Source organism: Nostoc spongiaeforme FACHB-130, assembly GCF_014698475.1.
Taxonomy (GTDB): domain Bacteria; phylum Cyanobacteriota; class Cyanobacteriia; order Cyanobacteriales; family Nostocaceae; genus Nostoc_B; species Nostoc_B spongiaeforme.
The window spans coordinates 1-57671 of sequence record NZ_JACJTB010000037.1; the positions used below are offsets into that span (position 1 = coordinate 1).

Genomic DNA, 57671 nt, shown 5'->3' on the forward strand with positions numbered 1-57671 from the left:
CCCCTGGCGACTGTTCGAGTTCTGTCAAAGAGATTTTTGTAGTGACCCGTGCTACATAGCGGTCTATTGTGACCAAGGTTGGGACGGTCTACTACTTCCCTCAATATACAAGGGTTGAGTTTTTCTTCAAAGGGTGACTCAAACTCCCATCTAAACCCAGTCACTAGTTTGTCTCCCTTGTCTCCCTTGTCTCCCTTGTCTCCCTTGTCTCCCTTCTCCTCCTTCCCTCATCACTTATAGGGTGTAAGGGTATATGTATCCAAAACCCTTACACCCCATCTTCATCAACGTAACTCAGTTACACTAACCCAACTAGCTTTTCACTCAAATCCCACAGGCGTTCAGCTTTAGCATCATCCCGCGCTTGAGGAGAAACTGTCTGCACAAAAGATTTACCCTCTTTTTTCTGGCGATTTCCCCAACTCCAATAAGCACCAGATTGCTTATATTCTGGCTCAATCACCACGGCTGCAACCCGTTCTCCTGCCGTATCTTGAGAGACATATCCCCCGGTAATATATTTTTGGAACAAGGGGAAGAGTTTTTGGAATAAAGGATAGTGGTTGCGGAATAGTGGTGTTTCAGCCACACATCCCGGATAGAGAGAGGTGAAGGTAATACCAGTTGATTCGTGATAGCGTCGATGCAGTTCGCGCATGGTTAACACGTTGCAAACTTTACTATCTTTGTAAGCTTTAACGGGTTCAAATTTCTTACCGTCAATCATCGAAATCGGTGCTTTAAAACCTGCGGCGAAGCCTTCTAAATCACCCAAGTCTGGACGTGGTGGAATTTTACCACCTAGTTCGTCTGGGTTGTGGGTAACAGTTCCCAAAATCACCATTCGCTTATCCGCAGCCGGAGATTTTTTCATATCCTCCAGCAAGAGTTTGCACAGCAGAAAATGACCAAGGTGATTGGTGGTCATGGTTAATTCGTAGCCTTCGGGACTGCGTAATGGCTCTTTGATTAATGGCATATAAATCGCCGCATTCGCCACCACAGCATCTAAATATTTGCCACTGGCTCTAAAGTTGTTGACAAACTGGCGCACACTATCCAAAGAACCCAGGTCAATGTGCATAAGGGTATAGCTGTCCTTGGGTATGCCTACTTCTTGAGCAGCGTTTTCAGCCTTTGCCAAATCTCGGCAGGCCATGACAACGTGCCATCCTCTGCGAGCAAATGCTTTTGCAGCGTACAAACCTACCCCAGAGGACGCACCTGTGATTACAACCGTTGACTTCCGATCCTGTGCCATTGCTATTCAGACTCTGTTATCGCCTTTTACTATCTTCTGGATTTTACATCACTCGGTTATACAGATTATCTATCAATTTTTGCTTAATAATTGTTAACAATTACAGAATTTCAGAAGTCAGAATTCAGGAGTCAGAATCGACACTTCGACTAAGCTCGGTGCTGAATCAGTGAGGAAAAAAGACCACCACTGACTTTATATGTAGCAATCCTAAATGATTCATAAACCTCTCTGCCTGTCTGCCTTGTCTTGTATCTTCCTATATCAAATAGAACTGCTAGAAATAACTTCTAATAAAAAATAATGGTGGGCATAACCCACCAAAAATCTCTATTTAATTTTTATTTTATAATAAACATTCTCTAGTTTGATGATGATTGATAAACATTTCCATGTCATATTCAATATTGTCTAAGACAATTGAAAAATTAGTTCTATCATATTCACCCTCACAAAAGGTTTCCATATATAAATTACTGCCTGAATTATCAATATATGCTTTCATAAACATAAATAATAAATTCATTTCATTTACGTATTCTAAAAGATTATGCCTATCTACATTCAAGTTACAAGAATAAAGAATTCTAATTAACACGCCTCGATTTGGTACATTTTTAACTATTAAACCATGCTTTCTTGGGTGACGACATAACAGTAATTCATCTTCTTCATCAACATGATAGCCGTTGAATTCTAAATGATTGCGATATCTCACCAAGGGGTGAGCTAAATAATCACCGATGTTAATTTCTGACATAGGTATAAACCTCACAATGTGCTTAACCAATGATGTTGGTTAAAGTTAGTATTCCCACTTAGGGATAATTTATTAACTCTGTCTTGAGATATAGGAATCCGATTTGATTTCTGAATCTAGTTGTGTAGGCTGGGAGTAGGGAATGGGGAGTAGGGAGTAGGAAAAAAGCCTGACCTGGGTGTACTGGTTTTTTTCATAAATCAAATATGAGTCCTATATATAAAAATCTGGTTTGATGGCTGAATTTATTGGTGTAGAAAGGGAGTATGTAGGGGCGGGCTTACTCAATGAATCTGTGGGTAAACGAAATTCTTCATTAACCCGCCCGTACAGGAGTAGGGAAGAAGGTGTATCTCAATGTCATGAACAGAGGCTAGAGAAAGAAAGTGATTAACCTCGCTTATACAGGGCGTTACTAAAATCCGTCTAATTTTAAATAAGCAGTATGCTCAAAGTCAGAGCATACTGCCATAACAGAAGGTTAAAGGTAAAAATTCACAATGGATCAGAGTTGGAGAATCAGTACTATAAGAATATCTATCTAGTAGAGTACTGATTCATCAATGATTCGGAATGTTGACTATCACCATTACCTTCTGTGGTCAGAATCGCACCCGAAATCACCAATTTTTAGCCGGTATACCAAGCAGCACCAAGTCTATCTTTAGTAGCGACAGTAGATTCAGTAGCTTGTGTGCCATTCATTGTCCAAATCTTGTCTGCACCGGAAGCTTGATCACGCCAGTAGACATCGGTTTTACCATCGCCATTGAAATCGCCAAAGGATGGTGTCAAGGATGCGCTGTTGCTGGGAAGGAAGGCTTCAGATTTAACTGATGTACCATTCATTAACCAAGCGGTGTTTTCACCAGTTTTTTGATTGTGCCAGAAGATATCGGTTTTGCCGTCACCGTCAAAATCACCAATGTTAGCTTGCCAAGAAGAATCGAGTGTCTTAGCTGCGGCTTCGGTGACGACGATACCGTTCATAGTCCAAATTTTGTTTTGACCACTGGAAGAGTTACGCCACAGAATATCAGTCTTTAAGTCGCCGTTGAAATCGCCGAGGATGGGAGTTAAAGCTGAAGATTGAGATTGCAAGTTAAACTTGCTGACTTGTGTGCCATTCAGGAACCAAGCACTGTTAGCACCAGTGTTAGCATTACGCCAGAAGATATCACTTCTACCGTTACCGTCAAAATCAACAACGGTTGGAGTTAAACCAACTGCTGTGGTTTCTAGAACATTGGCACTAGAAACTTTTGTGCCATCCATTGTCCAAAGGGCATTTTGGCCAGTTTTAGCGTTGTTCCAGAAGATATCTGTTTTGCGATCGCCATTGAAATCACCAATTAAGGGATTCCAGTTGCTATCAACTTTTTCTAAAGCGGCGGTACTAGCGACTTTTGTACCATCCATTAAGACAATTCTATTTTCGCCTGTTTGAGTATTCCGCAACAAAAAGTCGGTTTTGCCATCATTATTAAAATCGGCAATTCTGTAAGTCCAAGAATTGATATCAAACTTACCCATAGAACCTTGGGAGAGAATTTGTCCACCATCCATGAGGCGCAGGACAATCTCACCTGTTTGAGCATTAACCCAGAGTTTATCAACTTTACCATCACCGTTAAAATCAGGTGCGATCGCTGCACTCTTTAGGTAAGGGTTGGGGTTAGGATTGGCGCTGGCTGTGACTTTTGATGTTGTATTTTGCTGTGTTGATAAAGAGCTTGTTTCTAATGTTGAAGCTGAACTACTACCTAAAAAAGTTTTGCCAATTCCTTGAGTATTGTCGAGAACGTCTAACAATTCACTGGATTTTTTCAAAGAGTCAGAAAATGCTGTTACTTGTAATGCTGATGATTTTGAAGTTGAAGACATAGTGCGTTCTGATCACTGGTTGTCCTCAAAGTTTTAACTTAAAGCTCTTAGTCATTTCTGTAATTTAATAACAGTTATTATCTTTTTATGGTTTTCTAATTAAACATTTTGCTAATTAAAATATCAAGGTTTCTATACAAATTATCTTGTATAAGTCATTTGATTTATTTTTGCAAGTCTTAGATAATCAATCATCCAATTTGTCAGCGTATTTTATTTATGTCAGGTTTTAAATATATAAAATAAGTTTGTCATCTAATTATCAGCAGGCAAAACTTAAAATGACCAAATAATACAAACCTGAAATGCTCAAAAAATTCTGAGTAAAATATCTTAAGCAGGCGAAAAGACTGGTTAAAATAACTGCAACCAGGAATTATAGGAATCCGATTTGATTTTCGAATCTAGTTGTGTAGGCAGGGAGTAGGGAGTAGGAAAAAAGCCTGACCTGGGTGTACTGATTTTTTTCATAAATCAAATATGAGTCCTATATTGAGAAGTAAGTTAGAAACAGTATGAAGATTGCTGAGTACTTGTTTTTGACTCAGCCTCAATACTAGGTAAGGTAAAATAACACAGTATTTAACTGACAAATTGAAAAACTATGCAATTAGAATATCGGCAGCGTCGGGAGCAATTAATGGCAAAAATTGGCAATGGTACGGCGATTTTTCGCAGTGCGCCAATGGCAGTAATGCACAACGATGTCGAATATGCTTATCGTCAAGATAGTGATTTTTTCTACTTAACAGGCTTTAATGAAGCGCAAGCCGTGGCGGTGTTAGCACCAAATCACCCCGAACATCGCTTTGTGTTGTTTGTCCAGCCAAAAGACCGAGAAAAAGAAGTTTGGTCTGGTTATCGCTGCGGTGTGGATGCAGCCAAAGAAATTTATGGTGCTGATGCGGCTTATCCCATCAATGAATTAGATGAGAAATTGCCCCAATATCTTGAAAAATCCGATCGCATTTATTATCACTTGGGGCGCGATCGCAAATTTAATGAAAAAGTTTTAGCACATTATCAAAGTTTACTGCGGACTTATCCCAAACGAGGTACAGGGCCAATTGCCATTGAAGATACCTGTACAGTGCTTCACAGTATGCGCCTAATTAAAACAGAAACCGAATTAGAAATGATGCGCCAAGCAGCTGCGATCGCTATTGAAGCACATAATCAAGCAATGGCGATTACCAAACCCGGACGTTATGAATACGAAATCCAAGCTGAAATTGAATGGCTGTTTCGTCACCGGGGTGCAATGGGGCCTGCTTATCCTTCGATTGTGGCTTCAGGGGTGAATGCTTGCGTCCTCCACTACATTGAAAATAATCGTCAGATGCAGGATGGCGAACTGCTATTAATTGATGCTGGCTGTGCCTACAATTATTACAACTCCGATATTACCAGGACATTTCCGGTGGGTGGTAAGTTTACGCCCGAACAAAAGACATTGTATGAAATTGTACTAGAAGCACAAAAACAAGCGATCGCCCAAGTCCAACCAGGTAACACCTTTAAAGCCGTTCACGATACCGCCGTGCGCGTCCTCACCGCAGGCTTAATTGACCTTGGCATTCTCCAGGGCGAAATTGACAAAATTATCGAAGAAGAAAAATACAAACCATATTATATGCACCGTACCAGTCATTGGTTAGGCTTAGATGTGCATGATGTTGGCGTTTACCAACATGGTGACGACAAACCGCAGATTTTACAACCAGGTCAAGTCCTCACAGTCGAACCGGGACTATACATTGTTCCAGATACCAAACTAGCCGAAGACCAACCACAAACCCACCCACGCTGGATTGGTATTGGCATTCGCATCGAAGATGATGTACTCGTCACACCCACAGGCCATGAAGTATTAACCGCCGGAGTTCCCAAAGAAATAGATGAAATAGAACGAGTAGGCTAAAGAAGGCAGGAAGTAAGAGGAAATACCCATAAATTCTGCCTTTTTGGTCAAAATTTTCCCTTACACCCATACACCCTCAAACCCCCACTCCCGACTCCCGATTCCCGACTCCCCTTTGTTCACACTTAAGCTTTTCTAGGTAAATTCAGCAGTTACACGGAAGCCATAAAAAATCAGATCAGTTATTCAGTGGATGATAGTCAGTACATCTAGCTAGAAAACAATGGTCAGTAATAGTTCTGTGCAGTGCGACAAAACCCAACGGTTAGTAATGCGCCTGCCACGTACCTTGAGTTATCTAGAAACCTGGGGTTTTGGGCTGACGGGTCATGTAGGATGGATTGGCACTGCACCGGTTATCCATGCAGCACTGGGATCTAAAGCTATTTTTGTGTGGTTGTTTGGAACGATCATTTCTTGTATTTTGAACTTACAAATCCAAAGTTTAGGTAAACATTGGCTGGATGTAACCGGAGGAACACCTAATTATACGGCTCGGCTACTCAAGAACTATCCTCATTTGGGTCTCTATGTTGCTTTGGCATATTATTTTAGCTGGGCAGCCGCACCAGCATTATACGCAATTATCCTCACAGACTTAGTTAAAGTTAATTTTCAACCTTTAGGCATTTCCTGTCCAGAAACTTTCTTAAAAATTACCTTCACAGCAATTCCCTTTATTGTGGCCTTTAGTGGAACTCGTGCTGTCGCATTACTGCACTTATTTTTTGTGATTCCGGCAATTTCATTAGTACTTTTGTTTTGTACTCAAGGTATATTTTGGTTAGTTTTATCTCAGGGGATTAATTTATTTCCGCCTAGTACAAATAGCATAACTTTTGCCGAATGGGCAAAGTGGTTTTTCCTAGCCAGTTATTCAGTTTATGCCTGTGAAACCACATCTGCTTTTGTTGCCGATAGCCATTCTCCGCAAAAAACTTTAAAGTTTTTAACCACAGCAACTTGGCTAATTCCCCCTGTTTTTCTTGGTGGTTCGTGGGTATTAATGTGTACCGTTACTGATGCCAATATTGGTGAAGATACATTCTTGAATTTATTAGCTGCATCACAACCTTTTTGGGGTTCATTTGCCCCTTTTTTAGCCACACTATTAATTGCATTTTCTTGTCTGCTAAGTTGTGCCACAGCCGTTACCAATTCTCCTCGAATTCTTTACCAACTGGCTTTGGATGGTCAGTTGTCGCCTGTGTTTACGGTAGTTTCCCGCCAAGGTATTTTGGGGCCAGCTATTTTTATTACTTTTTTACTCAGTTTGCTTTGTTTGAATTTAGGCAGTGTATCTCACCTGGTGACAGTGGCAGGTACATGCTATTTGTTAGCAATTATGGGGCTACATTTTGGCTTGTGGTTATGTCGTAATCAAGTAGAAGTTTTGTGGCCTTGGTGGTCATTGGGTTTTTTTTTGGTAGAAGCAGTAGTTTTAGTAGTTGGTGGGTTAGCTTGGAGTTGGCAAGATTTATTAATTGGGATGATTATCCCTCTGGTGCTGATGATGGGAGATATTGGCTTACGTCGCTTTAACTTTGCACCATTTCATCCCCAATGGTGGACAGAACGTTACACCGAAAAATTTACTAGTAATAACTCAGATTTTGTAGTACTTCAGGTAATTGTTTTAGTATCGCTGATTTGTGCTTCCGCTATTGGCAGTTGGATTTTGCGTGATTTATTAGGTGAGTTTCATGACAACTCACGCAATTCGTTACTGGCAATTGTGTTAGTTATGCTTTCGTTTGTGGGGGTAGCGATCGCCTGCTGGACTACCCTACCACAAATTGCAGCCATTGATCAGGCACGGCAACAAGCCAAAAATCTCTTTATTACCACTCTCAATACTGTTCCCGATGTTGTTTTAGTTTTAGATGAACAAGGTACAATTCTCCAGACTAATTTAGCAGCTGAAGAATTATTTCAAATTAGTACCCAACAATTAATCGGACAAAGTTTAAACCTCTTCCTCATCAACCATCATGGTAAACCAGAACAATGGTCTATGCGGAGTGAACAAACTCTCACCACCAAGCATGGTTCATACATTGTAGAATCTACTGTTTCCCAGCCTTCTAACTTGTCATTACGACAATATGTTGTCATCCTGCGAGATATTACTCAACGCAAACTAGCCGAAGAAGAACTCAAACAATACCGTTGTCAACTGGAACAGTTAGTCGCAGAACGTACCATTGAACTGATGAGAGTTAATCAACAGCTGCAACAAGATATTCTCGAACGACAACGAACCCAAGAACTACTGCTGCACAACAGTTTACATGATGCCCTCACAGGATTACCCAACCAATCTTTGTTTATGGAGCGAGTTAAACTGGCTCTAGAACGCAGCAAACAACAAAAAGATTATGTATTCGCTGTCATATTTTTAGATTTAGACCGCTTTAAGGTGATTAATGATAGTTTAGGACATTTACTCGGCAATCAACTGTTAATTGCCATTTCCCATCGACTCCAATCAATTTTACGCGCAGGCGATATGGTGGCGCGGTTTGGTGGTGATGAGTTCACTATTTTACTGGAAGAAATCGATGGGATCAACGGTGCAATCCAAGTAGCCGAACGCATTCAAAATTTACTCGCTTTACCTTTTCAATTAAATGAACATAAAGTATTTACTAACGCAAGTATGGGAATTGCCTTAAGTACCAATAGTTATGAGCAAGCTGCACATATTCTGCGGGATGCTGATGTAGCGATGTATTCAGCAAAATCTAATGGTAAAGCACGTTATGAAATCTTTCATCCCACCATGCACGAAAGTGCATCTCTGCTATTGCAGCTAGAAACGGCGATGCGTCATGCACTCATTCAGCAAGAGGAATTTCGCCTGCACTATCAGCCCATTGTTTCTCTAGTTACAGGTAGAATTGTTGGTTTTGAAGCCTTAATTAGATGGCATCATCCCGAAAGAGGGATTATTTCTCCAGAAGAATTTATTCCCTTAGCGGAAGAAACCGGAATGATTGCGTCTATTGGTCAATGGGTACTTTATGAAGCTTGTCGCCAATTGCAAGTATGGCATCAACAATTTCCCGCTTGTGTACCCTTGACAATTAGCGTCAATTTTTCTGGCAAACAAGTTATGCAGCCAGATATTGTCAAACAAGTGCAACAAGTTCTGCACAATACAGGTTTAGAACCCAGTAGTTTGAAGTTGGAAATTACCGAAAGCTTGCTGATGGATAACTTTGAATTAGCTAACGCCATGCTTTCGCAATTAACTACCTTGAATATCGAGTTACACATGGATGATTTCGGCACAGGTTATTCATCCTTAAGTTATTTGCACCGCTTACCACTGAGAACGATTAAAATTGACCGCTCTTTTATTAGTAATATCGGTAGTCGGGGGGAAAATTTAGAAATTGTGCGAGCCATTATTACATTAGCCCACAGTTTAAATATGTCAGTCACCGCCGAAGGCATTGAAACAGTAGAACAATTAGCCCAACTCAAAGCCTTACAATGCGACCAAGGACAAGGATATTTCTTTTTTCCCGCCTTGGAAGGTTCTGTAGTAGAAGTACTGCTGGGCAGTAATTTATCGGAGAAAAATTTTTTTGAGGTATAAGATCACAAGTAGAAGGACTAAATTCAACTTAATTTGAGATTACCAGGGTTCTTTTCTCCCCTCAAAGGGTTGATTCATCTGGGTTTTTCGTTTTTTCGGCAAGCCCTAAGTACAAGCTTTATACCCTCAATGACATTAGTTCGGCACAGCGATAAACAGCGATAAATAAAAAGTCTCCATACATCATACCCGGAAATTTTTTATAGCTGGGAATAATGAATTATGTAAAATGCACAAAGTAAAAGATATGGAGAAATAGAAAATGGCATTAACTGGGGTCAGGATTGTGTTGGTAGAACCAGCTGGCCCAATTAATGTGGGTGCGATCGCTCGTGTGATGAAAAATTTTGGTTTGTACAACCTCATATTAGTTAACCCCCAATGTGACCCGCGATCACCAGAAGCGATGAAAATGGCTGTCCATGCCAAGGATATTTTAGAATCTGCCCTAGAGGTCGCAACTTTACCAGAGGCTTTGCAAGGATGCGTCAGAGCGATCGCCACTACTGCGCGTGTGCGTGATTGGGGAACACCGTTAGAAACACCCCGCAGCGCCTTACCTTGGTTACTGGAAGAACCAGACAAACCCTCGGCGTTGATTTTTGGCAGAGAAGACCGGGGATTAAGTAATGAAGAATTAAATTATGCCCAGCGATTTATCCGCATTCCCACCAGTGAGGTATATCCCTCGTTAAATTTAGCCACAGCTGTCGGGATTTGTTGTTATGAACTGGCGCAACAGGTAGAAATCGCCCAACCCCAGATCAGTCAACCAACAGAATTAGCATCTTTTGAACTGGTGGAGGCTTACTACCAACAATTAGAATCGCTACTGTTAGATATTGGTTATCTCTATCCCCATACAGCCGCGAGTCGGATGGAGAAATTTCGCCAACTATATAATCGCGCCCGACTGACAAATAATGAAGTGGCGATGTTGCGGGGGATTTTTCGGCAAGTAGAGTGGGTGCTAAACAATCGTAATGATGATGAAAACTTATGATGTATCGATTAATATATACGGAATCTCCCTCAAAATAGATAATATGGCTTAAACTAAACACACTACTGAGTAGTCAAAGTTGATTTCAGCATTAAGCTGTATGAACAGTCAGTTTTAGGCCGGGAGTCTGCAAGAAAAAATTCGAGTGAGTCACAAGGAGTAGCAGTGACAGAATCAAGTGACAAACTAAGAGCTTTCTCGCGGCGACAACCCGTAAATGGCCGCCCGCGATCGCGCAAAGCTCCAAAAGCACAACCAAAAAAAGCCAAAGTTCCCCAGCCACAGCAACGACCTGTGGGTAGAGAACAGATACTGGCATCAGGTGCGATCGCAATGGGCGGAGTTCCCCGGCCAAGACCAGGGCTAGTGATGCCAACGGCTGTCAAACCCATCCCCAGAAAACCCGCTAATGTTCCACCCCCGTACCCCAACACTGTTAAGGTAAAAACAGTGCGGGTACAGAAGCCGCCACAGCCTAAAATGACCAAAAGAGTGTCAAAAAAGACACGGCTAAAGCCAATGGCGAGAACGATGTTATATATCCTGCGGTTGTTAATTGTAGGAGTCGGTATGGGTGCGATCGTTGGTACAGTATTATCAGCTCTCGACCCGGCGACTCGCATCAATTCCAACTCGCCCGTGTCATCAAATACTAATAATTCTGGTCAAGTTCAGTCACAAAGTACGCCTAATCCTGTAGCGCCAACTTCCGGGTTATACCTGTCCCAAGAAATTACTCCACTCAAAAATGCTGTGCAGAATTTGGCAGCCACAACACCAGACCTCACACCCGGCATTTTCTTAGTTGATTTAGATAATGGTGGCTATGTAGATATCAATGCTTCTGTTGGTTTTCCTGCCGCCAGCACCATTAAAGTTCCGATTTTGGTAGCGTTTTTCCAAGATGTTGATGCAGGCAAAATCCGCCTAGATGAAATGCTGACTATGCAGCAAGATATGGTGGCTGGTGGTTCGGGAAATTTCCAATTTAAGCCAGTTGGCACACAGTATAGTGCGTTGGAAGTTGCCACCAAAATGATTACTATCAGCGACAATACAGCAACAAATATGCTGATTGCGCGACTGGGAGGCATAGACGCATTAAATCAACGTTTTCGCAGTTGGGGATTAACCACCACAGTAATTAAAAATAAATTGCCAGATTTACAAGGTACAAACATCACCAGTCCCAGAGAATTGGGCAATTTGATGGCAATGGTGAATCAAGGTAACTTTGTGAGTCTGCGATCGCGCGATATCATGCTGGATATTATGCGTCGTACCGAAAGAGATAATCTCCTACCCTCTGGTTTAGGCGCAGGTGCCAGAATTTACCACAAAACAGGCGATATCGGCACAATGCTGGCAGATACGGGTTTAGTTGATATTCCCAATGGTAAGCGTTACATCATTTCCTTGATGATCAAACGCCCCAATAATGACCCCCGTGCCGAAAAACTCATTAGTTCCATTTCTCGAACTACTTACGAAAGCCTCAGTCAAAGTAGCCCAGCAAATACAATCAATAACAATATCCCCACAAATACTTATCCATCGCCGTCCATTAGTTCTCCCGTACCGAATACTACTGGGATGATGCCCATGAGTGGTTATCAATCACCTATAATGAATCCTACTGTCCCCAATAACATACCAATGACTGGTTATCAATCACCTATAATGAATCCTCAGTATTATCCCCCAAGATAAATTTGTAACTTGGCATTTTTCATGACATCTACCACACCCACAATTCAGTTTTTTGCAGGCATTTTTGAAGAACTCAGCAATGTGAGTTTGCGACGTGGCAAAGTTTCGGGAAACCGCATTGTCGCTATGACTTTTAATCAATTACAAGCTTTAGAAGGCTTTAATAGTTTTACAAAACCATCTTTAAATTCCTTACTGTTAACTGATGAAGAAGGTGAAATTAGCGTAACGCCTTCTTCGACTCGGTTTATTTTTGGTGGTGATGAGGGTGATGAATTACAACGGGTAGAATGCCAATTTGAAATTGAACAAGATGATCATTGGGAACGCTTTATGCGTTTTATGCACCGTTACGCTGAGGCTAATGGGATGGAGTATGGTAGTTCTAATTGAGACACGGGAGATAGGGGAGACAAGGTAGATAGGGGAGAGAAATAGGTTTTTAAATTATTTAGGATTGATAAATCAAAGTTGATTTCATCCCATAAAGTTTCTTGATTTTTTTAAAAGTACTAAAAAACAAATTGGATAATTATTGACTAAACAAAACTCCTATCTCCCTTGTCTCCCTTCTCTCCCCAGTCTCCCTTTTCTGTCATGAAATAAACACCTAACTGATTAAATCAGTACGGGGTTTAAAGGTTTCAATTTGTCGAATTTTTTCGTACAGTTCTTTTTCTTCAGGGCTAATATTTTTGGGTGTAACTATCTGAATTTCCACCAATTGATCGCCGCGTTTACCGTTATCGGTGGGGTAGCCTTTATTTGCCAAGCGAAATCTTTGACCAGACCTAACTCCGGGTGGGATAGTCATTTTCACGGGGCCGTCGAGGGTGGGTGCTTCGACAGATCCACCTAAAACTGCTTCGCTGGGAGTCACTGGTACTTGACAGGAAATATTTGCGCCTTCTAGTTTAAACAAAGGATGCGGCTCGACGGTAATTTTAAGGTATAAATCGCCACCGCTAATACCTTGATTTTTCAGCCGAATGCTTTGACCTGTGACCATAGCTGGAGGCATTGTCACTTCTAGCGATCGCCCATCTTCTAAACGAATGCGTTCGTTACCACCTTGATAAGCTTTTTCTAATGGTAAAGTTAATCGCGCTTCAATATCTCGTCGTGCAGGTTTTGGTGGGTTTTTTGGAACTGTGTATTCAACTCTGCTGTTTGGCGAACGGAACGGATCGGTTTTAGTAGTACTACCATTTCTGTTGCTTTGGCGACTACCAACACCGACGACTTGATTGATAAAGTCTTCAAAATTGGCAAATTGACTGGGATCGACATTTTGATTACCATTGCTGCGATCGCCTGGTTTTTCTCCCCAACCTTTGGTTTTGGGCGGCTGTTTGTTACCAGCAAAGCCTTTTTGCTTCCAATAGCGGCTAAACTGGTCGTATTGCGCCCTTTTAGCAGCGTCAGAAAGCACTTCGTAAGCTTCATTCACATCTTTAAATTTTTCTTCGGCTGCCTTATTCCCTGGATTCAAATCAGGGTGATATTGTCTAGCTAATCGCCGATAATTCTTTTTAATTTCTTCATTAGAGGCATCTTTAGCTACTCCCAAAATCTCGTAGTAATCGCGGAAATTCTGCAAATTTTGCATAGTCAGTTATTTAAATTTAGATTTTAGATTTTAGAGCTTGGTAATAATTTTTAAGTAACTAGTAATACTATTTACCAATTACTTAATACTTATCACCAATAACTAAATCCGTATTTTGAATCAAGTTTCTCAATCAAGTAAAGGAGGGGGAGTACTACAACCAATCATCTTCATCATCCCAATTATCTTGATAGCTGGGGCGAGATGGGCGGCGTGTGGGGCGGCTGTCGTAGGCTGAAGAACGGCTATCTCTATCTCTGCCATAATCTCTGCTACCGTAATCTCTACCATTGTCCCTACTGTAGTCGCGACTGCTGTAGGAATCCCGATCGCGGTAGCTATCGCGGTAGTAATCTGGTTCGCGATCGCGTTCTTTGTCGCCGCCGCCTGTGAAGATTTCTTTAATTGTGCCTAACAAGTCGTCGTCTTCGTCTTCAGCGTAATATTGACGGACTTCTCGGTTAAGTTCATAAAGGGCATCTTGTAAATCGGCGTAGGCTTGATCAATACCGCGATCGTCGTTGGCTTGTAAACTTTCTTTCAGTTCGCGGCAAATATTATCAATCCGTTGACGACGACTGCGGGCAAATTGCATTCCAAATTCTAGGGCTACTTCTCGCATTTGGCGTTCTGATTGTAAAATCAATGCTTCCGCACGGGTGCGTTTTTCGACACGTTCTTTGCGTTCGCGGTCAACATCAGCGTATTTTTGTGCGTCCTGAATCATTCGGTTGATTTCCGATTCAGTCAATGTAGAAGCGCCTTGAATGGTAATACTTTGTTCTCTGCCTGTGGTGCGGTCTAAAGCTGTTACCTGTAAAATCCCGTTGGCATCAATATCAAATGATACCTGGACTTGGGGAATGCCGCGTGGGGCTGGGGGAATGCCATACAGCTTGAACCGTCCCAGAGATTTGTTATCTCCTGCCATATCCCTCTCACCTTGGACTACGTGAATTTCCACGGTGTTTTGATTATTTTCCGAAGTGGAGAAGATATCAGAACGGCGAACGGGGATGGTTGTATTGCGGGGGATGAGTTTTTTCATCACGCCGCCAATGGTTTCTAATCCCAAAGATAAAGGCGTGACATCCAACAAAAGCAAGTCTTTTAGTTCCCCAGCCAAGATACCTGCTTGAATGGCTGCACCCACAGCGACGACTTCATCAGGGTTAACGTTTTCGTTGGGTTCAATGCCAATTAAGTCGCGGACTAATTGTTTTACCATTGGTATTCTTGTGGAACCGCCCACCAACACCACTTCTTCGATGTCTTCTGGTCTGAGTCCTGCGTCTTTTAATGCCCGTTTGACTGGAGTGCGGACACGTCCTATTAAGTCAGTACACAAAGCTTCAAATTGGGAACGAGTCAGGCGTGTTTCGATGTGTTTTGGCCCGTCCTCTGTAGCGGTGATGAAGGGTAAGTTAATATCGGTAACGCTCACCGCCGATAGTTCGATTTTAGCTTTTTCGGCGGCTTCCATTAACCTTTGTAGAGCTTGGCGATCGCGTCTTAAGTCTACACCTTCTGTCTCTAAAAATTGTTCTGCTAACCAATCAACTATCTTTTTATCAAAGTCATTACCACCCAGTTGGGTATCGCCACTGGTTGATTTAACTTCAAATACTCCATCGCCCACATCTAAAATCGATACGTCAAAAGTCCCACCACCCAAGTCAAATACCAATATGGTTTCAGTATCACCCCGATCTAAACCATAAGCTAAAGAAGCGGCAGTGGGTTCATTGAGAATCCGCAACACTTCCAAACCAGCAATTCTGCCAGCATCGCGGGTGGCTTGTCGCTGAGAATCGTTAAAATAAGCCGGAACTGTCAAGACTGCCCCGGTGACTGGTTCCCCTAAATAACGACTGGCATCATCGGCTAATTTTTTCAGTACCATTGCCGAAATTTCTTCGGGGGCAAAATCTTTACTCAAGCGGGGACAAGCAATTTTGATATTGCCGATGTCGTCTTTGCGGATGGTGTACGGCACACGTTTCGATTCGGGATTCAGTTCGCCATACTTCCGCCCAATAAAGCGTTTAACTGCAAAAAAAGTATTTTGCGGGTTGAGGACGGTTTGCCGTCTTGCCATTTGCCCAACCACTCTCTCGCCATCTTTGCTGAAACCAACTACGGAGGGTGTTGTTCGCATTCCTTCTGCATTGGCAATCACCACCGGCTTGCCACCCTCCATCACGGCGACTACTGAGTTGGTTGTACCCAAGTCGATGCCGACTACCTTGCCCATGCGTTACTCTTCTCCTAGTGCGTCTTATATCTATTAATTTATTATGATTGTCCAAGACTACCAATAGCAGTAAGCTATTAGTGGAAAACACCTCAATGGTATAATAATCAATTAAGGCAAAAGCTGAATAAATTTAAGGTTAAAGAGCTAGTTGCAAGACTAGGATAGCATTCACGACGCTAAGTATGTTCCAGCATCGGGAAATCTCCATAGTGGAAAAACTCTACTTTATCAGTGCTTTAAGTTGGGAAATCCACACTTCTGTAATTGATTTTTGGCAGAACTACTAATTATTGATGGGTTAACTTCATACTTTATCCTTAATACTTCCGTTGAATTTACAAGAGCAATTACAAATCCATCTCTCTGAAATTGCAAGAGAACGTGATCCTTTCTTGGCAACAGCAGGACATTTCTTTGTCCAAGAATATATTCGTCAACAATTTTCCCAATGGGGAAGTGTGGAAATCCACACCTTTAAAGTGAATGGGAAAAGCTGTAAGAACCTGATTTTAAATTTATCTGCTGACGGGAAGCACCAAGATTTACCCCCGATTTTGATGGGGGCGCACTATGATGCTGTACCAGGAACCCCAGGGGCGGATGATAATGCCACAGGGGTAGCAGTGTTATTAGAATTAGCCCGAAAATTTGCCACAGCACCAGCTAAATATCCCTTGCGACTGGTTGCGTTTGATATGGAAGAATATGGCTTACTGGGAAGTGCGGAATATGCCGCTTTATTGCATCAACAACAGCAACCACTCCGATTAATGATTTCTTTGGAAATGCTTGGTTATTGCAACTCTATCCCTGGTTCGCAAAATTATCCCTCGCCTCTGGAAAAGTTTTATCCCAATACAGGTGATTTTATTGCTTTAATTGGCAATTTGCGGACAATCCGCGATTTAATTAGCCTCAGCCGGAGTATTCGCAAAGTAGGTGTACCCAGCCAGTGGTTGCCAGTACCCAACCGAGGCTTAATTGTACGTCAAACCAGACTCAGTGATCATGCACCATTTTGGGATTTGGGCTATCCCGCAATTATGGTGACAGATACGGCATTTTTACGGAATCCCCATTATCATCAACCCAGTGATAATATCGCTTCTTTAGATTTAGATTTTCTCACTGGTGTTTGCCAAGGCTTGGAACAAGGTATTAGACGGTTAAGTTAAGTAGTTGTAGCAACAGCGATTTTCAATTGGGTAGAATACAAATTCATCCGCGTTGATCTGCGGTTAATTATTTTTTCCTGTTCCTCACTGAGTCGAGAATCGCTATAGTTTTAACTTCAATTGCAACTCATCTTTAATACGGTTGAGAATTGAGGCTTCATCTAGATTCGCTAAAATTTTGCTGATGACTGCTTTTGGCCCTTCTGGCCCCCAAGTTGCACCATTGGCTAAATAAGCTTTTGTGACTTGACCAATACCGTAAGAAGAGACACCAGCTACACCTGCTTGGGTGAGTGCAACGGTGACATAAGGTGCTAAGGTGACACCTGCTGTAGCTGGTGCAGAGATACCCAGTAAAGTTTTCAAACCACTTAAGCCCAAGTTGGCGAGTAATTCACTCACACCAATACCGCCCATACTCAAGGCTATTCTTTGCAATAGTTTTACCGCCCCAGCTTCGGTCATGGGGATGGCGTAGAGTTTCGATAAACCTAAAATCAAAGCAATATCAATAGCTATACTACTGAGTATATCTACGACTGTCACCGGATTGAGGGCGATCGCTAGGGCTTTAGCCATCACCGCTTTCCAAATCAACTGATTGGCGTTCTGTTCCCGAATTAAGAGTTTGCGTTGTACCAGTTGCTCATTTACAGTGTCAGCATACAACATCGAGTTCAGCGCCACTAAAGCTTTACCCTCCCGTTGCAAAATCTCTAATATTTTCAGCTTGAGTTCTTCGACTTGGGCGTTTCCGGGACGCAACTGCAAACCCCGACTACCATCAGGGCGAACTACCGCCGTTTTTACCAATGGTGAAGCGGCTGACATGACAATTTCTAAAGGCGTGAGTAATTCTTTTACCCGTTCATCTCGAATTTTTTCATAAATTGCCAAGCGATCGGCGGCGGGATATTGGTCAACTTTGTTAAACACCAAAATTATCGGTTTTCCTGCTTCTCGCAATTGGGAAAGGGCTTGGTGTTCTATCTTCGTTATGTCTCCTGAAATCACAAACAAAATTAAATCGGCTTGTTTGGCGATTTGTTCTGCTAAGGCGGCGCGAGTATCACCATCAACTTCATCTAACCCAGGGGTATCAATCAGTTCTACCTGGGATTGACCAACACTCGGTAAAGTCACACGCAAAGCCCGTTCATTAGTACCAATGATTTCTTCGTGAATACTCCAATTAACCCTTTGTGCTGCACGAGTTACACCATGCAAAGGGCCTGTTTCAAATACTGGTTGTCCTACCAAAGCATTCAACAGCGATGATTTACCCCGTCCTACCATCCCAAAAGCTGCAATCTGCACCACCATCCGGTCTAACTTGGCCAGCATAGTTTCTAAATCAGCCAGTTCGGCTTCTAAACCTGTCTTTTCTTGTGGTGTTAAGTCAAGATTATTCACCAAGTTTCGCAGTGCTGTTTGGGCTTGTTTATAATTCAGTTCCGCTTGAATGTCTTCAAAGCTAAAAATGGCACTATCTAGTTCTTCCTCCCAGTTAGGCGAGTTACTTTGGTCTGGTTCTGGCAATTTAGAAGGCATGATAACCGGAGATTGTTGATTTACCTCATTTTTATCCTAGTTATTTTTTACAGGATATGGGGCGATAATATTCAGTGTTCAGGCTGCCTTTACCATCCACACCAGAAAACTCAAGATTTGCTCCACCGGAGGCAGGGGATAATCACTAAAATCAATGGTGACTGTTTGCCCTTCGAGTTTGAGAAATCGCCATTGCGTCCCACTGCTGACAGTACCGTAAATGGTTGTGATAGGTTGTCCTTTGGCTTCATTGAATTTTTGTGCAGCCACCATTTCGGCCATACACTGTCCGAGTCCTGATTTTAAATCTGATTTTTTCGCTTCAACAATTACAATTGCGGGTGCTTCCACTGTTAATTGTTCAGGTGAACGACTAATGAGAAAGTCGCAGACACCATTAAGTCCAATACTCGCATCAACGTTAAACTCTTCCCCCGAAAACACACTGATGGACGAATGGAGAATGCGGCGTACTTCCAACAGCACTGGATTGATAATTACTTCAGAACGGGCTTTTTCTGTGTCAACTGCGATCGCCCAAGGCAAATCTTCTAAAATAGCTTGCAGTCGGGGGCTGGGATTCACAGGTTCAATATTTTCGGGAAAAAACCGCACTCCCTCTACAATCATCAGGCGAAAATCTTGTTTCAACCTGTCAATAGTAAATTGACTATAGGGCATAAGCTACTTGGCATTTAAACTGCACAAACTTTACAACTAACTTTAGATGTATTTCTAGCTTAGAGTCTTATTCTTGATGAGTGTGATACTTAGTAATTCTATGTCATCTTTTCCCATCGCATCGGGTGATCCGAAAAAGTAGTAGAGTGAAGAGTGCATCTATTAGCGTTAGGAATTTGACTACATCACCTGTGCGGAAAATTGTTATTGCCGGTAACTGGAAAATGTTTAAAACCCAGGCAGAGACTCAAGATTTCTTGCGAGGGTTTCTGCCTCATTTAGACAACACGCCCGATGAGCGAGAAATATTATTGTGTCCTCCGTTCACCGATTTAGGCATTTTGTCTCAAAGTTTGCATGGTAGCCGTGTACAACTTGGAGCGCAAAATGTTCATTGGGAAGATTCTGGAGCTTATACTGGTGAAATTGCCGCTCCGATGCTGACAGAAATTGGTGTCCGTTATGTAATTGTCGGTCATAGTGAACGACGGCAATTTTTTGGTGAAACGGATGAGACAGTTAATCTACGTCTGAAAGCTGCTCAAAAACACGGTTTAACCCCAGTTTTATGTGTAGGGGAAACAAAACAACAACGCGATGCGGGGCAAACTGAATCACTAATTACTACTCAGCTAGAACATGACCTAGTGAATGTAGATCAAGATAATTTAGTGATTGCTTATGAACCCATTTGGGCAATTGGGACTGGTGACACCTGTGAAACTACGGAAGCTAACCGAGTTATTGGCTTAATTCGCAGTCAGTTAAAGAACCCCAATGTTCCGATTCAATATGGTGGCTCAGTCAAGCCAAATAATATTGATGAGATCATGGCTCAACCAGAAATTGACGGCGTGCTTGTGGGAGGAGCTAGTCTGGAAGCTGAAAGTTTTGCCCGGATTGTCAACTATCAATAGTCTTATATGTAATGCCTTTTCCCTGGCAGAGCCAGGGAATGGGTTTAACTAAGTCAAAAGTTAAAAGTTAAAAGTCAAAAGAATCAGACTTGATTGCTTTGTATGCCCAGTAATTTAATTATTCGTGGGCGTTGTTTCGCTTGGGGACAGCGCACTTATTTAATGGGTGTGCTGAATGTGACACCTGATAGTTTTAGCGATGGTGGGGATTTTAATAGTACAGCTGCGGCTTTGGCTCAAGCTCAAGCAATGGTAGCGGCTGGTGCTGACATCGTTGATGTTGGTGGGCAGTCAACGCGGCCGGGAGCAGAGCAAATTAGTTTGGCAGAAGAATTAGAGCGAGTTATCCCCATCATCAAGGCAATACGCTCGGAAATGACAGTGCCGATTTCTGTAGATACAACTAGGGCATCTGTAGCAAAAGCAGCAATAGAAGCTGGGGCAGATATTGTGAATGATATTTCCGGCGGGACATTTGATGATGAGATGTTGCCGACAGTGGCTAGTTTAGGTGTGCCGATAGTGTTGATGCACATTCGGGGAACACCAGAAACGATGCAACAAATGACAGAGTATGAAGATTTATTGGGAGAAATTGCAAGTTTTTTAACAGGACAAATTTTGGCCGCGACCAAGGCAGGCATCGACCAAGCAAAAATTATTATTGATCCTGGGATTGGTTTTGCTAAGAATTATGAGCAGAATTTAGAGATTTTGCGTAACTTGCGATCGCTCACACAATTAAAGTGTCCTATCTTAGTAGGCGTATCTCGTAAAAGTTTTATTGGTCGCATTCTCAATCAACCAAATCCCAAAGCACGCATTTGGGGAACAGCTGCGGCTTGTTGTGCTGCTATTACCAACGGTGCGGATATTCTGCGAATTCACGATGTCAAAGAAATGCGTGAAGTCTCGCTAGTTGCAGATACGTTGTTTAGGTAGAGGCTAGGGGTTAGTACAAGAAGGCAAAAGTCAAAAGGAAAAAGGAAAAAGAAAGAATAGTGTTACCACAAGCCTTTTAGAAATTCCAGATGGTCTGTTTATTTACGCCACACTGTACTAGAGGTTGGGGGCTATAGGTTAGTTTTTTGACTCAGCACTCAGCACTTTTTTAAGCTTGACCATTCCCATTGCCTTCAGTACTTACCGTATCACCCAGCATTTGATCTAATGCGCCTTCAGAGACGCTGGGGTTGAGAAATACAATTTTGGCATTATTACTAGCACCAAGTTTTTGACTAGCTTCTAGATGTTCTTGGGCTACTAAATACCGGAGAATGTCTTTGGTTTCTGGTTTAGCAGTGATAGCTTCTGAAAGAATGCGGATAGATTCTTTAGTAGCTTCGGCGCGTTTAATAGCGGCTTGTCTATCACCTTCTGCTTCTAAAATAGCAGCTTGTTTTTTAATTTCCGCCGCTTGTTGTTCTGCCATTGATTTCTGGACGCTTTCTGGTGGTGTAATGCTTTGAATATCTACCCGAATAATCTTCACACCCCATTTTTTACTAGTTTCATTCACAATCTGCAACAGCGATTGATTCATTTGATTTCGGGCAGAAGTTGTTTCTGCTAGGCTTCTGTCGGCAATGTGAGTACGGAGTTCGACTGTGACTAAGTTAGAAAGAGCCACTTGAACATCTTCAACTTTATAAAAGCTGTCTTCCATACTGGTAATTTGCCAAGTAACAACACCGTCTACTTCTAAATAAACGTTATCTTTAGTAATTACTTTCTGGGGCTTAATGTCTAAAATTTGTTCTCTGGTGGTGTCTTCCATGACAATCTGATCCACCAAAGGCACGATAAAATTTAAGCCTGGTCTAAGTGTCCGGTGTCTTTGTCCTAAGCGTTCGACTAAGGCTTCATTACCTTCATTAATAATTTTGGCTGACCCTAACGCATAGCCTACAAGGGCTAAGACTATAGCAATAATTGGTTCCATAGATGCTCCTATTTAGCAATTGGGAGAATTAACTGTTAAGGATATGGTATTTGTCCTACCTTTTAGTCTAATCTCTTGAGTTTGTGCTTTTATACGCACTCCCTCACAAACCTAGCATCTGTGTATTTGCTACGTTTTAAGTAGATAAAACCGATTGGCAGAATGCGATCGTTATTAAAGCACCTTGATAACATACTGGCAAGAAATTTACAGCAGAAGAATTCATAGGACTTACGCAGACTCTACGATTTCTTGGCGTTCTCGGCGACTTGGCGGTTCGATAAATTAAGCTTTTTGCGAATTTTTGCGTAAGTCCTGATTCAATTTGGGGATTTTATTCTGAATTCTGATTTCTGACTCCTGCTCATTCACTTCACCGCCAAATCTAGCCAAGGTTTGACATTGGTTGGTAAGTCGGCGTTTAGGCGTAGGGGGATTTCCGGTGTTGATAGAGACTGTGCATATCCGGCTGTTAAAAATGGTTGGTAAGTTTTCGCTTCGGGGGTGAGTTGTTTGACAAAAGCTAAACTGACACCGCGCAGGAGTTGGCGCAAGGCTTGGGTTTCTGTACCGCGCTTTTCTTTGACAATTGTGGAAGCTTCGCCTGCTGAATATGTGGGGTCAAGAATACTTAAATGAGTTGCACCAATAGCGGTTAATAAATATTTGTTACTGCGTAACTGGCTAAAAGGTCGAATTTGGTGATTCAAGGCAGGAGTTAAGGCATCTTCAGTGGAAGTCAAAATTAATACAGGCTTGTTAATCCGAGAAAGTCCCTGTTTACCAAAGAGTTTACCTGTGAGGGGGTTAAGAGCGATCGCACTTTTAACTCGTTCATCCCGCAACTGAAGTTTGTTTTCTTTTAACGATGCGGCGGCGCACTGTAACCAATCACCAAGGGGATCAACCAAGCTCAAGGAAGTTTTACAAAATTGTCGCACTTCTCCTAAATTGATTTCTCCACCCACCAAAGCTAAAGCTGTATAACCCCCCAATGAATGACCAATTACAGACACTTTTTCTGTGTTGAGTTTGCCTTGCAATTGACCTGGTTGCTTGTTAAGATTTGCCAGTTCGTTGAGTAAAAAGCTGACATCTTTGGGTCGTTCAATAAATTCTGTTGCTGGGAGTAATTTGGCTAAATTTCCTTGGTTGGCGGCGTTATTAATTGCTGCACCATTACTTCCAGGATGTTCAATAGCAGCAACAGTAATGCCATAACCAGCTAAATGACGCGCTAAATAGCTGGCAAATCTCCGGTTAGCACCAAAACCGTGGGAAATCACTACCAATGGTGCTGTAGTGTCGGTTTTTTGACTCCAATAAATATCTACCGGGATACTGCGTTGACGTTGTTTGTCTTGGAAGGTGAGAGTCTGCTGTTCTACTGCTTCTTGGCTAGTGGCGGCGGGGTCGAAACTTGGTTGAAAAGGTGTGTTAGTTTTAACTGTTAAATTTCGGGCTAGGATACTGCCGAGGGCTTGGCTTTGTAAGTTGTTTGGGTTAAATTCTGTAGCAATTTGTAATATTTGAGTTGCATCTAGGTCAATATTTTCTGTGGGATAAGCTTTGAGGAAACTGACCACGCTCAAACCATTCACTTGACGCAACCCGATACTCATTGTGGCTTGTAGGCTTTCGACGCTACTACCGGGAATAGCTGCGGCTAGGGATGTAATTAATTGTTTGCCTTGGGGTAAGAGAACTAACTCATCCACAAATTTGTCGGCAAATTTGGGATCTACTTGGACTCGTCGATTGAGTAAGCCGCGTAATTCTGGAGTAAATAAAGATTCGTAAGCTTGGAGAGTTTGGGATAATGTTCCAGTTTTAGCAAATTTTTCGATATCCGCGATCGCCACAGATTGCTGAAACAGTCCGAAACGAATAGTTATTGTTTCTGCGGCTAAAGTAGCGGGTATTGCCCAACCCCAACTCAACACAAGACTCGCACTAAATAACAATCCTTGCAAGGGTTTTTTCTTGCAAGGATGATTTTTGGGAAACTGCAAAGAACCTGCCATTTTCTTTGAACCAAAAGATTACCAGCTATGGGGACGTATAAACCATGATTATTGTCCCCAATTTTTAGCTGTATCTTGAATTAAACTTAAAGTCCGAATAATCTGAGGAAATTAAAGATAATTCCAAAGGGACTAGCGATCGCACCTAAACTTTCACTAGTCTTAGTCAGACCATTGCGACTCACTACTATCACATCATTATTTCGCAGAATGGGATTAGTAGCCTCATTAATACCATCAGCAAAATTGATTTTGACTACCCGTTTGGTAACAGAACCATCAGGATTTAGTCGAATCAAATCTACAGCCCCTCTGCTGGCGCGGCCATCATTAAAACCACCAGCAGCTAATAGAGCTTGGTTTAAAGAACTATTCGGTTTAAGGTCTGTAGAGCCTGGCCGTTTAACTTCACCCACCACACCAACTTGGATAGTGTTGGGAGATAAAGTTGTATTCGCCAGTTGAGTTGCTTCTGCGGCAGTAAGATCAGTAGCAGTGGGAATAACAATCGTATCTCCGTCCTGGACAATAATATCTTGATTGACATCACCACTCTGGAGTAATTGCCAGAGATTAATATCAATAGTTTGTTCACTACCAGTTCTGGTGGGGCGGCGGAGTTTCAGACTGCGAATATCGGCTTGTCCGGTGATTCCACCCGCTAATTGAATGGCTCTGGTGACGGTAGGTAAACCACCTGCTCCCCCTTCTGTACCACCACCACCTGCTGTCACCAAGTAAGCACCAGGACGGTTGACTTCACCAATAATGGCGACTGTGCGGGGTGTGCTGGGACTAGCAGCAAAGTTGCTGGCGGCTAAATTACGGGCTTCAGTTTTGTCGAAGTTAGACGCAGTTGGGACAAAGATGGTATCACCATCCCGTAATGTAATATCTTGACCGACTTGACCAGTTTGTACAGCCTCTTTTAAGTTGAGGGTAACGCGCTGTTCCCCTCCTCTGCCGACTTTGCGTCGTACTTCTACTTGGGTGACATCTGCGGCTAAGGTCACACCTTGGGCTGTCGTTAACGCTGCTAATACGGTTGGGTATTGTACACCAGGGTTATCTCCTGCACCACCACTGAGGCTGAGAGTATAAGAACCTGGTCTTGTGACTTCTCCCGCCACAAAAATGTTAATCGGGCGGGATGATAACAGGTTGACAGAAATTAACGGTCGTTTGAGATAGCGGGAGTACCTTCTAGCAATTTCATCCGATGCTTGTTCAGTGGTTAACCCCTGCAATGGCACACTACCAATTAAAGGTAAAGTAATTGCTCCACCGGGAGGAATTTGATATTCTCCTGTGTATTCTGGTACTTCAAATACGTTCACCCGGATGCGATCGCCGCCACCCAAAGTATAAGTTGTATCTAATTGTTGAGATGTTGCTGGTGGTACCTGTTGTAGCGTTGGGATAACAGGTGTTCTATTCGGCGGGATTGTTTGTGAAGTTGGAATTACTGGTTTTGCAGTTGGTAATACTGGTTGTCCCTGAGCTAGGCTGACGGGCGACACAGCGAAATTGATAGCTGTGCAAAAAGCCACACCCATAGATGACTGGGTGAGGAATTTCAATAAACCTGTGTTAAACATATTTACCTTAGACTCTGAGACTACGATCGGCAAAGTACTGTCTAAACATTCTAATCTTGACTATACTTAAGTATTCTTGTTCCTCGACAATCTTATTTTCCTTGAAGGATACTCTTTTCCGGAAGCATAATTATTTATGAGATTTGAATTTTTGATAAAGTTAGCTTAAAGACCAATTTACGGAGACACGTATTCAGCATTTATTAATACATATTTTGATAGTAATTTACGACTTACCTAAGTGATTCAGATGCCTGACTTCTTAAAGAAGTCGGGCATCTGAAATCGAAAATTTAAAATGAGTTATTAAATATCAAAAATTACTGAGCAGATGTATTTTGTTGTTGAATCTTCTGAATAAAAAAGTCTTCTAAGGAATGACGCGCTAAATCAAAAGCAATGATTTTACCTTCCATTAAGCGAAGACTATCGAGAAAATCATAGTAGTCATCTGTTAAAGTGCCTTGCCAAGAACCATTATGGCTAAATGTCAAATTAGACAGCCATTTGTGTAGAACTTCTTTATCACCACCTTTACCTTTGATTTGGTAAGCATGATTATTGCCTAACAATTCATCCAGAGAACCAGCACAAACTAATTCACCTTTGGCGAGAATGGCGATGCGATCGCAAATTTGCTCAACTTCACTCAGAATGTGACTATTAAAAAAGATAGTCTTTCCGGCAGCTTTTAACCCTAAGATAATTTCCCGCATTTGGTAGCGTCCCAGGGGGTCAAGACCAGACATCGGTTCATCCAGAAATATTACTTCTGGGTCATTAATTAAGGCCTGCGCCATACCCACACGCTGTAACATTCCCTTAGAATAACGCCGCATTTGTTTTTTTCGGGCATCTGCTACAGGTAAACCAACTAAATCTAATAGTTCTGGAATGCGCTTACGCTGGACACTCCTCGGAATTTGGAAGATTCCCGCAGCTAACTCTAAAAACTCCCAGCCAGTGAGATAATCATATAAATAAGGGTTTTCTGGCAGATAGCCGATACTTTGCTTGACTTGGCGATCGCCCAATGGTTTACCTAATAATAATCCCCGTCCCGCCGTTGGCCGGATAATTCCCAACAACAATTTTAATAAAGTCGTTTTCCCCGCACCATTCGGCCCCAACAAACCAAAAGTTTCCCCCTCATACACCGTCAAAGAACAACCTTTGAGAGATACTATCTTTTGATTCAACCAAAAGCCAGTACGGTAAACTTTTCGCAAATCATAAGTTGCAACCACTGGCGGAACACCCGTAGGTTGCGGTTGAGATTCTGGAGTATCTATAACAGATGTCATTGTCAAAAATTAAGAGAATGTTTAGAAAAGTTCTGGGCGTTAATACATAAAACAACGTCCGCCTGCGCGGACTAACAGAAAATTAAAATTTGTAACCCACGTAGGCGGGTTTTGCCTGTGTAGCTGTGACTTCCAGTTGCCTGGTGCAAGATATGTATTTATACTAAGTTGCTTGCCAAAATAGTATGCTTACTCCCATCTCCAGTAGAGATGTTTGATGCAACATCTTGATAACTTTGACTACAAATTAGTATCAGTACCTTTATAATAGACAAATTAAAAAATGGCACGTTTTTCTGAAATTATCAGAAGCTATAGCAATCGTATTTGATTTGTGAAAATCGAGATGCTCAGATCCCCGACTTCTTCAAGAAGTCGGGGATCTTTTGGTTAATGAATGGTGTAGGACTGCTATATTTATAAGGTAAATATTTAAGTAGTTCAGTTAAGAGAATAGTAGGTTGGGTGTAGCGATAGCGTAACCCAACAAAGCCTTGAAAATGTTGGGTTCAGTTCCTCCACCCAACCTACACCAGTCTAAGTTGTTGCCTTAACTGAACTGTATTGATTTATAAGGTAAATATTTAAGTAGGGTGTGTTACGGCTATACAAGGATTTTAGAAATGAAGAGAGTTATAATTAGCCGTAACGCACCATCTTTCTCTACCAGACTGACATTCGTACTTATGGAGAGAATAAAACGCTATACCTACCAGTCTAGTACAAAAATCATAAATGATTCCTATATTTTCAATTTTTTGAATCTAATTTGATTTATACTTCAGCTTTAAACATAAAATTATCAGGTTAAAAATAAATGATATGGCATTAGCAATAATAATAGGTAAGGCTTGTAAAGCAATGCCATAAACTAACCACAATAATAAACCACTCATAAATGTAATCAACATTACAAAAGATACATCTTTTGCTGATTTGCTTTTCCAGGTTTTAAACATCTGGGGCAGAAATGCAATGGTAGTTAATGCCCCAGCAACTAACCCTAAAATTGTCAAAAAATCCATTAGACGTGAATAATATTTGTAAATATATGCAATGAACACATATTAACATAGATTAATCTGGCAAAATTTCAGTTATTCATGATTTTTAGGTGTTTTTAGATAAGTTTTAGCCCAAGCATACCTGTGTGAGTCTTTCTTGAGTAAATATATTGCAGCTTCATGACGTTGTTCTTCATCTTTTTTATTGCGGAATATTCGTTTAATTTCATAGTCTATCTCTTCAGTCTTAGCTCCACGTTTGATTGCTTCATCAAAGTAATAATCACCCTTAATATAGTCACCAAGATCGTAATAAATCGCACCCATTAAAGTATAAGGTTGATAACTAGCTGGATGAAACTCCATAGCTTTAACTGCACATTTTTCAGCTTCTCCCAATTTACCTAAATCTCGGAATGCTGCACCTCTAGTAACTAAAATTGCTGACTTCAGTTTATTTTCTTTAATTTTATTTAAATCCAAATTAGTTAATTTTAATGACTGTTCTGCTTCATTAGCTTTACGCCAGTAACTACTAGCTGTAGGTATACTCCACTTATTGCCAGTGCGACTATATTCTTGCTCATAAAATTCAGCTTCTAATTTATAATGTGCAGTTGCAATCCCACCACTAGAAGATAACTGCTCTTGCTCGATTAACTGAATAACTAAAATAATATCTAGACGTTCTTTATTCTCCAATTTCACCATGATTGTGTAAAATGGTTCTATTGATGGATTGAAGTCTACGAATCGATATTTTTTCTTGAGATAGTTGTAATGCTTTTGTTTAGCTAAAATTATAATATCTTCACGCCCATTATCTTTTAGCCAGTCAATTTCAGAATTATCCAATAATTCTCCTAAATCGATTTTAGATTTTAGCCGAGATACATATTGCTCATTGGCAATTTTTATAGTATCCGTGAGCTTGCGTTTTTTGAGAAAGTTGATATCTTGTTCACCTAACTTATTTCTCGCCTCAAGACTTTTGAGAATTTTATATAAATGGCTTTTCGGTGAAGAGTCTTGATATTGAGCGGCGTGATATTTGATTTTTAAAGCAATAAATTCTTTGGTTTGTTCTATTTCTTGAAAAATAGCGATTGTTTCAGTTAGTTGCTGTTGTTCCAGCCATTTCAGGTCGTCATCACTTAACTGTTGTTGAGCCTCAATTTTCAATAAAATATTATATAGTCTAGGGCAGAGAGATTGAGTTTGGTATTTCGTGGCTTGATATTTAACTTTAAGTGCAGCAAATTCAGCCTCTTTAGCTGACTCTTGTTGTTTAAAAATTTCTGCTGTTTCCCACAGTTGATTATTTATCAGCCAATCATATTCAGCCTGAGTTAAGCTTTCACTGATATTTAACTTTTTCAGGATTGAATATAACTTGCTAGTAGGAAATGAGTTTTGATAAGAATTAGCTTTATATTTAGATTTAAGTTGAATAAACAGTTTAATTTCTTGAGCAAGGGAATTTGTATCGTCTAAATGATTTGATTTTAACCAATGACATTCTGAATTAGTGAGGTATTGTCCAGATTCCAGTTTTAACAGTAGATAATACAAGGGGCTTAATTGCCAATACGTGTCATGTTTTTTAGCTTTATATTTAGACTTTAATTGAGAAAATTCATTTTCTATATTTATCGATTCTTGCAATCTATGTTGTTGCTCTTGTTTGATAGTTTTTAAAGTTTGCTCAAGCTGCGATTCTTTTAAGCAATTCATTTCTGATGCACTCAGTTCAACTCCTAAATCAGCTTTTCGGAGTATAAAGTATAAGATATTCGGCGGTAATGAGTCTGGATCTTGAGTTACTTGGTATTTAGATTTTAGTAAATTGAAGTGTTGTAAGCTATTTTGCGACTGTTGAGCCATGTTGATAGTAGATGCGATCGCACTTAGTTAAAGGTGTTATTCGCTACTATAGCAATACTACAAAAAAAGGGCGAGTGAAATCTCCGCCCAGCATTCGTAAGTATTTACCGCATTTTATCAAGTCTTGATTACAACACCTTACACTGCCCGTGATGGCGCAACAAATGGTCACACAACACCAGCGCCACCATTGCTTCTACCATTGGGACTGCACGGGGTAATACACAAGGATCATGTCTGCCTTTGCCGGCTAATACGGTTTCTTCACCTTCATTAGTTACTGTTTTTTGTTCTTTTCTAATAGTGGCTGTGGGTTTAAAAGCAACTCGTAAAATGATATTTTCGCCGTTGGAAATACCGCCTTGAATACCACCAGAACGGTTAGTTACAGTCCGAATTTCACCATTTTCATCAATATAAAATTCGTCGTTATGTTCAATGCCTGTTAACAGTGTCCCAGCAAAACCAGAACCAATTTCAAAACCTTTACTGGCTGGAAGTGACATCACGGCTTTGGCAATATCGGCTTCTAACTTATCAAATACTGGTTCGCCTAAACCTTTCGGTACGTTGCGGGCAACACATTCTACCACACCGCCAATAGAATCACCTTGTCTGCCAGTTTGCTCAATTAACTCAATCATGCGATTGGCGCATTCGGCATCAGGACAGCGAACAATGTTACTTTCTACTTGTTCTAAGGTGACGGTATTAGGGTCAACGATGCCTTCTAAATCTTTGATGCGTTTGACATAACCAATCACTTCTAGATTAGCAACTTGTCGGAGAATTTTTTTAGCGATCGCACCTGCGGCGACTCTACCAATTGTCTCCCGCGCCGAAGACCGACCGCCGCCTTGCCAATTCCGAATTCCGTATTTAGCATCATAGGTTGCATCCGCATGGGAAGGACGATATTTCACCGCCATCTCATCATAGTCTTGCGATCGCGTGTCTTTATTCCGCACTAAAATTGCGATCGGTGTCCCCAGAGTTTTTCCTTCAAACACCCCAGACAAAATCTCACAGGTGTCTGCTTCCTTGCGCGGCGTGGTAATCTTACTTTGTCCAGGTCGCCGCCTGTCTAACTCAAACTGAATTTCTGCTGCTGTGATTTCCAGTTGCGGAGGACAACCATCAATTACAACTCCCACACCGCCGCCGTGGGACTCTCCAAAAGTAGTAATGCGAAACAGATGCCCAAAAGTATTGCCCATGATTGTGAGGAAAAAGGATAAGGCTTATGTATTTTACCGAGAGTTCTTGCAAATGTTAAGTTTCACGAATCAGGGATACAGCAGACAAGGGAGACAATGACTTAAGAATTGCGATCGCTAACAGTCTCATACTATTGCAAGTTGACCTGAATCACACAAACCATCATCAACAACCGTCTTGGATAAAAGATATGATTAAGTGTGCATTGTGAATTGTTGATATGGTTACTCTGTCTCCCAGTCTGCAAGCTAGACTCTCCCAACCTTTAAAAATTGGCTCCTTTGAAGTAAAAAGCCGAGTTCTACAATCGCCTTTATCTGGGGTGACAGATTTGGTGTTTCGTCGGCTAGTGCGTCGCTATGCACCAGATTCGATGATGTATACCGAAATGGTCAACGCTACGGGACTGCACTATGTGAAGCAGTTACCCAAAATCATGGAAGTTGACCCCAACGAACGCCCAATTAGTATTCAGTTATTTGACTGTCGCCCCGATTTTTTAGCAGAAGCAGCCGTGAAAGCAGTGGCGGAAGGGGCTGATACAGTTGATATTAATATGGGATGTCCGGTAAATAAAATTACCAAAAATGGTGGTGGTTCTTCGCTGTTGCTTCAGCCGGAAGTTGCTGAAGCCATTGTGCGGGAAGTAGTGAAAGCTGTGGATGTACCAGTAACAGTTAAAACCCGAATTGGCTGGAATGACAAGGAAATCACGATTCTCGATTTTGCCAAGCGGATGGAAGATGCCGGGGCGAAAATGATTACTGTGCATGGACGCACCCGCGCTCAAGGTTACAATGGTAACGCCCGTTGGGAATGGATAGCCCGTGTGAAAGAAGTGCTATCGATACCTGTAATTGGCAATGGCGATATATTTTCTGTGGAAGCCGCAGTGAAATGCTTAGAGGAAACTGGTGCTGATGGTGTGATGTGTTCGCGCGGAACTTTGGGTTATCCCTTTTTGGTAGGTGAAGTTGACCACTTCTTGAAAACAGGCGAACTTTTACCACCGCCAACCCCAATTCAACGCCTAGAATGTGCCAGAGATCATTTACAAGCTTTATGGGAATATAAAGGCGATCGCGGTGTTCGTCAAGCCCGTAAACACATGACTTGGTACGCAAAAGGCTTCGTCGGCGCGGCTGAATTACGCGGACAATTAAGTGTGATTGAAACAGTCCAGCAAGGTTTAGATTTAATTGACCGCGCTATGGAAAAGTTAGCATCTGGTTATGAGGTGTTGGAAGAAACTACTAGTTTTCAGATGGTGTGAACAAGGGAGACAAGGGAGATAAGGGAGATGGAAGTTTGTGTGTAGGTGAACAAAAACTCAGGACTTACGCAGAATCATGAAAAAACGTAGACGCGCAAGCGGCTTCCCGAAGGGTACCGCAAAGGGCGCATAGACGCGATAGCGGCTTCCCGAAGGGTAGGACACAAAGTTAAGAGGATTCGAGAGGGTTCTTGCGTAAGTCCTAAAACTCTTAAATTCTTAGCCTCCTATACCCTTACACCCCTACATCCAGCCTCAACAAACTTTGAGATACTCTTAACTCTCTAACATCTTGCGTGCAAACTCAATTGCGGCTGTGGCTGTAGCAATTTTACCTTCTGCTTGGGCGATCGCAATCTCGGTTAGTAGTTCCCCGACGACTGGCGAGGCTGGAATGTTTAGTGCTAACATTAGTTCTTTACCACTCACTAGTTGAGTGGGATGAGCGACCAGATCATCAGGGTTAAGGTAGCGGCTGATCAAAGGTGAGTAAACCAATAATGATTTGTCGCCTGACATCGCCTCTACCAAAGTATCTTGTGCTACCGCCAATAATACGACAACAGGAAAGACATTACCTGCTTCTTGGAACAAAAAATATTGTTCTCGGATAGACTTGTCGATAGATTTTAGCTGCGGGAATAATTTCAAAGCCGTAGTCACAGCGCGAATTTCAGCACGGCTATAGGTGAGTTCTTGGAGTTCTAATTCGGCAACTTCAGGATTACTATCTACAAGACAAGCAAGTTTGGCGATACCTAACCAAGTGGTTTTTACAGTATCACGCACATATTGTTGTAATTCTGCACCAAATTGCGGTGCAAGGATGGCTGCGGCTGTGTCAACGGCGGCGAGTTTATCAAAGCTGGCGGTTGTGGCATTTTTGCAGAAATACAACAGTAAACCATCTTTCCCGGCGTTGGTTAACCAAGGTGTACCTTGGGGACTGGCTAGAAGATAGCCTATTTCGGTGCGGACTCGTTCGGCGGCGACTGTGTTGAGGTGTGATGCTAAGGCGCGAATTGTGTTTTGTGTATTTGGTTCAATAGTAAAATTCAGTTGGGCGGCTTGGCGATAAGCACGCATTAACCGCAAAGGGTCATCTTTGAGGTTGGCTGGTGATACCATCCGTAACAGACCTTGCTGTAAATCAGCACAACCTTGCAATGGGTCGATGATTTCTTGAGTGTGGGGGTTATAGGCGATCGCATTAATTGTAAAATCACGTCTATGCAAGTCAGTTTCTAAACTATTGCCTTCTTGTTGAGCAAAGTCAGCCGTGGCTTGGGGAAATACCACACGGGCAATTTTACGTTCTGCGTCGAGTAAAACAAAGCCAGCTTGATAACGTTTAGCGATCGCTCTAGCTACCTGCACCGCATCTGATGGTATCACAAAGTCAAGATCCCAATATTCACGGTTTCTGCCTAAAATCGCATCACGCACCGCACCACCTACCATGTAAGCTGGTTTTGGCAAGCATTCCAAACTAAAAGGCCAATTTTGTGGCGCGAGAATTGCAGAAACAGAACTGTGCATTGTAATAAAAATCAACCCGGCAACTAGTGAAGAATAGCTTTGCTTACGCTAGATTAGCAATAAAGCTCCTGGAGTTGGTTATATTATGTGTATTTGCGTGAACTGCCAATACGTAGACCGTTGTGTAACCTATCATGCTGTAGAAACCCAACACCAACAGCCTCATTTAACAGAGAACCCGACTTTTGACCCCAATGAACCTTCTATTAACGTTAACATCCGTACCAAAGAAGATGTAATTGAAATGGAATGGGATGTTGTTGGTTGTCTTAGCTTTAAGCAAGAAATGGGTAAATGGGCTAAATTGCGTCCCGGTGAACTAGTACCGACGTGATGAAGATGATAGGTAAATTATCAACGACTACTGCTGTTTCTTGTAGTAGTCGTATATTTTTATGGTTGAATAAATATAGTTGTAGTCACTTAAGTTAGGACAGTGTTGATAGATTAAAGGCATGATGATACTGGGTTTCTACTCAGCACTCAGCACTTTGCTATAGCAATCCTATCTGAGTTATGAAAAAGTATTCTTTTTAACGAACCGCAAAGGACGCAAAGGACACAAAGAAAGAAAAGAAAGAGAATTTCACAAATGATTTAGGATTGCTATATATCACACCAACTCTAGGAAAATTAATATAATTACTCGCTTTGACCACAGAATTAACCACTCTACCACCCCAGAAATACGCTTTATCCCTGCATACAACCACACCAGAACTAGGTTTTGCCATTAGTAACTTTGCTGGCAAAACTCGTGCAAATGTTTGGAATTTAGGGCGTGATTTATCTAGTTATATACATCAATATTTAATTGATTTCATCCAACCACAAACTTGGGCAGATTTAGAATTTATTGCTGTTGCCAAAGGGCCAGGCGGCTTTACGGGAACTCGTATTGGTGTAGTTCTCGCCCGTACTTTAGGGCAACAATTAAATATTCCCGTGTTTGCCATTTCGACTTTAGCGGCGGTAGCTTGGTCACATAAAAATCATACTCAAAAAGCGATCGCTGTGGAAATGCCTGCACAACGCGGTAAAGTATTTGGTGCGATTTATCAAGTTAATTCCCACACTTCAGAAATTACAGCTTTATTTCCTGATACGTTGCTCACACCAGAAGCTTGGCAAGAAACTTTAGCTAACTGCAATACTGAGTCTCAGTTAATTCACACAACTTCTGGTTTAGCTGCAACTGTCACAGATATTTTGGAACTTTCTTATCTAGAATGGCGACAAGGAAAGCGCCCTCAGTGGTTAGAAGCTTTACCTTATTATGGACAACATCCCGTAGAAATTTAACAAACACGGCATTTCTCCACATTATAGTTATACTGCTGTCATCACTACGCAAAATTCGTAGGATAAAATTAAAATAATTATGGATAAATATGTGCTTAATACATTTATTAATTGAGGAGTATCGATGTGTTTAGCCCGAAATTATGGCAATTTTTGACAGCAGGAACTATTACACTGATTGGTGCTGGTGGTGGCTTGAGTCTCACAGGGTTATTACTCAAAAATCCCCTTAATAATCCTTTACTATTTACTCAATCAGTAGACAAGAAATCAGCAGTCACTACACAAAATGCCAGTTTAAATACCACTCAACAAACTGTATCAAAGGAATTTCAAGGACAAACCATTTATCAAGCGAAATTACCCACAACAGATAAAGTTATTGCCTTAACTTTTGATGATGGCCCAGGTCCAAAAAATACGACACAAATATTAGAAATTCTTAAACAAAATCATATCAAAGCAACATTTTTTTTAATCGGGCAAATGGTTAGTTACCATCCCCAAATTGTTAAACAAATTGCCGCCGAAGGCCATGTTTTGGGCAACCATACATGGCATCATTGGTATCGTCGGATGGATGTAGCCACCGCCGCCAGTGAAATTAATCGCACAGCAGATTTGATATATAAACTTACCGGAGTGAAAACCACATTATTTCGTCCTCCTGGTGGTTTTTTACACAATGGCTTAGTTGATTATGCCAAAAGTCAAAAGTATGCAGTCATTATGTGGTCTGATGAGTCGGGAGACTCTCAACGCCGTGGTCAAACTCCAACACTCATTAAAAACGTTGTCAAAAGTGCCAAACCCGGTGGAATTGTATTGATGCACGACGGTGGCGGTAATCGTTCTCGCACTGTTAAGGCATTACCGCAAATTATTGCAGATTTAAAGGCTAAAGGCTATAAGTTTGCCACCATCCCGGAATTACTGGAAATGGAAAGCAAAGCCAAAGGTGTAGTCACAGCAGAATCATCTGTAGTTACCAAAGATGGAAATTCTCATCGTCAATGATAAGTATCTTGCACCAAGCGACTGAAGTCGCAGCTACACAGACAAAACCCGCCTGCGCGGGTTCACAGAACTCAGCACTTATTTTTTATGATATTCATTGGTTATGTCAGCATAACTAACTGTTGCTTAATCAATGTTCTCACTCCATCCAAGCCTAATTGGACATTTGCTAAAATTTCCCCTACCGTTGCTTGTCCATTACAGGCTTGCATAAACTCAAACTCTGGTGTGGACAAGTTGACAATTTGGTAGTCGTAATTAAAAATACATTGACTAGGAAAGCCATCAATACAAGGGTTTAATTCTGGGATAGCCGATAACAGCTTGTCATCACTTGACCAGTCGGCTTTAGCTAGGGGAGGACGACCAAGGAAAAATTCGTAATGGGTAACTTCTGGGTCGAGTAATTCGATTAAACGATATAACTGGCGTTGACTGAGATTTTCTGCCCGTTCAATTAACTCTGGTGCTTTACCCAAAAGTCTATCTAACTGCCAAAAACCAGGATTGGAAAAGCCGATAAACTCTAACTCAGAAGCATCAATTAATTCAAACAACGTCTCAACATTGTAATCAACTTCTTGGGGATGAACGTACATATCAGCAAAGCATTCATCGCGCTGGTTTTCCATTGCCCAGCGTTGTTTTTCGTATTTGACAATTCGATTGTTTTCTGGTAGAGAGGAAAATATTTTGCGTCCGACTTGCACACCATCACGGTAGTCGCCGCGCTTGTCGCCTTGGAGGAGGGCGATCGCTTTTTGCATGAGTTGAATTTCCCAACGTCCCAACTCGCCATACACAAAAATGTGCATAATTCCGCCTGGGGCTAATTTCTTAGCTAAAGCTTGAATCCCGCGAATTGGGTCTGGTAGGTGATGCAAAACCCCGACGCAATTAATTAAGTCAAATTCACCGGGTAACTGTTCCACATCGTAGATGCTGAGGTGATGAAATTCCACGCGGTTTGCACCGGAACGCTGACAACGTTCTTGCGCCACAGCCAAAGCACCTGCACTCAAGTCAATACCAACTACAGAAGCTTGGGGGTTGAGGTGAACCAAGTATTCTGTACCCACACCTGTACCGCAGCCAGCATCTAAAATGCGAATGTCTTGCTTTTGCGGCTTTTGACCTGTACAGAAGTTATAAGCTGCTAACCAATTCCAGCGCCAGTTATAACCCGGAGGTGGTTCATCTAGCAGGGGTTCTGGAGGAAAGGGATAGGTATTGTAGAGTTTGGCAACAGCAGCACTTACACTTTGAGAATCTGACATGATCAACAACATCGCAGCATTTCTGAGTTTATCGAAATGCTGGACATTTGTGGTAGATGTTTTTGAGAGAGGTTGGGGGAGAGAAGGGGGAGAAGGGGGACAAGGGGGACAAGGGGGGCGAGGGGGACAAGGGGGACAAGGGGGACAAGGGGGAGAACTTAGAACTTACACTTCGACTGCGCTCAGTGTACAGCACTCAGCACTTATCTTTCTTGGTAATCTTCGGAGGATTTTGGGTCTAGTTCCCAGCGACGATCATCGCGTTGTTCGAGAATTTCGTTGGTATGGAGGAAGGCGCGATCGCTCATTTCTAAACCAACGGCTGCTGCGATTTCTTCGGTAACATCTTGTTCAGGAACCGCGACAGTACCACCAACCGCTTCATCGCCTACGGTATCTTGCCAATAAGTATAACTGTCCTCACTGGTAACTTCGGGGCTATCGGGATATTCTGGGGTACTTTGATCGAGCGATCGCTCACCAATATTGTACCCTGGTAAGTCTTTGACTCCAGTGCCGTAAGATTCAGTAATTTCTTGTGGTAAATCTTCTGAATTAATTTCAAGATGATGATTTTTTTCTGTCATAATATCTGCCTTTTCTGCATCCCTACCATAACGTTTTTATTAGTAAAATTTGTCTGACTTTCGATGTATGACTTTAGTAGTAAAAAAATCTATCCCCTTAGAACGAAGTTAATGTAATTTTTACAGCCTAATCTTATAAGAGTAAATCCAAGGTTAAGCTACTTGTAGTTGAATCTGTTCGTTATGAGTTAGAAGCACTCAACCCACACAAAAACTTCCTTAATTTCTTCTTAACTCATAACTTTTTCTCAGTAAAAATTATCATTGATATTTTTATTTATGACAATTTCTCATACCCAAATATAAATAAGTATGGAGTTTGTTTCATCGGAGGTCGAAAGTGGAATATCACGAGTTTATTACCCATGTCCAAAGTCTTTCTCAATCTGATTCTCTTGAGGAGGCGGAACTTGCTACTCGTGCAACTTTAGAAACTATTAAAGAACGGATTGCAGAAAGTGACATTCAAGATTTAGCTGCACAACTCCCACGGAAACTAAGTGATTATTTACAAGCACAAACACAAGCAAGTACTCAAAGTTTTCATCTCCAAGAGTTTATTCAACGTGTTAGCCAAAAAGAACATATAGAACCTACTACTACTGCAATTCATGTCCGGGCAGTTTTCGCTGTGTTACAAAATGCCATCAGTCCGGAAATCTTTTCTAAGTTTCAAGCCCATTTCAGTCACGATTACGAAGAACTATTCACTGCACCACCTACTAGTGAAGTACCTGCATAGTTCAGGAATGCTACTGCATAGGTTTCCACACAATTAATAATTAATCAAACTAGGTAAATCCATGTCATATCAAAACAATCATTCTGTGAAGAAAAAAGTTGCAATTTTAATTGAAAATGATGTCGAAGATGCAGAATTTACAGTTCCTTGTCATGGGCTGAAACAAGCAGGAATGGATGTAGTTGTTCTCGGTTCGCGGATGAACGAAAAATACAAAGGTAAACGCGGTAGAGTTGCCGTGCAACCTGATGGTACAACTACAGAAGCGATCGCATCAGAATTTGATGCAGTGGTAATCCCTGGTGGTATGGCTCCCGATAAAATGCGCCGCAACCCCAACACAGTGCGGTTTGTCCAAGAAGCTATGCAACAAGGAAAACTCATAGCAGCCGTTTGTCACGGGCCACAATTATTAATTGAAGGTGATTTGCTCAGAGATAAACGCGCTACTGGTTTTGTTGCTATCCGCCGCGATATGCTGAATGCGGGTGCAAGTTATCAAGATGAACCCCTAGTAGTTGATGGTAATTTAATTACTTCCCGCGAACCTGGAGACTTGGCAATTTTTACCACAGCTATTCTCAGCCGCCTTGGTTATGGTGGTAAAGATGTGGCGCTTCCTGATGAAACAGACGCTAACGCCGAATGGTGGAAAATTGCTGATGCTTGGGGCGGTTCAACTAAAGGCGAAATTGTCAGAGGTTTAAATACTGCTTTAAGTGGTGAACGTTATTCTCTAGAAGCTCTAGAAAAATATTACGGAAAAGAATCAGATACTCAAGCGCAAGTCATCTTTCAAGAGATGATTGCTAAGAAACAAAACCACATTGAAATATTAGAAACATACCTCAATAAATTAGGTGAAAAACCTTCTTTAGCTGCCAATATTGCAAATCAATATGCCAAAGTCAAAGCGGCTATGTCTGGTAGTGATGACATCTATCAAATTCGTTGTGCTTTAGGTGATTTACAAACAGGTATTGGTGACGTTGGTAATTTATCGGCAATGTTTACTGATCCAGTAGCAACAGCTATTTTTAAACAAATTTACCGTGATTTATTAAGAGATGAACAACGCTTAGTAGAACTATATCAGTTACGGCTTGGTAGTGAAGTACAAACTCCTAAGCCAACTAGTGGTGCTGCGGTGTCTATGTAATTCGTAATTAAAAAATGGAGAAAATCTAATTACGAATTACGAATCAAAAACCCAAAATCCAAAATCTAAAATTGTATGACTTCAACAGGCGATCGCACAACTAAAACTCCCACAGAAGCTAATGAAATGGAACGCTGGGCTTCGCTGATTGGTGGTGGCGCTATGGTACTCACAGGTATAAGTCAACGCTCCTTAAGAGGTGTATTAACTGCGCTGGCTGGCGGTGGTTTGATCTACCAAGGTATAACCAAGCAAAGCACAATACAGCAAGCACAAGAAGCTCTGGGAATGAATAAACCCATCAAAGTTGAAAAAACGGTAACAATTAATAAACCAGCCGATGAACTTTACCGTTTTTGGCACAACTTTGAGCAGTTACCCACCTTTATGAAGCATCTGCAATCTGTAAAAGTGTATGATGCAAAACGTTCTCATTGGATTGCCAAAGCGCCCTTGGGTAACAACGTAGAATGGGATGCAGAGATTCTCGAAGACAGAGAAAACGAGTTTATTTCTTGGGCTTCTGTCGAAGGCGCAGAGATTGATAACTCTGGTTTTGTGCGATTTAAAAAAGCCCCAGAGAATCGCGGTACAGAAGTCAAAGTAGTTTTAGAATACAACATCCCCGGCGGCGGCATAAGTGCGGCTCTTGCTAAACTTTTCGGGGAAGAACCAGAACAACAAATTGGCGATGACTTGCGCCGCTTCAAAATGCTGATGGAAGCCGGAGAAATCGCTACAACCGCAGGTCAGCCAACAGGAAGCAGGTAAGAAATGGGGAGTAGTCGAAGAAGATACTACGTAGCACTTTTACTAATAACCCATGAATCATAACTGCTGACCAAACAAAACAAGTGTACACACAAACAAATAAAGCAAATGAGGTTATTTATGCAGCAAATGATTTCTCGTTTACGCCAAATTATGGTTATTTTTTTAGTAGGATTTATGTTCTTACTAGGTCAAGCATTTAGCTTTGTGAATGTAGCACAAGCTGATGTGATAACTCCAGAAGGTATCTATTATAAAGGTGTACCTGAAGGACAAAACAACGGTGTTCAATACGATAACCAAGTTAGAAATGCTCAGTCTAAATTGAAGGGTACTGCTGATAATATCCGCGAAAAACTCAACTTAGATGAAGATACTCCTAGAGCTACAAAAGAGTTTCTCAAGGATGCAAAAGATAGAGTAGGGGAAGCAGTTGGTGGTAATCAACCCCAAGGTAGCAGAGAAGGTTATTATCAAAATCCTCCCAGCAAACAACTCAGAGATAGAATGTAAGTAAAAAGTAAAAAGTAAAAAGGCAAAAGTAAAAAGATAGCCCTCTGGGTGCGTTAGGCGCGTTTAGATGTTTCACGAAAAAGATAATCAAACTGCCTAACGCACTTGTTTATATAGCTATTACTTCCATGATTTATTTGTTCTCACAAATGACTAATGACCAATGACTAATGACCAAGAACAAATGACAAAGGACTAAAAATTATGAAAGCAGTTTGCTGGAATGGAGCAAACGATGTGCGGGTAGAAACGGTTCCTGACCCCAAAATTATTAACCCGCGTGATGCCATTATTAAAATTACTTCCACAGCAATTTGTGGCTCAGATTTGCATATTTATGATGGCTACATTCCCACCATGCAAAAAGGTGATATCCTGGGGCATGAATTTATGGGGGAAGTTGTAGAGTTAGGTAGTGAAGTTAGGAATGTAAAAATAGGAGATCGCGTTGTTGTTCCCTTCACCATATCCTGCGGTAACTGTTTTTTCTGTCAGCGCGATTTATGGTCACTTTGTGATAACTCCAACCCAAATGCTTGGATGGTAGAAGTACAAATGGGTCACTCACCATCTGGTTTATTTGGCTACTCTCATTTATTTGGTGGTTACGCTGGCGGACAAGCAGAATATGTCCGAGTACCCTTTGCAGATGTTGGTTTATTCAAAGTTCCCGACCATCTCACAGATGAGCAAGTTTTATTTTTAACTGACATTTTCCCAACTGGCTATATGGCCGCAGAAAACTGCAACATTCAACCAGGCGATATCGTTGCAGTCTGGGGTTGCGGCCCAGTCGGACAATTTGCTATCAAAAGTGCTTATCTCTTCGGTGCAGAAAGAGTCATCGCCATTGACCGCATTCCCGAACGTTTGCAAATGGCTAAAGAACAAGGTAAAGCTGAAGTCCTCAACTACGAAGAAGTCAATGTCGGTGAAGCACTTAAAGAAATGACAGGTGGACGCGGCCCGGATGCTTGCATTGATGCTGTGGGTATGGAAGCACATGGTACAGATGCAATGGCTTTCTACGACCAAGTAAAACAAGCAGTCCGCCTCGAAACAGACCGTCCAACCGCACTCAGACAAGTTATTGTATCTTGTCGCAAAGGCGGTCACGTATCTATACCTGGAGTTTATGGTGGTTTTGTTGACAAAATCCCAATGGGTGCAGCAATGAACAAAGGCCTAACATTTAAAACGGGACAAACCCACGTTCACAGATACTTAAAACCTTTACTCAATCACATTGAAAACGGCGACCTCGACCCGTCATTTGTGATTACACACAAATTACCTTTAGAACAAGCACCCCACGGCTACGAAATTTTTAAACACAAACAAGATAACTGCATCAAAGTTGTTCTGAAACCGTAAGGTGAGTAATTAAATATGACTGACACCAGCGTTAAAAAAATCGATTCCAGCCATTCACCCAAAGGTAAACTCGGTCAGAAATATCTAGCTTCTGGTAAAACAGTTTCGATGCGCCTTTGGGAAAACGAACAACCAGGAGAAGATAAACCACCAACAGCACGGGAATATGAAACTGTTGGTTATGTAATAAATGGTCGTGCAGAACTGCACATTGAAGGACAAATGATTTTGCTTGAACCTGGTAGTTCTTGGGCTGTCCCCAAAGGTTCACATCACAACTATAAAATTCTCGAACCATTTACTGCTGTAGAAGCCACCAGCCCACCTGCACAAGTTCATGGGCGTGATGAAGATTAACTTTTCATGGTTCACGTAATGTTAATGCCTATATGTATAGAGTGCGTTTAGTTTTCACTAACGCACTTTTTATTATGTTTAATCCAATTGAACTAATTAAACAAAAGTAGTGGCGTGACTGGATTAAAATGTTACAGCAGGAGGCAGGTGTAGGAACGGAACCCAACATTCACGCATACTTTGTTGGGTTACGCGATCGCTACACCCAACCTACTATTCTCTTAACTGCGTAGGCGATCGCACATCAGCAAACAATGGAATGTAACTGTTAAAATCAGCATAATGGTGTAAATGTGCAGCAAATACCTCATAAACGCAAATGCCAGCCATTGTTAAAGTACAACTTTCCTTAGAAGCTTTAGCAGAAGCAATATCTTCTCTTGATTTAAAAGAAATATGCTTAAAGAAAATGCAAATCGCCTAGCATTTTATAGGAAAAATAAATTATGAACACTGCCAAACTCAGCACTGATGGAACTCACCAAGTTGTGATTTTGCCGAAAGATTTTCAACTGACTGGCACAGAAGTTTATATTAAAAAAATGGGTAACGCAATTGTTCTTATTGCCAAAGATAACCCTTGGCAATCTCTCATCGAGAGTTTAGACAACTTCTCTGAAGATTTCATGACTACTAGAGATCAACCACAAATTGACATCAGAGAGAGTTTGTAAATGCGATACTTGCTTGATACCAATATTTGCATTTACCTCATCAAGCAAAAACCTCAGAAAGTGCTGGATAAGTTTCAAACCATAAGCATTTCTGATGTAGGTGTCTCCTCTATTACTGTTGCTGAACTTAAATATGGAGTAGCTAAAAGCCAACAACAAGAGAAAAATAGCAATGCCTTGTTACAATTTTTACTACCTCTTGAAATTGTTGATTTCAATCAAGCATCTGCGACGATTTACGGCAGCATTAGAAATGATCTCGAAAGTAGAGGAGTAATTATCGGTGCAATGGATTTGCTCATTGCTGCTCACGCTTTAAGCTTAGGAGTAATTCTTGTTACCAATAATATCAGAGAATTTTCTCGCATTCCCCACCTATTATTAGAGAACTGGGCTGAGTAATTCATTAGCATAACACCTGCTGCGTAGGCGATCGCTGTTTGGAAGAGACAGAGCGATCGCACTTTAATCAACAGCGATATAATCGTCGGCAAAACACTGTCATTTCAAGTAAAGCGTTCGCGCAGCGTTTTGTTAGGGAAGCCTGTAAAGGAGCGAACGCAAAGGTGTTGGGATTGCTGTATTTAGTTTATGTAGATTCTATATTTTTGCTTTTAGATAAGTTGATCGTATGTACAACTTGTTCTCTTAAGTTCTGTAAATTAATACCCAAGATTTCCAAAACCCTTACTGCTACGCCTTCTTCTAATCTAATACAACCCAAAAGCAGATCGCCAGTACTAATATAATTGTGCTTCAGTGCTTTAGCTTCTTCTAAAGATAAATCTAAAACCCGCTTTGCAAGTGGTGTAAAGGGAACTTCTTTTGCTACAAAACCACTGCCGCGTCCAATAATTTTTTCTACTTCTATACGGGTATCTGCCAGCTTCATACCTTCCAATTGCAACACTTGAGCAGCAACACCAGTTCCATCTCCAATCAGTCCTAAGAGTATTTGTTCAGTACCAACAAAATTATGGCCAAGACGGCGTGCTTCTTCCTGCGCTAACATTATCACCTTAATCGCATTGAGTGTAAAACGTTCAAATAAACCTTCGTCTTTGCACTCTGTCTGTTCAGCTAGTTTTATTTCTGTAGATGTAATATCTACTAATTGATTTTTTACTTCTTTGGGTATTAAGGTTTCAGCAGATTTTTGCTGTGGATATTCAGATTGTTTGATTGTGTCTTGTTCTATTGCTACAGGCACTTCAATCAGATCAATATCTTCATCTCTGAGTTGCAAAAGTTGCTGAAACCGCTTCAATTCTTCTCGTGTATGCTGAGTCAGAGTTCCTTCATGCTGTATCGCCTCAGCTAATGCTTCTTCGTATTCCCTGAGATTTGCTTGATATTGGCGGTAAGGTTCCAAAACCTCGTTTTCAATTTGGGTTGCTACCTCAGCTGACAAACCCAATTCACTTTGGCGACGTTTGAGAATGCGACGACCTATAACCGAAACATTACCATTCCTGACACATCGCTCTACTTCCTTACGGTACTCTAATTGCGGGTCGCCTACAGGAGCTTTTGCTAACTTTATTTTAAAGCCTTCCCTCACAGCATAAATTTCTGGCTTCATTGCTGGGGCTGCTTCCTGAACCTTTTTACGGGCATATTCATGCAGTTCATCAACAGAAATCATGCCATCGTTATCAGTGTCAGCCGCGCCTTTCTCAATCCCTTCCACAATGTAGCGAGTGTAAACTGATAAGTCTGATCCTGGTTGTTCAAAAGAATACTGAGTAGACGTGGAAGAAGTTAATACCGCCCTTCCTTCTCCTCCTAGTTGATTCTTGATATCTACGCTGTTATCGTCTTTCGCCTTCATTCCTTCAGCAAAAGCACCGCTAAAGCAACAGTCAAGAATAATTACCTGTCGCCGAGAACGGCTTTTTTCCATCATTCCATGTATCAAACTGGCAGCAGTGGCAGTAGTTTGAATGAGTTCACCCGATTGATGCTTACTGGTTTCGCTGGTTGCTAAATATAATTTGCCACTGTCATCTTTAATTCCGTGTCCAGAGAAATAAAACAGCACTAAATCATCTTTTTGACGATTAGAAAACAGGTTTTCAATTGCTCTTTCCATTAACTGGCGTGGCGGATTTTCCAGCACTGTCATATCAGCATCGGCAAAATCACCCATTTCTGAGTGCTGTAAGACTCGCTGCATTGCTTTGACATCTTGCACAGCCCCAGGTAAAGCATTTAACCCTGGTTGGTACTCACTAACCCCAATCAGCAATGCAAATTTCGCCATTGTAACTGTTTACTTTTGACTTACAAAATTTTCTACTGCTTTAACTGCTGCTTCCAATTCTGACATATTACTAGTTTTTACCTGGATTTTCTTACCGTTTATTCCCAATATTTTGGTCTAGCTACATAAAAAATCAGGTAAGCATTGCTCACCTGATTTTCCAATTTCATATAACTCAGAACTACTTACGCCAAGTGTTGTTGGACTTTGGCGACTAATTCATTTGTCCAATGTTGGGCGAGTTCGGCATCAGCAGCTTCCACCATGACTCTGATGACTGGTTCTGTACCGGAGGCGCGGACTAAGATTCTACCACTATCACCCATTGCGGTTTCGGCGAGAGCGATCGCATCTTGAACAGGTTGACATTCTTGCCAAGCCAAACGGCGATCGCGATCTACAACTCTGACATTCTTTAATAATTGGGGATAAGTCTGAAAGCTTTGGTCTACTAATTCACCCAAGGAAACACCAGTTTGTTTGACTAAGTTGGCTATGTGCAAGGCTGTTAATAAACCATCGCCAGTCAAGCCATAGTGTCTACACAAAATATGACCAGATTGTTCGCCGCCCAGCATTCCCCCAGTCCGCAACATTTCGGCTTGCACATATTGATCACCAACGGCGGTACGAATCAGTTTACCACCTTGTTGTTCCCAAGCACGTTCAAACCCTAAGTTAGCCATAACGGTGGAAACTATCAGGTTATCTGGTAGTTGTTGCTGTTGTTGCAAGTGACGACCCCACAAATAAAGGATATAGTCGCCATTGACTTGTCTGCCTGTATTATCTACAGCTAACACGCGATCGGCATCGCCATCAAAGGCAAAACCTACATCAGCATGATGTTCTTTAACTGCGGCTTGCAAAATATCCAGGTGAGTAGAACCACAATCAACGTTGATGCGATCGCCATCTGCGGCATTATGTAAGCAGATAACTTCTGCTCCCATTTCCATAAATACTTGCGGTGCTAAACCCACGGCTGCACCCCAAGCCAAATCTAAAACAATCTTCATTCCTTGCAGATTTCCCTCACTCTGCAATGGTTGTTTTAAAGCTTGGCTATAATCACTCACTAACTGCTGCCGAGAATAATGTCTACCACAATTCATCCCGCCTGTAACTGCTAACTTACCACGCAATCCGGCTTCAATTTCTGCTTGTAATGCTTGTGGTAACTTGCCACCATCGGCACCAAAAACTTTAATTCCATTGTCTTCCGGTGGGTTGTGACTGGCAGAAATCATCACACCGCCGATCGCTTCACTCATGCTGGTAAGATAGGAAACACAAGGCGTAGGACATAAGCCCAAATACCAAACTTCGATACCTGCTGCTGTTAACCCCGCACTCAAAGCCATTGCTAACATATCGCTAGAGTTACGCGAATCTTGTCCCAGAATTACTGGTCTTGTTTCACCTGCATGGTTCCGTAAAACTACACCCGTCCAAAAACCTATTTGTAAAGCCAAAGGTGCATTCAGTAATTCTCCTACCTTGCCCCGAATCCCATCTGTCCCAAACAGAGGAGTTGCTGGTAATGATATCAAACTAAATGCCAAGTTCTCGTTCAGTGCTGTTTCTCCATGATTAGATTCTGCGACAGCAAGACCTCGGATGTTGCCTTGAGTTCGAGTTATTGATGACACCATAATATTTAAACACCCCACACCATAACACTGGAAAATTTTACTTTACTTTTTAATTGAACAAGTTCAAGTAGACTTTGCTGGAGATTAGAGGTTAGAGGTTAGTATTTTTACTCATATAGCGGTTCTTGGTTGGATGAGGTATATTTCAACCCCACCCCCAGCCCCTCCCCCGAAGTTTGCTCAACGGGGGGAACCCCCGCACGCAACTTCTCTCCGCAAGCGGGGAGGGGAGCGTTTGCGTTAGCAAATGCGGGGTGGGGTTCCGACTGTATACAAGCAAGTAAGAACCGCCATAACTCACTACTCAGCACTTTAAATATATACTCGTTTTTCTTTTTAGAAATCTATTACCACTAGACTGAATTAAGTGAAAATCTCTAAAATTTTTCTGAGGTTTGTAAAGTTTTTATACAGAAACTCTAGCGATCGCCATTCCTGATCATAGATTTTAACCTTGATAATGAATAGAGTAGTTACTATTTTGCAGTCTGATGCAGCGTCACAAAAGTATACAATCTGCTTGCTTAAAAATTTTTAATATAAATTCTCATCAAATAGTTTTAATGTAACTTTTTAATGACCTTTCTTAGCCGTTCGTAAATCGGAACCTCGGTACATCCTTTTTCAAGGTGAGAAATTTTAATATGAGCAGCAATTTAGCCAGCAAGTTACGTGTCGGCACCAAAAAAGCCCATACTATGGCAGAAAATGTGGGTTTTGTCAAGTGCTTTTTAAAAGGAGTGGTAGAAAAAAGTTCCTACCGGAAATTAGTGGCTAACTTTTACTTCGTCTACTCGGCAATGGAAGAGGAGATGGAAAAGCATCGCCAACATCCCATCGTTTCTAAAATTGATTTTGCCCAACTGCACCGCAAGCGGACTCTAGAGCAAGACTTAAACTACTATTACGGTGCTAACTGGCGCGAACAAATCAAACTATCGCCAGCCGGTGAAGCTTATGTACAACGCATCCGCGAAATTTCCGCAACCGAACCAGAATTATTAATTGCTCATTCCTACACCCGTTACTTGGGTGACTTATCCGGGGGACAAATTCTCAAGAACATTGCCGTGACAGCAATGAATTTGAGCGATGGACAAGGAACGGCCTTTTATGAATTTGCCGAAATTCCTGATGAAAAAGCATTTAAAGCAAAGTATCGTCAAACATTAGACGAACTACCCATTGATGATGCCACAGGCGATCGCATCGTGGATGAAGCCAATGCAGCCTTTGGGACGAATATGAAAATGTTCCAAGAATTAGAAGGCAACTTAATCAAAGCGATCGGTATGATGTTGTACAACAGCCTCACCCGCCGCAAGACACGCGGTAGCACTGAACTAGCTACGGCTGAGTAAATTAGAGAGGCTAGTACCGCTACGCGGAAGTCAAAAGTCAAAAGTCAAAAGTTAAAAAGCCCATATCAAAGGCTTTTCACTGACTTGAAATGGTATCTTTAATTTCCGCCGCTTTGTGCTAGAGGCTAGAGGCTATTTCCTCAGCACTCCAGACTCAGTAATCAAATTAAAAATAGGGACAATGTTCCTATGATTGCTTTCTTGATGAAAGTAACCACAGGAAGATTGTCCCTAAATTTTGTTTATTTGCTCCAAACAGACAATTAATACCATTTTGGATTTTAGATTTTAGATTTTGGATTGCGGAATTGTTTACTGGTGAGCTTTACAGGAATCCATTTGTCGCAATCATTTTTCAAATTGGTATAAGGTTCTCAAGAAAGGTGTAGGTGTTTAAAACCCTTACACCCCTATACCCCTACTATCTGTGACTGCAACAAATCTAGTTTCATCTTGAAAGAAATGCCTCCAACGCGGTTCACAGTTTCACTATGAGGGAGAACTTGCCAACCGAATCTTTGATATAGCTGCAAAGCCGGATTTGTGCTTCTAATACTGAGTGATATGGCTGGGTAAGATTTTCTGGCGACTGTGAGTAAATGAGTGAGTAATTTTGTACCTATACCTTGATTGCGATATTCAGGGAGAGTTGCGATCGCCAGTTCCGGTGTAAAATCGTCAATATAGCCATATCCTTGATTTTCACCTGTTAATAACCTAATCCACGCTGCTCCCACAGGTTGGTCAGTGGTAGTATGAATAGCAACGAAGCCTAAATCATCTTTGCGTCCCCAACCTTGAACATATCTAGCCAAATCAGGATTATTCATTGCATCCTGAATGGTTTTACCTTCTTGTTGTATGTGTGCCGCTTCGCACAGCATTTGCCATAAAAAAGGTTCATCTTCGGGCGAGAGGAGACGAATCGAATCATCCATATTCTAAATTTGCTGATGGTAGAATGCTGCGATTACTAAAAAAATACTATAACTTGATATGATAGCCTGTACCTTAAAAGCATTAACCATGTGTGGCAATCATTTCTCCCAGCGTCGCCATTGCCTTATACTATTATTTTTTCAATTAAAATCTGAATCTGCTGAAAATAGTCTTCAATCAACAAGATAACCATGAAAATTTATCGGGAAGATTTAGATTGGGCGGTTTCCCAAGGCTTAATTACGGCAGAACAAGCCAATGCGTTGTGGAATGCACTTTCCATGCGTAATAGTGAACGCCCACAATTTAATTTTGTCAATGTTAGTTATTACTTTGGGGCATTAATTGTGATCTCAGCTATGACATGGTTCATGACATTAGCATGGGAATCATTTGGTGGCGGTGGGATTTTTTTGTTAGCCAGTATTTATGCCTTATGCTTTGTACTTGCAGGAAGCAATCTTTGGTGGCGACAACAGATGAAAATTCCTGGAGGTTTGCTATTTACCATTGCCGTTTCCTTGACTCCTTTAGCAATTTACGGACTGCAACGTGCAACAGGATTTTGGCTTCAAGATAACCCCGGTACATATCAAGATTTTTATACTTGGATTAAAGGCAGTTGGTTTTTGATGGAATTAGGAACTATCATCGCAGGTTTAATTGCCATCAAGTTTGTGCGGTTTCCCTTTTTAATCGCTCCCATTGCTTTTTCTCTGTATTTTATGTCTATGGATATCGCACCATTATTATTTGGGGAAAAAAACTACAATTGGCAGCTAAGGCTATCTGTTTCCGTGTGGTTTGGTATTGCTTGTATTGTGATTGCTTATCTAGTAGATATCCGCACTCGTAGACGCGATGGAGATTATGCTTTTTGGTTATATTTTTTTGGGTTACTTGCCTTTTGGTGGGGTCTAACTTTAATGGGCGACAGTAATGAATTGCAAAAATTCATCTATTGTTTGATTAATTTAGGTTTAATATTGTTGTCGGTATTGTTAAGACGAAAAGTATTTATTGTGTTTGGGGGGATGGGTGTTTTTGGTTATTTAGGACACCTGGCTTACAGCATCTTTAAAAATGCCATATTATTTCCCTTTGCGCTCACAGTTTTAGGAATATTTATCATCTATTTAGGAACTGTATATCAACGCAATAGTAGGAAGATTGAAGTCTTTCTAGAACGTTTATTACCAGATAATATGAGACGCTTTTTACCCAGAGAGTAATAATTTTTTGTCAAGATAGCAAGCCCTACGTAAGCCCCCGGAATTGAGTGATACGGAACACCGAAGTTTTTTGTTCAGGACTTCAGCACAAAGATTGTCTTTTATTCAGAGTTGTAATTCGATAAAATTACCAAGCCGAAGCAGTAGGAACAGCGAATGGAGAGATGAACATTAACTAGTACAGGTTGGCGTAAATAAACAGACCATAAGGAATTGCTAAAAGGCTCGTGGTATCACTGTTCTTTCTTTTTCCTTTTGACCTTTTACTTTTACCTTTTTGTACTAGCCATTCCCTATTCCTTCTTCCCCATTTCCCTTGAATTAATAACATGGCAACAAAAATCCCCGTTACAGTCATTACAGGCTTCTTAGGTAGTGGTAAAACCAGCCTAATTCGCCACCTCTTACAAAATAACCAAGGTCGTCGCATTGCCGTATTAGTCAACGAATTTGGCGAATTGGGTATTGATGGCGAGTTGTTGAAATCTTGTCAAATCTGCCCCGAAGATGAAACTGGCGGGAGTAATATTTTTGAGTTAACCAATGGCTGCTTGTGCTGTACAGTGCAGGAAGAGTTTTATCCCACAATGCAAGAGTTAATCAAGCGCCGGGACAACATCGACTGCATTGTGATTGAAACATCTGGGTTAGCTTTACCGAAACCACTAGTTAAAGCCTTTCGTTGGCAAGAAATTCGCAACGCTGCCACAGTAGATGCAGTGATTACTGTAGTAGATTGTGCAGCAGTAGCGGCTGGGACATTTGCCAGTGATTTAGAAGCGATCGCCGCCCAACGCCAAGCAGATGATAGCCTAGAACATGAGACACCCTTGCAAGAGTTATTTGAAGACCAACTCGCCTGTGCAGACTTAGTAGTGTTGAGTAAAACTGACTTAGTAGATGCAGAAACTAAATCACAAGTAGAGCAATTAGTCAAACAAGAATTGCCCAGAGTTGTGAAAATGGTCGAGAGCGATCGCGGTCAAATCGATCCAGCCCTATTATTAGGATTACAAGCCGCCGTCGAAGACAACTTAGATAGCCGTCCCAGCCATCACGACAGCGAAGAAGACCACGACCACGACGACGAAATCACCTCCACACACGTCATTTTAGACCGCGCCTTCGACCCAGAAAAACTCCAACAACAGTTGCAAAATCTGGTAGATCAACAAGAAATTTACCGCATCAAAGGCTTTGTTGCAGTTCCGAATAAACCCATGCGCCTAGTATTACAAGGCGTAGGAAACCGCTTTGAAAAATTTTATGACCGTCCTTGGCAAACAACAGAAACAAGACAAACTCGCTTAGTCTTTATCGGTCGTGATTTGAACTCCACAGAAATAGAATCGCAACTTGTAGCCTTGTAGATTACTCTAATTTTGCTATTTAAAGTAGTTAGGCTTGTCTACCTTGCCTCCCTTGCCTCCCTTGTCACCACATCAAACAATACCTTCTTAATTCCAAACCCTAACCTCTCACCTTCTTCTATGACCATCTCCCAATTATTTGACATTGCCAATTTATTCGTTTTACCCTTTTGGGCATTGATAATTCTCCTACCCAATTGGAAAGTTACAAAGCGAATTATGGAATCATATATTCCATTTGTCCCTTTAGCTGGAGCATATTTGTATTTATTTATTACCAGCATTACTCCAGAAAATGCCCAAGCTTTATCTAATCCCCAATTAGCGGATATTGCTCGATTTTTTGCCGATGAAAAAGCTGCTGCCACAGGTTGGATTCATTTTTTAGTCATGGATTTGTTCGTTGGCAGATTTATCTACTGGGAAGGTCAAAAAACTGGAGTTTGGACAATTCATTCCCTGATACTTTGTTTATTTGCTGGGCCGATGGGAGTGTTATCTCATATCATCACAACTTGGATTACCAAAGCAATTTCTCCCAAATTACCAGAAAATCAAGCAGCGATATCATCTTCTGGTAATTAGAATAGAACTCCTAAAAAACACAGGGTGTATGTAGCGAAAACTCTTATACCAATTTAATCCGAATTTGCATCCTATAAATCTTGTAGAGACGTTGTATATAACGTCTCTCTCCCTTGTCTACCCTGTCTCCCTTATCTTTGTTGTTCACATATCAACTAGAACTCCTATATTCAGCGTTTCACAATGACTAAAGTTCCTGGCTTTGTCCAGTTGTACAATTTCCGCGCTTGCTTGACTGGCAAATTCACGCAACCGTGGCTGACGGGAGTACCGAAACGATTATGCCAATAAGCACCATGAATTGCATAGCCTTCATAAAAATACATTGCATAAGGAACATCAGGGATGTCGTAGCCTCTACCCCGCATTCGGTTAGTGCGATACTTTGACTGAATATGAAATCTACCGATGGGTGTAGGGGTGGCTCGTTTGCCAGTGGATACAGGGAAGGAATAAACTAGCTTTTGACCATCCCAGGCACGTAAACGCTGCTGAGATAAGTCAATTTCAATGCGGCGAGTTTGAGATAGTTGCCGACTGTCAGAGATTTGGATGTTGTTGTTATTGAGTGAGGCGGCTGTCGCTATCACAGAATTGGGGTCAGCCGTTGTTGGTAGCGCCGAGGACAAAAAAGTTGCTAACAGTAGCGCCACACCTGTACAAAAATTTCCTGAGCGACGAATTCCAACATTAGTAGTTCGGGTTCGCATTCTGCATCACCTTCTAACAACGCAAAAAATATTGTTGTAGTTTTGATAAACACTACAAATTGCCAAAACAATTCCTAGTTGTTTATGCAGTATCTACAAGGATGATCTGCCAATCCACCAACACCAGTATCAGGTGAGACTAATATAGTGGCTACGTACCAAGGTTGTATCTTGTTGCTAGGTCTGAAGGAGTAGGAATGTGAGGGTTTTCATAACTTCTATCTATACATTTCTATACCTTTGTGCCTAGAAGAGATTAAACCTCTCGCTGCTGAGTTCTCTCAACTGAGTTGGAGTATTGACAGTGATTTATTTCACTTTGTAAGTTGAAAACGTGCAAACTACTAAATTGCGATATTTGCACTTGTAATTTTTCCCAGGACTTACGCAAACAGAGATAAGCTGACTAGAGTAATCTAGTTTCTATTTATAACTTCAAGTTAAGTGATAATAATTCCGGAGCGTGGCTATTGTAATGTCTTGATTTGCTGTCATTACAACGTGCAGAGAGCTGGCAGTGTAAATATTTTACTTTAGTTTACGAATTAGCTCTCAGGTGTACTGAATCAATCATCTCTAATTTCTAATTTTTACCATTAGAGAAGCCTAAAAATCTGCGATACTCTTCTAGTTGCCTTTGAATTTGATCTAGTTGTTCTAAAAATTTACCTAGCTGACCATTATTACCATTGGTTGGGTTATTATTGGGAGTCTCTTCATCGGTACTGTTGTAGCTCTGAATACCTATACTGTCATTGTAGTAGTGGAACTGTAAGCTAGTTGCTGAATTAATTGCGTTGTTTTGATGATTGATTTTAGCGGGAGAGGTGATTTCCGAAACAGAGTGATGATCAACGCTGAAATTAGTAGCAGAGATTTGATAATTAGATGATGCTAGTACAGATTTTACTATTGAGCTAGTGCTAATTGAATCAATCTGAGAACTAGGAGTGGCAGCCTGAGTATTATTTCCGGCTGTTTCTGTAATAATTTGCCGCACTTGTGTAGGAGTTAGACTACGGTTAGCACTCAACATCAATGCAACTACCCCAGCTACATGAGGAGTCGCCATAGACGTGCCACTGTAAGAAGCATACTGATTATTCGGCACTGTTGAATAAACATCCACACCTGGGGCTGTCACATAAGCCAATTCATTTGTCCCAGAACGATTAGAAAAATTAGCCAAGCTATTATTTCTATCGACTGCGCCCACAGCAATTCCTGTATTTTTAGCATAACGGGCTGGGTAGTTTGGTTGAGAACCACCATCATTACCAGCCGCCATCACCACAACTACGCCTTTACTATTGGCATACTCAACCGCATTTTGCAGAGTCTTGTTAGAAAAACTACCACCTAGGCTGAGGTTAATCACATTAGCACCATTATTCGCTGCATAATAAATGCCGTTGGCTATAGCACTATACGAACCAGAACCAGATTCATTTAACACTTTCACTGGCATAATTTTGGCATTATAAGCAATGCCAGTTACACCATAGTTATTTTTCTCGCCAGCAATAGTTCCAGAAACATGAGTACCGTGTCCGTTTTGGTCTAAGGTGTTGTTGTTGTTATTGACAAAATTCCAACCCCGGACATCATCAACATAACCATTGCCATCATCATCTATGCCATTACCAGCAATTTCTTTCGTATTAGTCCAAATATTATTTTTTAGATCCTCATGGTTGTAATCAACCCCAGTATCGATCACGGCGACAACAACACCCTTACCTGTATACCCATTATTCCAAGCTTCTGGAGCATTTACAAGGTCAGCGCCCCAATTATTTCCCCCCGAATTTGGAACATCTGCAAAGGTATTTTTACCTGCAGCTTTAGCCACGGCCGCCGCCGCATTTACTAACCCATATCCTGTAGTAGAACTATAGTTTTTAGTAGTTGCTGTAGTTATTTTTGCATTGCTCGGTTGGTAATAACTACTGCTACTAAGATAAGAATTATATTGATTTTTATTGTCGAAACTATCTGCTGAGGAGAGCAGTTGAGAGTTTAGCCCGTTATGAGAAAGTAATGCTTTACTAGTATCATTAATGGGCATAAGTATTTTCTCCTCAAATAAAGTTAGAATTCCATATTTTTGACAGCATTAACTGTTAAAACCTTGGACTTCAGGTTTTAAGCAGTAAATTTACCGTCCTTGCCAATAATTACTATGGAATTAAATAGCAAAATGCTGTTTTTTTTACAAAAAAATATTAAATATAATTTAATTATTCATGCTTGTTTTTAGCTAAAAACAAGTTTGAGTAAGGATCAGACAAAATTATATTTTCAGAAATTAATAGATAAATGCCGATAAAAAATGATAGTTCGTTGATATTTATCTGACTTTAATTTGAACTTGTAATTTGGGATAAAAATACTCCAAAGATAATGCTAATACTGTAGAGTGCAACTCGATACAGTCCTACCAATATATGAACATTACGCAAAGGTAGACGCAGAGGACACGGAGGAATGAGAGTTTGAGAGAGTTTTTGCGTAAGTCCTATAGATATTAGTGTGACAATTGTAATCGAGATGATGAGTAGCGATCGCCCACTTCGTGCCATAACTTTTATCCTCACACCACTGGCTGACAAACCAGAAATAATACAGCAACAAAGTAGGTAATTCCCGAAATTTGTTTACTAAAATTAATTATGATTTATTGTTGTTTATCTAAATCCATAAAAATATCATGCTGCTCTTTAAACACTCTCTGCGTCGTCTCTAAATTAAAGTCAGTCGCTATCAAATCAATACCATCAATAATTTTTGGTATCTGAGTTTCATCAATTTGCAAACTTAGAAAACATTTTTCTCGATAGTCTGGTCTTTCCTGAAAACGCTTAACAGCAGTTTTTAAAGGACGAATTACTTCATAAGCGTTCTCCGCCTTGTTAATTGCTGCTTCGGGAATTGGAGATTGTAAGCGTAAAATTGCTAGATCAATTAAATCTCTAGATTCAACACTATCATCCATATAGCGATCAGAATTTGCCAGCAGCTTCGATGTAAAACAGTCAATGAGGCTTAAGCAGGGAACAGGCGACCATTCTGTATATCTGGGCGGGTCTGGTTGAAAGCGTGATTCAGCGATAATCTCTGTTTTAATCGGTAAGTTATCTACAATAACTATCATCCTAATTCCATACTGGTCAGTAGTCCCTCTGCCAATGTGAATACCACTCAAATCAGTAAATAATGCTTCATACCCGCCATCAAATACAACAGTGCGAAGATACTTGTATCCTGATACACCCACAGGAGAAATAAAATCAATATCTTTACTCCAACGGTATTCTTCAAAATCAAGTGCAAGAAGGGTTCCACCACCGAAGTAAGCAGAACCCTCTTTAAGTATGTCAGAATTTAAGCTTTCAAGAATCGTCAGAATTTTATTATGGTGATCCAATCGAAATCTCATACACAAGCTTCTAGCCAGGAATGATAACGTCTAGCAAGAGTCTTGAGAAAATTTAGTTCTTCGCCTTCAAGATTATTAAATAATTGACGATACTGCCAACCCCGCTCATAGCGACTCAGCATTTGCTCAGGAGTAAAATGATAAACATCTCCTGTCTGCCAGCAGATTGACTCCAAAAAAGGAAGCTTCTTTGGAACATTGGCTAAATTGATTGTTGGTGTAGCG

Annotated in this window: 47 protein-coding genes and 2 pseudogenes (1 of these 49 running past the window's edge); 24 read left to right on the forward strand and 25 right to left on the reverse strand. The window is 41.2% G+C overall.

Annotated features, from left to right (window positions below):
- Positions 1 to 298 precede the first annotated feature (298 nt).
- The 3 genes from H6G74_RS22580 to H6G74_RS22590 form a co-directional block, all read right to left on the reverse strand.
- Complete coding sequence (locus H6G74_RS22580) at positions 299 to 1261, reverse strand: protochlorophyllide reductase (RefSeq protein WP_190969790.1); 963 nt, start codon at positions 1259 to 1261, stop codon at positions 299 to 301.
- Between the two features lie 346 nt (positions 1262 to 1607).
- On the reverse strand, positions 1608 to 2021 hold the full coding sequence (locus H6G74_RS22585) for a DNA mismatch repair protein (protein ID WP_190969791.1): 414 nt from the start codon (positions 2019 to 2021) through the stop codon (positions 1608 to 1610).
- 630 nt (positions 2022 to 2651) lie between these two features.
- Entirely contained in the window at positions 2652 to 3905 is a 1254-nt protein-coding gene (locus H6G74_RS22590; protein ID WP_190969792.1) for an FG-GAP repeat domain-containing protein, read from the reverse strand.
- A gap of 604 nt (positions 3906 to 4509) precedes the next feature.
- Between H6G74_RS22590 and H6G74_RS22595 the strand changes: the two genes are divergently transcribed.
- The 5 genes from H6G74_RS22595 (at position 4510) to psb28 (ending at position 12536) form a co-directional block, all read left to right on the forward strand.
- The gene (locus H6G74_RS22595; protein WP_190969793.1) at positions 4510 to 5826 is read left to right on the forward strand and encodes an aminopeptidase P N-terminal domain-containing protein; all 1317 of its coding nucleotides are present in this window, start codon (positions 4510 to 4512) and stop codon (positions 5824 to 5826) included.
- Between the two features lie 223 nt (positions 5827 to 6049).
- Positions 6050 to 9430: an EAL domain-containing protein gene (locus tag H6G74_RS22600; protein ID WP_190969794.1), complete on the forward strand. Its 3381-nt coding sequence runs from the start codon at positions 6050 to 6052 to the stop codon at positions 9428 to 9430.
- Between the two features lie 262 nt (positions 9431 to 9692).
- A complete protein-coding gene (locus H6G74_RS22605; RefSeq protein ID WP_190969795.1) occupies positions 9693 to 10433 on the forward strand; it encodes an RNA methyltransferase in 741 nt (246 codons plus the stop codon).
- Positions 10434 to 10598: 165 nt separating this feature from the next.
- Entirely contained in the window at positions 10599 to 12143 is a 1545-nt protein-coding gene (locus H6G74_RS22610) for a serine hydrolase (RefSeq protein WP_190969796.1), read from the forward strand.
- A gap of 21 nt (positions 12144 to 12164) precedes the next feature.
- Positions 12165 to 12536, forward strand: coding sequence for a photosystem II reaction center protein Psb28 (gene psb28, locus H6G74_RS22615; protein WP_190969797.1), 372 nt, complete (start codon positions 12165 to 12167; stop codon positions 12534 to 12536).
- A 217-nt stretch (positions 12537 to 12753) separates the two neighbouring features.
- Here psb28 and H6G74_RS22620 read toward each other — a convergent pair whose 3' ends face one another.
- Together H6G74_RS22620 and dnaK are read right to left on the reverse strand one after the other, a co-directional pair.
- Entirely contained in the window at positions 12754 to 13752 is a 999-nt protein-coding gene (locus H6G74_RS22620) for a DnaJ C-terminal domain-containing protein (RefSeq protein WP_190969798.1), read from the reverse strand.
- A gap of 154 nt (positions 13753 to 13906) precedes the next feature.
- Complete coding sequence (gene dnaK / locus H6G74_RS22625; RefSeq protein WP_190969799.1) at positions 13907 to 16006, reverse strand: molecular chaperone DnaK; 2100 nt, start codon at positions 16004 to 16006, stop codon at positions 13907 to 13909.
- A gap of 332 nt (positions 16007 to 16338) precedes the next feature.
- Here dnaK and H6G74_RS22630 point away from each other — a divergent pair, with 332 nt between their 5' ends.
- Entirely contained in the window at positions 16339 to 17184 is an 846-nt protein-coding gene (locus H6G74_RS22630) for a M28 family peptidase (RefSeq protein ID WP_190969800.1), read from the forward strand.
- 102 nt (positions 17185 to 17286) lie between these two features.
- Here H6G74_RS22630 and H6G74_RS22635 read toward each other — a convergent pair whose 3' ends face one another.
- Positions 17287 to 18735, reverse strand: a complete 1449-nt coding sequence (locus H6G74_RS22635; RefSeq protein WP_190969801.1) for a GTP-binding protein — start codon at positions 18733 to 18735, stop codon at positions 17287 to 17289.
- 78 nt (positions 18736 to 18813) lie between these two features.
- Positions 18814 to 19416 carry a hypothetical protein gene (locus tag H6G74_RS22640; protein ID WP_190969802.1) on the reverse strand — a complete coding sequence of 201 codons (603 nt, stop codon included), beginning with the start codon at positions 19414 to 19416 and terminating at the stop codon, positions 18814 to 18816.
- Positions 19417 to 19607: 191 nt separating this feature from the next.
- On the opposite strand from H6G74_RS22640, the gene tpiA reads away from it, so the two are divergent.
- A complete protein-coding gene (tpiA, locus tag H6G74_RS22645; protein WP_190969845.1) occupies positions 19608 to 20333 on the forward strand; it encodes a triose-phosphate isomerase in 726 nt (241 codons plus the stop codon).
- 102 nt (positions 20334 to 20435) lie between these two features.
- Positions 20436 to 21275 (forward strand): dihydropteroate synthase, encoded by an 840-nt coding sequence (folP, locus tag H6G74_RS22650; protein ID WP_190969803.1) that lies wholly within the window; start codon positions 20436 to 20438, stop codon positions 21273 to 21275.
- Positions 21276 to 21444: 169 nt separating this feature from the next.
- Here folP and H6G74_RS22655 read toward each other — a convergent pair whose 3' ends face one another.
- From H6G74_RS22655 to aroC, 7 genes are all read right to left on the reverse strand, one after another.
- Positions 21445 to 22275 (reverse strand): SPFH domain-containing protein, encoded by an 831-nt coding sequence (locus H6G74_RS22655; RefSeq protein WP_190969804.1) that lies wholly within the window; start codon positions 22273 to 22275, stop codon positions 21445 to 21447.
- A 368-nt stretch (positions 22276 to 22643) separates the two neighbouring features.
- A complete protein-coding gene (locus tag H6G74_RS22660; RefSeq protein ID WP_190969805.1) occupies positions 22644 to 24299 on the reverse strand; it encodes an alpha/beta hydrolase in 1656 nt (551 codons plus the stop codon).
- A gap of 86 nt (positions 24300 to 24385) precedes the next feature.
- Positions 24386 to 25897, reverse strand: coding sequence for a polysaccharide biosynthesis/export family protein (locus tag H6G74_RS22665; protein ID WP_190969806.1), 1512 nt, complete (start codon positions 25895 to 25897; stop codon positions 24386 to 24388).
- Positions 25898 to 26217: 320 nt separating this feature from the next.
- Positions 26218 to 27201 (reverse strand): ABC transporter ATP-binding protein, encoded by a 984-nt coding sequence (locus H6G74_RS22670; RefSeq protein ID WP_190969807.1) that lies wholly within the window; start codon positions 27199 to 27201, stop codon positions 26218 to 26220.
- Between the two features lie 764 nt (positions 27202 to 27965).
- Positions 27966 to 28226, reverse strand: coding sequence for a SemiSWEET transporter (locus H6G74_RS22675; protein WP_062295085.1), 261 nt, complete (start codon positions 28224 to 28226; stop codon positions 27966 to 27968).
- Positions 28227 to 28298: 72 nt separating this feature from the next.
- Entirely contained in the window at positions 28299 to 30089 is a 1791-nt protein-coding gene (locus H6G74_RS22680; RefSeq protein ID WP_190969808.1) for a tetratricopeptide repeat protein, read from the reverse strand.
- A 128-nt stretch (positions 30090 to 30217) separates the two neighbouring features.
- Positions 30218 to 31306 carry a chorismate synthase gene (gene aroC, locus H6G74_RS22685; protein WP_190969809.1) on the reverse strand — a complete coding sequence of 363 codons (1089 nt, stop codon included), beginning with the start codon at positions 31304 to 31306 and terminating at the stop codon, positions 30218 to 30220.
- 221 nt (positions 31307 to 31527) lie between these two features.
- On the opposite strand from aroC, the gene dusB reads away from it, so the two are divergent.
- Entirely contained in the window at positions 31528 to 32580 is a 1053-nt protein-coding gene (gene dusB, locus H6G74_RS22690; protein ID WP_190969810.1) for a tRNA dihydrouridine synthase DusB, read from the forward strand.
- Between the two features lie 276 nt (positions 32581 to 32856).
- Here dusB and H6G74_RS22695 read toward each other — a convergent pair whose 3' ends face one another.
- Positions 32857 to 34119: a CCA tRNA nucleotidyltransferase gene (locus tag H6G74_RS22695; RefSeq protein WP_190969811.1), complete on the reverse strand. Its 1263-nt coding sequence runs from the start codon at positions 34117 to 34119 to the stop codon at positions 32857 to 32859.
- Positions 34120 to 34204: 85 nt separating this feature from the next.
- Here H6G74_RS22695 and H6G74_RS22700 point away from each other — a divergent pair, with 85 nt between their 5' ends.
- From H6G74_RS22700 to H6G74_RS22710, 3 genes are all read left to right on the forward strand, one after another.
- Complete coding sequence (locus tag H6G74_RS22700; RefSeq protein WP_190588550.1) at positions 34205 to 34453, forward strand: Ycf34 family protein; 249 nt, start codon at positions 34205 to 34207, stop codon at positions 34451 to 34453.
- A 317-nt stretch (positions 34454 to 34770) separates the two neighbouring features.
- Positions 34771 to 35421: a tRNA (adenosine(37)-N6)-threonylcarbamoyltransferase complex dimerization subunit type 1 TsaB gene (gene tsaB, locus H6G74_RS22705; RefSeq protein ID WP_190969812.1), complete on the forward strand. Its 651-nt coding sequence runs from the start codon at positions 34771 to 34773 to the stop codon at positions 35419 to 35421.
- Positions 35422 to 35547: 126 nt separating this feature from the next.
- Positions 35548 to 36438 carry a polysaccharide deacetylase family protein gene (locus H6G74_RS22710; RefSeq protein WP_190969813.1) on the forward strand — a complete coding sequence of 297 codons (891 nt, stop codon included), beginning with the start codon at positions 35548 to 35550 and terminating at the stop codon, positions 36436 to 36438.
- A 101-nt stretch (positions 36439 to 36539) separates the two neighbouring features.
- On the opposite strand, the gene H6G74_RS22715 is transcribed toward H6G74_RS22710, so the two are convergent.
- Entirely contained in the window at positions 36540 to 37715 is a 1176-nt protein-coding gene (locus H6G74_RS22715) for a class I SAM-dependent methyltransferase (protein WP_190969814.1), read from the reverse strand.
- A gap of 203 nt (positions 37716 to 37918) precedes the next feature.
- The gene (locus H6G74_RS22720; RefSeq protein WP_190969815.1) at positions 37919 to 38302 is read right to left on the reverse strand and encodes a DUF6335 family protein; all 384 of its coding nucleotides are present in this window, start codon (positions 38300 to 38302) and stop codon (positions 37919 to 37921) included.
- A 340-nt stretch (positions 38303 to 38642) separates the two neighbouring features.
- Here H6G74_RS22720 and H6G74_RS22725 point away from each other — a divergent pair, with 340 nt between their 5' ends.
- The 8 genes from H6G74_RS22725 (at position 38643) to vapC (ending at position 44294) form a co-directional block, all read left to right on the forward strand.
- The gene (locus H6G74_RS22725; RefSeq protein ID WP_190969816.1) at positions 38643 to 39044 is read left to right on the forward strand and encodes a DUF2267 domain-containing protein; all 402 of its coding nucleotides are present in this window, start codon (positions 38643 to 38645) and stop codon (positions 39042 to 39044) included.
- A gap of 61 nt (positions 39045 to 39105) precedes the next feature.
- Positions 39106 to 40203, forward strand: a complete 1098-nt coding sequence (locus H6G74_RS22730) for a DJ-1/PfpI/YhbO family deglycase/protease (protein ID WP_190969817.1) — start codon at positions 39106 to 39108, stop codon at positions 40201 to 40203.
- Positions 40204 to 40278: 75 nt separating this feature from the next.
- The gene (locus H6G74_RS22735) at positions 40279 to 40974 is read left to right on the forward strand and encodes an SRPBCC family protein (protein WP_190969818.1); all 696 of its coding nucleotides are present in this window, start codon (positions 40279 to 40281) and stop codon (positions 40972 to 40974) included.
- A gap of 120 nt (positions 40975 to 41094) precedes the next feature.
- On the forward strand, positions 41095 to 41487 hold the full coding sequence (locus tag H6G74_RS22740; protein WP_190969819.1) for a hypothetical protein: 393 nt from the start codon (positions 41095 to 41097) through the stop codon (positions 41485 to 41487).
- A gap of 204 nt (positions 41488 to 41691) precedes the next feature.
- Complete coding sequence (locus H6G74_RS22745; RefSeq protein ID WP_190969820.1) at positions 41692 to 42861, forward strand: zinc-dependent alcohol dehydrogenase; 1170 nt, start codon at positions 41692 to 41694, stop codon at positions 42859 to 42861.
- 15 nt (positions 42862 to 42876) lie between these two features.
- Positions 42877 to 43218 carry a cupin domain-containing protein gene (locus H6G74_RS22750; RefSeq protein ID WP_190969821.1) on the forward strand — a complete coding sequence of 114 codons (342 nt, stop codon included), beginning with the start codon at positions 42877 to 42879 and terminating at the stop codon, positions 43216 to 43218.
- A gap of 446 nt (positions 43219 to 43664) precedes the next feature.
- Positions 43665 to 43892, forward strand: coding sequence for an antitoxin (locus H6G74_RS22755; RefSeq protein ID WP_190969822.1), 228 nt, complete (start codon positions 43665 to 43667; stop codon positions 43890 to 43892).
- A complete protein-coding gene (gene vapC / locus H6G74_RS22760) occupies positions 43893 to 44294 on the forward strand; it encodes a type II toxin-antitoxin system tRNA(fMet)-specific endonuclease VapC (RefSeq protein ID WP_190969823.1) in 402 nt (133 codons plus the stop codon). It abuts the gene before it with no gap.
- A gap of 223 nt (positions 44295 to 44517) precedes the next feature.
- On the opposite strand, the pseudogene H6G74_RS31345 reads toward vapC, so the two are convergent.
- From H6G74_RS31345 to glmM, 3 genes and pseudogenes are all read right to left on the reverse strand, one after another.
- A pseudogene (locus H6G74_RS31345) lies at positions 44518 to 44904 on the reverse strand (Clp protease N-terminal domain-containing protein); the annotation flags it as partial.
- A 564-nt stretch (positions 44905 to 45468) separates the two neighbouring features.
- Positions 45469 to 46155: pseudogene (locus tag H6G74_RS31350) on the reverse strand (caspase family protein); the annotation flags it as partial.
- Positions 46156 to 46340: 185 nt separating this feature from the next.
- Positions 46341 to 47810, reverse strand: coding sequence for a phosphoglucosamine mutase (glmM, locus tag H6G74_RS22770; protein ID WP_190969825.1), 1470 nt, complete (start codon positions 47808 to 47810; stop codon positions 46341 to 46343).
- 644 nt (positions 47811 to 48454) lie between these two features.
- Between glmM and H6G74_RS22775 the strand changes: the two genes are divergently transcribed.
- Complete coding sequence (locus H6G74_RS22775; protein ID WP_190969826.1) at positions 48455 to 49171, forward strand: biliverdin-producing heme oxygenase; 717 nt, start codon at positions 48455 to 48457, stop codon at positions 49169 to 49171.
- Positions 49172 to 49581: 410 nt separating this feature from the next.
- Here the strand turns inward: H6G74_RS22775 and H6G74_RS22780 are convergent, their stop codons facing one another.
- The gene (locus tag H6G74_RS22780) at positions 49582 to 50109 is read right to left on the reverse strand and encodes a GNAT family N-acetyltransferase (protein WP_190969827.1); all 528 of its coding nucleotides are present in this window, start codon (positions 50107 to 50109) and stop codon (positions 49582 to 49584) included.
- A 192-nt stretch (positions 50110 to 50301) separates the two neighbouring features.
- On the opposite strand from H6G74_RS22780, the gene H6G74_RS22785 reads away from it, so the two are divergent.
- The 3 genes from H6G74_RS22785 (at position 50302) to H6G74_RS22795 (ending at position 53297) form a co-directional block, all read left to right on the forward strand.
- Entirely contained in the window at positions 50302 to 51342 is a 1041-nt protein-coding gene (locus tag H6G74_RS22785) for a DUF2157 domain-containing protein (protein WP_190969828.1), read from the forward strand.
- 329 nt (positions 51343 to 51671) lie between these two features.
- Positions 51672 to 52712 carry a cobalamin biosynthesis protein CobW gene (gene cobW, locus H6G74_RS22790; protein ID WP_190969829.1) on the forward strand — a complete coding sequence of 347 codons (1041 nt, stop codon included), beginning with the start codon at positions 51672 to 51674 and terminating at the stop codon, positions 52710 to 52712.
- 120 nt (positions 52713 to 52832) lie between these two features.
- Positions 52833 to 53297 (forward strand): ABA4-like family protein, encoded by a 465-nt coding sequence (locus tag H6G74_RS22795; protein ID WP_190969830.1) that lies wholly within the window; start codon positions 52833 to 52835, stop codon positions 53295 to 53297.
- A gap of 170 nt (positions 53298 to 53467) precedes the next feature.
- On the opposite strand, the gene H6G74_RS22800 is transcribed toward H6G74_RS22795, so the two are convergent.
- From H6G74_RS22800 to H6G74_RS22815, 4 genes are all read right to left on the reverse strand, one after another.
- Positions 53468 to 54007: a L,D-transpeptidase gene (locus tag H6G74_RS22800; RefSeq protein ID WP_190969831.1), complete on the reverse strand. Its 540-nt coding sequence runs from the start codon at positions 54005 to 54007 to the stop codon at positions 53468 to 53470.
- A gap of 583 nt (positions 54008 to 54590) precedes the next feature.
- Positions 54591 to 56075, reverse strand: coding sequence for a S8 family peptidase (locus H6G74_RS22805; protein ID WP_190969832.1), 1485 nt, complete (start codon positions 56073 to 56075; stop codon positions 54591 to 54593).
- Between the two features lie 609 nt (positions 56076 to 56684).
- Positions 56685 to 57446 (reverse strand): nucleotidyl transferase AbiEii/AbiGii toxin family protein, encoded by a 762-nt coding sequence (locus H6G74_RS22810; protein WP_190969833.1) that lies wholly within the window; start codon positions 57444 to 57446, stop codon positions 56685 to 56687.
- A protein-coding gene (locus H6G74_RS22815; protein ID WP_190969834.1) for a hypothetical protein crosses the window boundary here: on the reverse strand, positions 57443 to 57671 show its 3' portion. 8 nt of this gene lie beyond the right edge of the window; the window shows 229 of its 237 coding nt (coding positions 9-237); the start codon falls outside the window, past its right edge; its stop codon occupies positions 57443 to 57445. Before H6G74_RS22815 ends, H6G74_RS22810 begins: the two co-directional genes overlap by 4 nt.

Coding starts and splice junctions, on each gene's coding strand:
- H6G74_RS22600 (WP_190969794.1), top strand. CDS start 6,050: ATGGTCAGTAATAGTTCTGTGCAGTGCGACAAAACCCAACGGTTAGTA.
- H6G74_RS22580 (WP_190969790.1), bottom strand. CDS start 1,261: ATGGCACAGGATCGGAAGTCAACGGTTGTAATCACAGGTGCGTCCTCT.
- folP (WP_190969803.1), top strand. CDS start 20,436: ATGCCCAGTAATTTAATTATTCGTGGGCGTTGTTTCGCTTGGGGACAG.
- H6G74_RS22590 (WP_190969792.1), bottom strand. CDS start 3,905: ATGTCTTCAACTTCAAAATCATCAGCATTACAAGTAACAGCATTTTCT.
- H6G74_RS22745 (WP_190969820.1), top strand. CDS start 41,692: ATGAAAGCAGTTTGCTGGAATGGAGCAAACGATGTGCGGGTAGAAACG.
- dusB (WP_190969810.1), top strand. CDS start 31,528: ATGGTTACTCTGTCTCCCAGTCTGCAAGCTAGACTCTCCCAACCTTTA.
- H6G74_RS22670 (WP_190969807.1), bottom strand. CDS start 27,201: ATGACATCTGTTATAGATACTCCAGAATCTCAACCGCAACCTACGGGT.
- psb28 (WP_190969797.1), top strand. CDS start 12,165: ATGACATCTACCACACCCACAATTCAGTTTTTTGCAGGCATTTTTGAA.
- H6G74_RS22640 (WP_190969802.1), bottom strand. CDS start 19,416: ATGCCCTATAGTCAATTTACTATTGACAGGTTGAAACAAGATTTTCGC.
- H6G74_RS22620 (WP_190969798.1), bottom strand. CDS start 13,752: ATGCAAAATTTGCAGAATTTCCGCGATTACTACGAGATTTTGGGAGTA.
- vapC (WP_190969823.1), top strand. CDS start 43,893: ATGCGATACTTGCTTGATACCAATATTTGCATTTACCTCATCAAGCAA.
- H6G74_RS22740 (WP_190969819.1), top strand. CDS start 41,095: ATGCAGCAAATGATTTCTCGTTTACGCCAAATTATGGTTATTTTTTTA.
- H6G74_RS22780 (WP_190969827.1), bottom strand. CDS start 50,109: ATGGATGATTCGATTCGTCTCCTCTCGCCCGAAGATGAACCTTTTTTA.
- H6G74_RS22805 (WP_190969832.1), bottom strand. CDS start 56,075: ATGCCCATTAATGATACTAGTAAAGCATTACTTTCTCATAACGGGCTA.
- H6G74_RS22635 (WP_190969801.1), bottom strand. CDS start 18,735: ATGCCTTCTAAATTGCCAGAACCAGACCAAAGTAACTCGCCTAACTGG.
- dnaK (WP_190969799.1), bottom strand. CDS start 16,006: ATGGGCAAGGTAGTCGGCATCGACTTGGGTACAACCAACTCAGTAGTC.
- H6G74_RS22720 (WP_190969815.1), bottom strand. CDS start 38,302: ATGACAGAAAAAAATCATCATCTTGAAATTAATTCAGAAGATTTACCA.
- H6G74_RS22655 (WP_190969804.1), bottom strand. CDS start 22,275: ATGGAACCAATTATTGCTATAGTCTTAGCCCTTGTAGGCTATGCGTTA.
- H6G74_RS22595 (WP_190969793.1), top strand. CDS start 4,510: ATGCAATTAGAATATCGGCAGCGTCGGGAGCAATTAATGGCAAAAATT.
- H6G74_RS22665 (WP_190969806.1), bottom strand. CDS start 25,897: ATGTTTAACACAGGTTTATTGAAATTCCTCACCCAGTCATCTATGGGT.
- H6G74_RS22585 (WP_190969791.1), bottom strand. CDS start 2,021: ATGTCAGAAATTAACATCGGTGATTATTTAGCTCACCCCTTGGTGAGA.
- H6G74_RS22680 (WP_190969808.1), bottom strand. CDS start 30,089: ATGGCTCAACAGTCGCAAAATAGCTTACAACACTTCAATTTACTAAAA.
- H6G74_RS22785 (WP_190969828.1), top strand. CDS start 50,302: ATGAAAATTTATCGGGAAGATTTAGATTGGGCGGTTTCCCAAGGCTTA.
- H6G74_RS22660 (WP_190969805.1), bottom strand. CDS start 24,299: ATGGCAGGTTCTTTGCAGTTTCCCAAAAATCATCCTTGCAAGAAAAAA.
- H6G74_RS22795 (WP_190969830.1), top strand. CDS start 52,833: ATGACCATCTCCCAATTATTTGACATTGCCAATTTATTCGTTTTACCC.
- H6G74_RS22700 (WP_190588550.1), top strand. CDS start 34,205: ATGTGTATTTGCGTGAACTGCCAATACGTAGACCGTTGTGTAACCTAT.
- H6G74_RS22800 (WP_190969831.1), bottom strand. CDS start 54,007: ATGCGAACCCGAACTACTAATGTTGGAATTCGTCGCTCAGGAAATTTT.
- H6G74_RS22750 (WP_190969821.1), top strand. CDS start 42,877: ATGACTGACACCAGCGTTAAAAAAATCGATTCCAGCCATTCACCCAAA.
- H6G74_RS22735 (WP_190969818.1), top strand. CDS start 40,279: ATGACTTCAACAGGCGATCGCACAACTAAAACTCCCACAGAAGCTAAT.
- H6G74_RS22605 (WP_190969795.1), top strand. CDS start 9,693: ATGGCATTAACTGGGGTCAGGATTGTGTTGGTAGAACCAGCTGGCCCA.
- H6G74_RS22675 (WP_062295085.1), bottom strand. CDS start 28,226: ATGGATTTTTTGACAATTTTAGGGTTAGTTGCTGGGGCATTAACTACC.
- H6G74_RS22695 (WP_190969811.1), bottom strand. CDS start 34,119: ATGCACAGTTCTGTTTCTGCAATTCTCGCGCCACAAAATTGGCCTTTT.
- H6G74_RS22810 (WP_190969833.1), bottom strand. CDS start 57,446: ATGAGATTTCGATTGGATCACCATAATAAAATTCTGACGATTCTTGAA.
- glmM (WP_190969825.1), bottom strand. CDS start 47,810: ATGGTGTCATCAATAACTCGAACTCAAGGCAACATCCGAGGTCTTGCT.
- H6G74_RS22715 (WP_190969814.1), bottom strand. CDS start 37,715: ATGTCAGATTCTCAAAGTGTAAGTGCTGCTGTTGCCAAACTCTACAAT.
- H6G74_RS22755 (WP_190969822.1), top strand. CDS start 43,665: ATGAACACTGCCAAACTCAGCACTGATGGAACTCACCAAGTTGTGATT.
- aroC (WP_190969809.1), bottom strand. CDS start 31,306: ATGGGCAATACTTTTGGGCATCTGTTTCGCATTACTACTTTTGGAGAG.
- cobW (WP_190969829.1), top strand. CDS start 51,672: ATGGCAACAAAAATCCCCGTTACAGTCATTACAGGCTTCTTAGGTAGT.
- H6G74_RS22775 (WP_190969826.1), top strand. CDS start 48,455: ATGAGCAGCAATTTAGCCAGCAAGTTACGTGTCGGCACCAAAAAAGCC.
- H6G74_RS22730 (WP_190969817.1), top strand. CDS start 39,106: ATGTCATATCAAAACAATCATTCTGTGAAGAAAAAAGTTGCAATTTTA.